This is a genomic window from Rubrivirga litoralis (assembly GCF_031846415.1).
In the GTDB taxonomy this organism is placed as follows: domain Bacteria; phylum Bacteroidota; class Rhodothermia; order Rhodothermales; family Rubricoccaceae; genus Rubrivirga; species Rubrivirga litoralis.
In genome coordinates, this window is the sequence record NZ_JAVRHT010000003.1 from 56,908 (window position 1) to 113,956 (window position 57,049).

The window sequence follows — 57,049 nt, forward strand, 5'->3', positions numbered from 1 at the left end:
CTGCGTCGCCGGGCGGGGCGGTCTCGCCGGCCCCGGCGTTCACGACCGTCCGCGCGGCGAGGTTGTCGGCTGGGACGGAGAGGACCGTCGGGCGCCCGGCGCACAGGTAGGCCAGCACCTTCGACGGCACCGACACGGCGCTCGCGCCGGGCTCGAGCACGGCCGCCATCACGTCGCCCGTGCCGAGCACGTCGGGGAAGGCCTCGAATGGCTGGAACGGGAGCAGCGTGAGCGCGCCCGCCCCGCCCTCGGCCTGGCGCGCGGCGAGCCAGTCGGCGCCGTCGCCCTCGCTCACGACCACGAGCCGCCCCGCCGGTTTGCGGTCCGCCGGTTTGCGGTCCGCCCCCGTTTGTTCGAGCCGGCGCGCGAGCGCGAGGAGGAGGGCCGGGTCGTGCTTCATCCCGAGCGTCCCCGAGTAGAGGACGACCGGGATCTCGGCCAGCCCGTGCGCCCGCGCCCACGCGTTGTCCTTGGGCCGGGCGGGGAGGTCGGCGAGCGGCGCCCAGTTCTCGACGACCGCCACGCGCCGGGCCTCGACGCCCCAGCGGTCGAGGAGCGGGCGGAAGTCGTCGGTGATGGCGACGACGGCGTCGGCGGCCCGCAGGAGCCGGCCCTCGCGCCACTCGAACGCCCGGCCGGCGAGGTCGCCGCCCCGCCCGAACCGCTCGGCGAGGACAGCGCGGGCGCCGGTCGAGAGCACGTCCATGAGCCAGTTCACGAACGCCGCCCCGCTCCCGCGCGCCGCGCCCATGACGGCGCCGAGCGCGTCGAGCGGCGTGTTCGCGCACAGGACCACGTCGGCCCCGAACGCGGCGACGTGCTCGGCCGCCGCGCGCCCATAGGCCGCCTCGCTCCGCCTGCGCGCCACGAGCCCGCCGACCGACCGCGCCCGCTTGTCCACGGGCGGGGCGGCGATCGGGTCGACCGAGAACGTCGCGGGGTCGCCCGGCCGGCGCTCCAGGAGGTCCTGCGGGACCAAGTTCGTCGCCGAGTACCCCAGCCGGACCGTGTGCCCGCGCGCGGCGAGCGCGCGCCCGAGGTCGGTGATGAACGCGTACCGGCCGTAGTCGTGGAGGTAGATCCGCATCGGGCGGTCCCAGGGGGCGGGGCGGGGGCTTGGCGGCGGCCGCCGGCGGGTGGGGCGGACACGACGGCGCCCGGCCGCAGGACGGCCGGGCGCTGCGCTCGGGGCTCCGAGCCGTGGGAGGCGGTAGCGCGGGGGAGACTTGAACTCCCGACCTCAGGGTTATGAATCCTGCGCTCTTACCAACTGAGCTACCGCGCCAGATCCGCACAGGGCGGGGCGGCCTCCCGTGGGGACAGGATACGGCGTCGCCCCGCCCGCGCTCAATCCAAGGTTTCGGGAACGGGCGGGGTGGCCGCGCGCGCGAGGGCATCGGCGGGCGGTGACACGTCGCGGCCGCGCCCCTCGACCTCGCCCACCCCTAGCTTCCACCACCCCGCCCGCGCCACGGGCGGGGCGGTCGGATTCCACCCCGCCCCCACAAACATGCCCTGGAGCCGCGTCGTCGGACAGGAACGGTCCACCGACGTCTTGGCCCGCGCCCTCTCGTCGGGCCGCGTGGCCGGGACCTACCTCTTCCACGGGCCGGCCGGCACCGGCCCGCGCGCCGCCGCGCTCGCGTTCGCCCAGGCCCTCCAGTGCGAGCGGCGCGGGCGGGGCGGACCCGACGACGACGCCTGCGGCGTGTGCCTCGCCTGCACCAAGACCGCTCGCCTCATCCACCCCGACGTCCACGTCTACCTCCCGTTTCCGCGGACCTCGACGCGGGCGGGGCAGGACGAGCGGCCCAAGGACTACGCCGAGCGCCTGGCGCGGCTCGCGCTCGACCCGTACGCGCCCGTCGACTACCGGCAGCGGGCGACGCTCGACGCCGAGGGCGCGCAGAACAAGCAGGTCCAGCACCGGAAGGTGCCCGTCGACCAGTTCCTCCGCCACGACATGACGTTCGTGCCCGCCGAGGGCCGCCACGTCGTCGGCGTGCTGACGGACGCGGACCACCTGCGGACCGAGGCGGCCAACTCACTCCTCAAGCTCTTGGAGGAGCCGGCGCCCGATGTGGTCCTGATCCTGACGGCCGAGCGCGTCGAGAACGTGCTCCCGACGATCCTCTCGCGGTGCCAGCGCGTCCGATTCGACCCGCTCCCGGCCGCGGCCATCGAGGGCGCGCTCGTGGCCCGCGACGTGGCGGCCGACCGCGCCGCGTTCGTCGCTCGCATGGCCGACGGCTCGCTCACGCGCGCCCTCGAGCTCGTGGGCAGCGAGGCGCTCCACGCCCACCGCGCGCTCGCGCTCGACTTTCTGCGGACGGCCTACACGGGCCGCCCCGACCTCCTGGCGCCCGTCGTGTCGAAGGCGGCGGGGCTCGGGCGCGAGACGCTCAAGTCGTGGTTCGACCTCGTCACGCTGTGGGTCCGCGACCTCGTGCTCCAGTCGGCCGGCGCCGAGGGCCGGCTCGTGAACGTGGACCAGGCCGAGGCCGTGGGCAAGTTCGTCGCCCACCTCCCCGACGCCGACCTCCCCGCCATGACGGCGCTCGTGGCGCAGGCCGCCGACGCCGTCGCAGCCAACGGCAACGCCACGCTCGTGCTGACGGCGCTCTCGTACGGGCTCCGCGACGCCATGCTCGGCCGCCCGGCGGAGCGCCTGTTCACCCCGCTCGACGTGGCCGCGTGAGGGGGAGGAATGGAGGGATTGGGGATGAGAGAGGGATGAGCGGGCGGGGCGGCCCGGTGCGTGACCCGCGACGCGTGGTGGGGGGAGGCGTCGCGGACCACCCCGCCCGCGTCTCTCTGCTCATCCCTCTGTCCCTCGCTCCCCCGTCCCTCCTCTACATCCGCTCGACCGTGTAGCCGTCCTCGCGGAGCATCTCGACCACGCTCTGCGGGCCGACAAGGTGGCCGGCGCCGACGACGACGAGCGCGTCGTGGTCGCGGGCGAGGAGCGAGAGGACCTGCGGGACCCACGCCCGGTTGCGCGTGACGAGCAGGGCCTCGAACACCTCGGGCTGCGTCATGCCCTCGTTGATGAGCGTCACGAGGGCCTCGTCGTCGCCGGTCGACCACGCGTCGACCATGTCGTCGAACATCTCGCTGGGGTCCGTGTCGGCGTCCTCGATGCTGTCCATCAGGAACGCGACCTGGACGTCGGTCGGGAGGTCGTCGAAGGCGGCCGTCTGAAGCGCGATGGTCTCGAACGGGACGCGCTCCTTGTCGTCGGCCTTGGCGCGGGCGAACAGGTGTGCGTCGACGCCGCCGCCGGGCGTGGCCCCGGCGCGCTGGGCCATGAGCGCGCTGTAGGTGAGCCCCGCGAGCCACGGCTCGAACGCGTCGAAGGCGCCAGCCGGCACGCCGAGCGGGGCGACGGCGTCGTCGAACGCCGCCTTCTGCTCGGCGGTCAGCGCCTCGGCCACGGTCTCCTCGTCCATCCCGGCCACCATCATGCCCTGGGCGCCGGCCTGCGCTAGGTCCAGGTCGAGCTCGAAGGCGACGACGTCGGCGGCGTCGTAGGCGGCCTCGACGTGGGCGGGGAGGGGGAGCGCGTCGGCGGGCAGAAAGTGGACGGAGCCGAGCAGAACCACGCGGCTGTCGCCGTCCTCCAGGACGAACATCGGCGGGCGCCGGTCGTCGGGCTCCTCGTCGCTCTGGGCGAGGGCGGGGAGGGCGAGCGTGAGCGCGAGGAAGGCGGCGAGTGCGAGGCGCATGCGGGGGCGGGGCGGGTGACGGGTGAAGAGTAACGGGTGACGGGCGAGGAGAAAGGGGATTCCGCCGCCCCGCTCGGCGCAGGCCGTGTAGGGGTGGACCGCGCGCCGGCTCTGGTCTCCCCGCACGGCCCGGGACCGCCCCGCCCGCGCTGGTCGCTCCGCCCGACCGGACACCATGCACCGTGTCTCTACGTCTGTCAACACGTCTTTCGACGGCCCACCCCGCCGCCGGGCGGGGCGGCTCGTCACCCGTCGCTCGTCGCCCGCTACTCCACGCGCGTCAGGTCGAACGTGAGCGCCTGGCCGGCGAGCGGGTGGTTGGCGTCGAGCGTCACGCCGTCCTCGCCCACCTCCGTCACCGTGGCCTCGATCGCGCCGCCGCCCTGGACGCCGAGCTGGAGCCGCTGGCCGGGCGCGGGCTGGACGCCGTCGGGGAACGCGTCGGTGGGGACGACGAGGAGGCGCTCGGGGTCGCGCGCGCCGTACGCCTCCTCCGCCGGCAGGCGGACCGTCTTGCGGTCGCCGACCTCCATCGTGGCCACGGCCGCGTCGAACCCGGCGACGACCTCGCCGACGCCGAGCGTGAACGCGAGCGGCTCGCGGCCCTCGGACGAGTCGAACACGGTCTCGTCGTCGAGGCGGCCGGTGTAGTGAACGCGAACGGTGTCGCCGGTCTGGGCAGGCATGGAGTGTGGGGGTGGGGGCGGGGAGGGATGGCCGCCGGCGGTGTCCGGTTCCGCGTGCCCGGCCGCCCCGCCCACACGAAGCCCGCGCCCTCCACCGTATGTTCGACCGCCCCGCCCGCCGCCGTCCCTTGGTCCTCCGCCCCGCGCTCCTCGCCGTCGTCGCCCTGGGGGCCGTGGCCGTTGGGCCGGGCGGGGCGGCGCAGACGGCCGAGGGCAACGGGCGCCGGTGCGGCGTCGAGAACCCGCCGCCGGCTCAGGTCGAGCGCACGACGCAGATCGTCCAGCGGCGGCGGGCGCTGGGTGCGCTCCGCCCCGCCCTCCGCGCAGTCGAGGGGCCGGTCATGGTGCCGGTCGCCGTCCACGTCGTCTCGGACGGGGGCGGGGCGGTCGTGACCGACGCCCAGGTGGCGGCGCAGGTCGACGTGCTCAACGCGGCGTTCGGCGGCCTGGACTTCCAGTTCGTGCTGGCCGCCCTCGACCGGACCGAGAACGAGGACTGGGGGCGCCGCCTCCGGCTGCGCTCTAGCGCCGAGCGCGAGATGAAGCGGGCGCTCGCGCTCGACCCGACCGTCTACCTCAACCTCTACGTCCCGGCCACGCTCGCCGAGGACTATTTGGGCTGGGCCACGCTCCCCGACGAGCGCGACGCCGAGACCCCGCTCGACGGCGTCGTCGTCGGCGGGCGAGCGTTCCCGGGCGGGGCGGCCGTCCCGTTCAACGAGGGCGACACGGCCGTGCACGAGGTGGGCCACTGGGCCGGCCTGCTCCACACGTTCGACGGGGCGTGCTCGGCCCCCAACGACGGCGTGGCCGACACGCCATGGGAGCGGTTCGGGGCCACGGGCTGCCCCGTCGGCCGCGACACGTGCCGGCCGGAGGACGAGGGACCCGACGGCCAGCCGCTGGGCGCCGCGGCCGAGGGCCTCGACCCGATCCAGAACTACATGGACTACTCGGACGACGCCTGCATGACCGAGTTCACGCCCGGCCAGCGCGACCGCGCGCGGGCGCTCACGGCCGAGTTCCGCCCTGCCGTCGCCGCCGGCGGCCGCGTGGTGGCCACCGTCGCGCGGTCGGCGTTCCGCGGCGCCTTCGTGGGCGTGCCCCAGACCGCCCCGCTCCGCGTCGTCAACACGGCGTCGGAGCCCGTCACGATCACGGCCGTCCGCTCGTCGGACCCGGCGTTCGCGGTGGGCGGGGTGGGGACCGTCGTGCCGGCCGCCGGCGTGGCCGTCCTCGACCTTGTGTTCACGCCGGCCGCGGCCGGGGCCGCCGGAGCCACGATCACGGTCGAGACCGACCGCCCCGCCCTCGCCGTCGTGCCGGCCACGGTCACGGCGGCGGCCTCGCTCCCGCCCATCGCCCGCGTCGGGACCGAGCCCGTCCGCGTCGTGGCGCTGGAGGACGAGCGCGTCGAGGTCGAGCTTGAGCTCGTCAACGAGGGCGGGGCGGCGCTCACGTATTCGGTCGGCGCCGCCCCGCCCTGGGTCGCCGCCGTCGAGCCGGCCGAGGGCACGCTCGCGCCGGGCGGGGCGGCCGGGCTCGTCGTCACGGTCTCGACCGAAGGGCTCGACGTGCCGGCCGGGCAGCGCGAGCGCGAGGTCGCGGGCGCGCTCTCGATCGCGACCAACGACCCGCTCCGCCCGGCCGTCGAGGTCCCGCTCGTGGCCGTCGTGTCCGAGCGACCCGACGCGTTCGCCGTCGGCAACCCGTACCCGAACCCCGGGCGCGGGCGGATCACGGTCCCTCTCGCGTTCCCCGACGACGCGGACGGCGTGACGGTCGAGGTCTACGACGCGCTCGGCCGGCGCGTGGCCGTGCTGGCGGAGGGCGCCGCGTTCGCGGCCGGCTTCCGCGACCTCGTCTGGGACGCCGCCGGCGCCCCGTCCGGCGTCTACGTCGTCCAGGCCCGCTCGGCGGGCGGGGCGGACGTGGGGCGCGTGGTGGTGGCGCGGTAGCCGCGTTCCTGCGCCACCCCGCCCCGCCGTCTCCGCGAGCTGTTTCGGGGCGTCCTCCGGGCGGGTACGGGTACCCGGTACGGGGTACGGCTCCAGGTGAGCTCCCAAGCCGCCCACCCTGTACCTCGTACCCCGTACCCTCTCGTAGTCTGGAGCGAGGGCGGGGCGGTGCCCGTCATGCCGAGACGGCCGCCTCGTCCTCCCGGTACGTCCACACGAGAACCCCGAGCGCGGCGGCCCCGAACGCGAGCAGCGCCGCCCCGCGCAGCGGCGTCCCCAGGAGCAGCCCGCCGACGCCGAACAGCGCCGCGTAGACGGCCGCCACGCCCAGCGCCCAGCGCAGCGCGAGCCGGCCCAGCCCGCTGTCCGCCACCACGTCCGCGTTTCGGGCCGCGACGGGCCGCCACCCCGCCCCGCCCGGGCGGATGCGCCGGTAGAACGCGTCGAGCGCCTCGGGCGGGGTGGGCCGCGTGAGGAACGTGGCGCCCAGCCAGCAGACGGTCGTGATGCCGACGATGCCGTAGAGGTTGACCGGGAAATCGGCCGTCAGGAACGGGACGTCCGCCCCGCCCAGCTGGAGCGCGACGAGCACGACCGGGACGACCGTCGCCGTCAGCTCGCTCCACGCGTTCACGCGCCACCAGTACCACCGCAGGATGAGGACCAGGCCCAGCCCGGCCGACGCGCTCAGCACCAGCCCCCACGCGTCGGCGATCGTGTCCAGCTGCGTCGTGACCAGGAACCCGACGATGGCGAGCGCGAACGTGAGCACGCGCGACACGAGCACGAGCCGGCGCTGGTCGGCCGCCGGGTCCAGGAACCGGGCGTAGAGGTCGTTCACGAGGTAGCTCGTGCCCCAGTTGAGCTGCGTCGAGATCGTCGACATGAACGCGGCCAGGAACGCGGCAAACAGGAGGCCGAGGAGCCCCGGCGGGAGCGTCTCGCGCATGACGAGCACGTAGCCCTCGCGCGCGTTTTCGAGGTCGGGGTAGAGCACGAGCGCGCACAGCGCCACCAGGATCCACGGCCACGGCCGCACGCAGTAGTGGGCGACCGTGAACCACAGCGTCGCGAGCGCCGAGTCCCGCTCCGACCGCGTAGCCAGCATCCGCTGGGCGATGTAGCCGCCGCCGCCCGGCTCGGCGCCGGGGTACCAGCTCGACCACCACTGGACCCCGAAGTAGGCCACGAACGCGAGGACCGAGATCGCGAAGAGGGCCGCCGAGTCCGCCCCGCCGGTCTGCGGTCCGCCCGCGCCCACGGCGGGGAGGAACCGGACCGTCTCGGCCGGGAGCTGCGCGACGAGCCCCGAGAGCCCGCCGATCTGGGGGAGGTCGAGCGCAAACCACGCGAGCGCGAACGACCCGATCATGGCCAAGCAGAACTGGAACGCGTCCGTCACCACGATCCCCCACAGGCCCGAGACGAGCGAGTACGCGCCGATAAGGAGCATGAGGAGCCCGACGACCGCGAGCGGCGCGCTCACCTCCGCCCCGCCCAGCGTGAACGACGTGCGCCCGAACAAGGTGAGGTCCGGGAAGAGGACCGAGAGGACCGTCTCCATCGCGAGCGCCACCCACCCAATCACGACGCAGTTCATGAACAGCCCGAAGTAAACGGCCTTGATCCCTCGGAGCCAACGGGCCGGCGCCCCCCGGTAGCGGACCTCGACGAACTCGACGTCGGTGAGGACCCCGCTCCGCCGCCACAGGCGGGCGAAAAAGAACACGGTGAGCATCCCGCCGAGTGCTCCGTTCCACCAGATCCAGTTGCCCGAGATGCCCGTCTCGGCCACGACTTCGGTGACGAGGAGCGGGGTGTCGGCGGCGAACGTGGTCGCCACCATGCTCGTCCCGGCCAGCCACCACGGCATGGCCCGTCCGCCGGCAAAAAACTCGTCCGTCCCGCCGGACGCCCGCCGCGCAAACAGGGCCGCCAGCCCGATCGTGGACGCGAGGACGACGGCGACGATGGTCCAATCGAGACCTGTCATAAATCGAGTCTGGGGCGGGGTGGAGGACGGTTCCAGGGTACCGCCGCCCACCCCGCCCGGCAACTGCCGCCGCCCCGCCCCACACGCAGCGCGCCGCCCGGGCGAACCCAGGCGGCGCGTCAGAGGGGGCCAGCGTGCGGTGCTAGAACTGGAAGACGACCAGCACGCCCAGGCCGACGAGGGCGGCCGCGGCCGTCATCGTGGGGATCAAGCGGTTCATGGGGTTGGGGGTTGGGCGGGGGGGACCCACGGTATCGTCCCGCGCGCTAAAAACTTATCCACACGCGGGAACAATCGCCGAGTGGAACATAGCCGTTCCCGATCCCTGCCTGCAACCCCCGCCCGCCTTTTTGTTTGCCGCCTGACAGCGGGCGCCCGCAGAACGCGACGCGTCATGCCCGGTGACAACCGCTGGACCGCCCCGCCCGACGCCGCCCGGCTCAACGACCGGCACTCGTAGGGACACGACTCGTCGTGTCCGGGGCAGGCGGGGCGGTCTGGCTCAGCGCCGCCCTGCCCGGTGCCACCCCGCCCACGGCGCGGGCGGGGCGGTACGTCCCACGCGGACACCACGCGTGGTGTCCCTACGAACCCGAACCTTCGCGTTCCTGCGGGCGGGGCGGTTCCGGGCGACGCCGCCTCACCCCGCCCACGGGCGACCGCCGGTCGCCCCTGCGGCGGCCGCCCCGCCCCTGGCGCGGGCGGGGTGGCGCATCTGCTGCCCGCTGCCCGCGAAGCCGGACACCGCAGGTAACCCGTCGGCACCGGGCGGCGTTAGCGTGCGCCCACCCGCCCCGCCCGCGCCCGCCGCCCCGCCCGATGGCCGACCCCACGCTCTTCGACGACGCCTCCGAGACCACCCCGCCCGACGCCGCCGCCGCCCCGCCCGACGCCGACCTCACCGTCACGCTGCCGGAGGCTCCCGGAGGAGACGGCGACGCCCTCTACGACGACGAGGCCTTCGACGCCATCGAGGGCGGGGCGGCCCGCGAGACCCTGTTCCTCGCCGACGCGATGGCCCTCGCCTACCGGGCCTTCTTCTCGATGAAGAACGCCACGCTCACGGCCCCCGACGGCCGCGACACGCGGACGCTCTACGGCTTCGCGACGGCCCTCCTCAAGCTCCTTGAAGACGAGCAGCCCGAGCACATCGCCGTCGTGTTCGACAAGCTCGGCGGCACGCCCACGTTCCGCGACCAGCTCTACGACGACTACAAGGCCCACCGGCCGCCCATGCCGCCGGAGATCAAGGACAACGTGCCGCTCATCAAGCGGCTCGTCGAGGCCTTTGACATCCCGGTCTTGGAGGTCGAGGGTGTCGAGGCCGACGACGTCATCGGGACGCTCGCCAGGCGCGCCGAGGACGAGGGCGTCGACGCCGTCATCTTCTCGGCCGACAAGGATTTCCGGCAGCTCCTGTCCGACCGCGTCTCCATGCTCCGGCCGCCCTACATGGGCGAGGCGTTCGACCGCGAGACGCCCGAGACCTTCCGCGAGAAGTACGGCGGCCTGGAGCCGACCAAGTTCATCGACCTCCTGGCACTCATGGGCGACTCGTCGGACAACGTGCCCGGCGTGCCCGGGATCGGCGAGAAAACGGCCGTCAAGCTCATCGACCAGTACGGGTCGGTCGAGGCCCTCATCGAACACGCCGCCGACCTCAAGGGCAAGCGCGCCCGCGAGGGCATGACCGACCACGCCGACGACGCCCGGCTGTCGAAGGAGCTCGTCACGATCCGCACCGACGTCCCGCTCGAAACCGCCGAGGGCGCCCCGCTCGACTGGCACACGCTCCGCCGCACGGACCCCGACCTGGGCGCCGTCGACTCGCTCTTCGACGAGGTCGGCTTCGGGAGCCGGCTCCGCGACCGCGTCCGCGACTACGCCGCTGGGCGAGCGCGCACGAAGGGGGCGGGCGGGGCGGGGCGGCGGTCCCACACGGCGCTCCCGGCCGACGACCCCTCGCTCTCGTTCGACTTCGGCCCCTACGAGCCCGTCACCGCCCTCGACTCGGACGCCGTGAGCTACACGACGGTCTGGGAGCGCGACGAGCTCGACGCCGCCGAGGCCGTCACGCAGGGCGCCGAGCGCCTCAGCTTCGACACCGAGACCACGTCGACCAACTCGATGGAGGCCGAGCTCGTCGGCGTGTCGCTCTCCAAGGAGGCCAGGCGCGCCGTCTACGTCCCCACCCCGCTCCCGGACGGGACGCCGACGGACCCGGCCATCGAGCCGCTCCGCCCCGCCCTCGAAGACGAGTCGTTGTTGAAGGTGGGCCACAACGTCAAGTACGACCTCGTGGTGATGAAGCGGCACGGCGTGACCGTGCGCGGCCCGATCTTCGACACGATGGTGGCCCACTACCTCCTCAACCCCGAGGCCGTCCACAAGCTGGACGACGTCGCCAGCTTCTACCTCAACTACCGCCCGCAGCCGATCACCGACCTCATCGGGACGGGCAAGAACGCGCTCTCCATGCGCGACGTGCCGGTCGAGGACGTCGGCCCCTACGCCTGCGAGGACGCCGACGTCGCCCTCCGCCTCGTCGACAAGCTGACCGAAGAGCTGCTGAAGATGGACGATGAGGGGCGCCTGCTCCAGATCGCCGAGACCATCGAGTTCCCGCTCGTGCCCGTCCTGGCCGACATGGAGATGGCCGGCGTCAAGGTGTCCGATAAGGTGCTCGCCGACATCTCGGACCAACTCGAAGCCACGCTCGCCGAGCAGGAGCAGAAGATCTATGAGCTGGCGGGGCGGGAGTTCACGATCGGCTCGACGAAGCAGCTCGGCGAGGTCCTCTTCAACCCGCCCCCGACTGAGGAGCAGGTGGCGGCCTACCAGCAGTGGGTCCAGGACACCAAGGACAACGAGGCCGGCGAGGTCGAGGGCGACACGGACGCCAAGCCCAAGACCAAAAAGCAGCTCAAGGAGGAGGCGCCGACGTACGGGATCGGCCTCGACGCGATCGGCAAGACCAAGACCGGCCGGCCGAAGACGGACGAGAACGTGCTGTCAGAGCTCGCCCAGACCCACGACCTCCCCGCCCTCGTGCTGGATTGGCGGAAGGTGTCGAAGCTGAAGTCGACCTACGTCGACCGGCTGCCCGAGCTCGTCCACCCCGACACGGGCCGCATCCACACGGACTTTAACCAGACGGTCACGGCGACGGGCCGGCTGTCGTCGTCGAACCCGAACCTCCAGAACATCCCGATTCGGACCGACCTAGGGAAAGAAATCCGGCGGGCGTTCGTGGCCGAGCCGGGGCACCAGCTGATGGCGGCCGACTACGCCCAGATCGAGCTCCGCATCATCGCCCACATGTCCGGCGACCCCGGCCTCGTCGAGGCGTTCCAGTCGGACCAGGACATCCACACGGCGACGGCCGCCCGCGTGTTCTCGGTCGACTACGAGGACGTCGACCGCGACCAGCGGAACAAGGTGAAGCAGGTGAACTACGGCATCCCGTACGGGATCTCGGCGTTCGGGCTCGCCAACCGGCTGCGGATCAAGAACGCCGAGGCGCAGGAGCTGATCGACCAGTACCGGGCGTCCTACCCCGGCGTCATCGAGTTTTTGGACGGCCTGCTGGAGGAGGGCCGGCGGCGGGGCTACGTCGAGACGCTCCTGGGCCGGCGCCGCTACGTCCCCCAGATCACGAGCCGGAACCCGAACGACCGCGCCTACGCCGAGCGGATCGCCGTCAACATGCCCATCCAGGGCACGCAGGCGGACATGATCAAGCTCGCCATGATCGCCATCCACCGCCGCCTGGGCGGGGAGGGGCTTGCAACCCGGATGATCCTGCAGGTCCACGACGAGCTCGTGTTCGAGGCGCCCGACGCCGAGGTCGAGGCCGTGACGGCGCTCGTCCGCGAGGAGATGCAGGCGGCGCTCCCGCTCGGCGACGTGCCCATCGTGGTCGACGTGGGCGTGGCCGGCAACTGGCTCGACGCCCACTGACACCGCCCCGCCCGAGCGGGGCGGTGCTTTGGGGCGGGGCGGTCGAGGCCGCCCCGCCCGCCCGGCTATGGCATCTGGACCTCGACGTCTTTGCCGAACTCCAGGCTGGCAAGGCGGCACGCCTTCTCGATGAGGCGCTTCTTTGCCTCCGAGCTGTTCTGTGTGCTGAGGAACCATCCTGGCGCGATTTCGGCGGACTGCCCTTCAAGCTCGGGGTGCCCGGGGAAAAGGTCGGCCTTTGATCGGGCCAGGTAGGCCCTCTTCTTGCCACGGACCTGCTCCGCAAAGCGCTCCGGAAAGCCTGAGTCTCGCGAGGCTAGCGTCTTGAACACGCCCTCGATTACCTCGTGGCCTCGCCGGCATCCGACGAACTCTCCGTCGATAGCGTAGCCCGTACCGGGGAGCGGGGTGGACGTGGCCGATCCGCTCGCCGAGCGTGAACGGGTTCGGCGTTTGGTGACGGCCGTCTTGGGCTTCGGGAGGGAGCCGGAACGGGGCCGGAGCGCTGCGAGGAAGGAGTGGAGGTCTTTCGGTTCAGCCTCAAATCCGCTGACGCGCTCGACTTCCGTCGTCAAAAGCGACACGACAGGCGTTTCGGGATCTGCGAGGAGATTGGCCCACGCTTGAGGGATGGCCTCGGCCGCCCCCTTCCGCTGCTTTGCCCGCTGATAGTCCTTCCTTGCGCGCTCGAACGCCTCACCGGACTCGACGGCCTCGCGCGAGAGGTACCGCTCGAGCCGCTCGACACTCTCGTCGGGGTCGCGCTCCAGCAGGTCGAGGAGGTACACGCGGCGCTCGTCGTAGCTCCCTTGCATGGCGGGGAGGTAGACGTGCCACGTAACTCCATCGGTGAGGATGGCGATGGGGACGCCCTCATGGAACGCGTACTCAAACAACTGGCGGTCAGCGCCATTGGCCAAGCCAGGCTGCTTTACCTCGACGAAAACGGCGGGCGTCCCATTGGTGATGAGGGCGTAGTCGACGCGCCGCTTCTCGACGCTGTACTCTGGAGCGACGACGGACGGATCGAACACTGGCCATCCGAGTCCGTCCAGGATTGGGAGAACCACACCTCCGCTGACCGACGCCTCGTTTGCTAGGCGGCCAGACTGGAGGAGGTCGCGCGCGTTGTCGAGCCTTTCGCGTAGGGACATCTCCAAAGCTAAGGCCCTTATCAGGTAGAGCAGTTGCCGTGACAGACGTAGGCGCGGCCGGCAGCGGATTCCGTTCCCACGGCCGCCGCCCCGCCCGCGCGGGGCGGGCGCCTCGTTTGCTACGAGCGGGGCGGGGTGGCTACGACATCCAGACCAGATCCTCCGCCGGACCCCCGCCCCGCCCGCGGTCGTAGGGCGCGCCCACCCCGCCCCTTGGGTCCGCCCCGCCCGCTATGACCGAGACCGCCGCCGCGCCCCTTACCGACCACCCCGAGTTCGTGTTCGAGACCGCCTCGGGCGGGGTGGAGGCCTACCGCCACCGGCGGAACGGGATGCTCGCGCTGCTTCTCGACGAGGCCGCCGCGCCCGTCGTCGCCTTCCAGGTCACGTACCGCGTGGGCAGCCGGAACGAGGGGGCCGGACTGACCGGCGCGACGCACCTCCTGGAGCACCTCATGTTCAAGGGGACCGAGCGGTTCAACCGCGACCTCGGGACGAGCGTGTTCCAGACGCTCCAGGCCGTCGGCGGGCAGATCAACGCGACGACGTGGTACGACCGGACGAACTACTACGCGCTGCTCCCGAGCGAGCACCTGGAGCTGGCCGTCGAGGTCGAGGCCGACCGGATGCGCGGCGCCCGCGTCCGCGACGAGGATCTGTCGAGCGAGCGGACCGTCGTCCTGAACGAGCTGGACCGGGGCGAGAACGAGGCGCTGCGCAAGCTGCTCCACACCGTCTACGCGACGGCCTTTCAGGCGCACCCCTACGGGCACCCTGTCATTGGGTGGCGGAGCGACGTCGAGACGGTCACGGCCGCCGGGCTCCGCCACTTCTACGACACCTACTACTGGCCGCAGAACGCGGTCGCCTCGGTCGTCGGCCAGTTCGACCGGGCCGAGGCGCTGGACCTCCTCGACCGCCACTTTGGCGACATCCCCGCCGGCCCGAACGAGTCGGACGCGGCGCCCGAGCCGCTCGTCCACCGCGCCGCCGACGAGGCCGTCACGCGCGAGCCCGAGCAGCGCGGCGAGCGCCGCGTGATCGTGCGCCAGGCCGGCGAGCTGGGCGCCGTGATCCTGGCCTACAAGGCGCCCGCCGGGCTCGACGCCGACGCCGACGCGCTCGACGTGCTCGTCCAGGCGCTCTCGGCCGGCAAGAGCAGCCGGCTCTACCGCCGCCTCACCGACCGGAGCCTGACGACGGCGTCCTCGGCCTTTTTCCCGCGCCTCCGCGACCCCGGCCTGTTCGCCGTCTACGGCACGCTGGCGCCCGACGTGACGCACGAGGCGGTCGAGGCCGAGATCCGCGCCGTCCTCCACGAAGTCGCCGCCGACGGCCTGACGGTCGAGGAGATCGAGCGGGGCCGCCGCCAGGTCGTGGCCGACGAGGCGTTCGGGCGCGACGGGCCGTACGCCGTCGTCTCGCAGCTCAACGAGGCCATCGCCGTCGGCGACTGGACGCTGTTCTCGGAGTTCCAGGGCCGGATCGAGGCCGTCACCGCCGAGGCCGTCCAGGCCGCCGCCGCGCGGCTCGTCGACGACGACCGCCTGACGGTCGGGTGGTACGTCCCCGACGCGCCGGGCGCCGGCGGCGACCCCGCGTAGGACCGCCCCGCCCCCGCGGGGCGGGGTGGCGTTCGGGACCTTCTCGCGGCCACACATGGACACGCACGGCACGCACCCGCCGGCCGGCGGCGCTCCCGGGGCGGGGCGGTCGTCGTTCGACCTCCCGCTCTTCGTCGCGGCGTTGGGCAGCCTCCTCCTGGCCGTTCCTGGAGCCGTGGGCTTCGCCTTCATCGTGTCGGTCCTGTGGGACTCTTCGTGGCAGGCCAACGACGAGGCCGTTGCGAGTGCCGCTGCGATCGCGCTCCCCCTCGTCGGGTTCTACCTCCTCGTGGGGTACTGGCGGTCGGGGTTCGTGGGCGCGCGGCCTCCGCGGCCCGCCTGGTTCTGGTGGCTGTCGGCGGCGTACAACGGGCTTGGGCTGGCCATAGTCGTAGCCGAGACGTGGGGGCCGAACGCGGGCGTCCCGTTGCTGTACGTAGCGCTCGCGGTGGCGTGGACCGGGTTCATGGTGGCGCTCGGCGTCTCGCGCGCCACGGGCCTCGGCCGCAGGGCGCGCTCGTAGCGGGGCGGGGCGGCCTCTGAGCCACCCGCTACCGCCCCGCCTGCGTCGTCGCATGGCACGGCGCCCGCCCCGCCCGACGACACCCCGCGTGGAGTTCCGGTCGCCCGCCCCGCCCGTGCGCCGCGTGGGCGGGGTGGGCATCTGCCGCTCGCCGCTCGGACCCTGGGGGCGGGGCGCGACGTGTGACCGCCCCGCCCACACCCGCCACCCCGTTGCCCGACCCCACCCTCGCCTCGCGCGTCCACGACACGGCCGCCGGCCCCGCCCGGCTCCTCCTGCTCCCCACCGGCGTCCGCGACGTCGTCAGCTTCCGGGGCTCGTTCGAGTCCGGCCCCGACCTCGGCGCGGCCGACGACCTCGTGCAGTCGCTCATGACCCAGGCCCTCGACAAGGGGACGCGCCGGCGCGGCCGCTTCGAGATCGCCGAGGACCTCGAGGGGCGGGGCGCCCAGGTCGCGTTCTACTCCGACGGCCTCCGCGTCGGGTTCTCGGGACGGGCGCTCCGGGACGACCTCGCGCACGTGCTCGGCGTCGTCGCCGAGGAGCTCCGCGAGCCGGCCCTGAGCGACGACGAGGTCGAAAAGGCCGTGCGCCGGGCCACCGCCAGCGTCCGCCGCTCGCGCGAGTCGACGGGCACGCAGGCGTCGGGGACGCTCGCGCGGCGCCTGTTCGGGCCGGCCCACCCGGACTACGTGCTCGACCCCGACGACGAGATGGCCCGGCTCGAAGCGCTCCGCCCCGACGACGTCCGGGCGTACCACGCGGCCCACGTGGGCTCGACCGGGCTGACGCTGGCCGTCGTGGGCGACCTCGACGTGGCCGCGGCCGAGGCCGCCGCGGGCGCGGCCTTCGACGACTGGGCGCGGACGGCGTCGGCGCCGACCTTCGAGGACACGGCCCGCCCCGCCCAGCCCGGGCGGACGGACGTCGAGATGGCCGACCGCCGGAACCTGGACGTCCGGCTGGGCCACGCCGTCGCGCTCCGCCGCGACGACCCCGACTTTCTGGCGACCTACGCCGGCGTGTTCGCGCTCGGCGGCAACTTCTCGGGCCGCCTCATGCAGACCGTCCGCGACGAGCAGGGGCTGACGTACGGGGTGAGCGCCTCGCTCGGGTCCGTCTCGACGCGCCACGACGGGCGCGTCTACGTGGCCGTCACGCTGAGCCAGGAGAACCTCGATCGCGGCATCGCGGCCACGCGCGCCGAGGTCGAGGGGTTCGTCGCCGACGGGCTCACCGAGGAGGCCCTCGCCCAGACGCGGACGACGCTGGCCGGCCAGCACGTGGTCTCGCTCGCGACGACGGGCGGGGTGGCGGCCCGGCTGCTCGTCAACGCCGAGCGCGGGTTCGACGTGGACTACCTCGACCGCTACCCGACCCTCGTCTCGGCCCTCACCGTGGGCGAGGTCGACGCCGCCGTCCGACGCCACCTCCGGCCGTCCGACCTCCACGTCGTCGTCGCCGGGACGCTCCCCGACGGGACCCTCGGGAAGACCCCGGCCGGCGTGTGAAGTCCCCCCAGGGAGAGGAACGGGCGGGGTGGCCTCGCCGTCCACAACGGACCCATTTCCCCTCTATACCCACCCCTCCCCATGAAGGACCGCAACGACGTCATCAACAACTATGTCACCGATATGCACGGTGTCGAGAAGCACATTCTCGAGGCCGTCGAGCGCCAGCTCGGTGAGGACACCACGTCGAAGTACCCCGAGGCCGTCCGCGTCATCACGTCGCTCAAGACGACGCTCCAGAACCACGTCCGCTCGCTCGAGCAGTACAACGAGAAGACGAACGACGGGGGCGTCAAGGAGGCCGTGAAGGAGGCCGTGACGAGCGCGCTCGGCGTGGCCGCGGGGCTCTACGACCAGATCCGCGACACGGACCAGGTCTCGCGGATGCTCCGCGACGACTACACGGCGACGAGCTTGGCGGCCATCAGCTACCACATGCTGTACACGTCGGCCCTCGCGCTCAAGGCCGACGAGCTCGCGCAGCTCGCGCTCCGCAACCTCAAGGACCTCACGCCGATCCTCGTCGACATCTCGAAGGCCATCTGCGTCGTCGTCGCCGCCGAGATGGCAGACCAGGACAAGGCCATCGACGCGTCCGTCGGCGCCCAGGCCGTCCGCGCGACGCAGGAGGCGTGGAGCCACGAGCAGGTCGAGGGCTAACCGCCCCGCCCTCGCAGGCCTCGCGGGCCGCTCTCACGTCGGGGGCGGCCCGTTTTTTTTGCCGCCCCGCCCCGCCCCGCCCCGCCCCGCCCCGCCCCGCCCCGCCCCGCCCCGCCCCGCCCCGCCCCGCCCCGCCCCGCTCGCCGCGGGCGGGGCGGTCAGCGGTCGAGGAGCCGGACGGCCGTGCCCGTGGCCTTCGTGCCGTTCTCGCCGAGGTTGTGGTAGGCCACGCGGACGACGGCCTGCGCGCCGAGCCGGCGGGCCTCCCTGCGGAGCCGCGCGTGCATGACGGCCATCTCCTCGGCGTCGGACAGGCTGCGCCCGGGGCCGACGACGAGGACGGCGAGCTCCTCGTAGGGGCCCGGGGCGTCGCCGGTCGTGACGGTGACGGGCGCGTCGGCGGCGAGGGCGGGGTACGCCGTGTCCGAGAGCGGGGCGGCGTTGCCAACGACGGTCCGGGCGGCCTCGGGCGTGGCGCAGCCGGTAAAGAGGAGGAGGGCGAACGGAGCGGCGCGCATGGGAGTCGGGGCGGGACGCCCAGGCCGCCGCCCCGCCCGCCGGGGTAACGCGACCGCCCCGCCCACCGTGGGCGGGGCGGGGCGGTCAGAACCGCTCGCTGCGGAACGGGAGCCCCCACCGGAGCTGGAGGAGCCCCGTCAGCGCCCGGTCGCGGCCGCGCTCGGCGTCGTCGAGCGACTGGTACACGGCGGCGCCCTCGACCACGAGCCGCGGGAGCACCTCGTAGCCCAGGCGCGCCTCGACGAGCCACTCGGTCTGGGCGACGCCGTCGAGCGTCGGCGCCACGTCTGAGACGCGGTTCGTGTAAGGGACGCGCGGGTCGGCCCCGACGTAGACCGAGTCGGGGTCGCGGCCGCGCCGCGTGCGCGCCACGTTGAGCGCGGCCGTGACGGCGGCGGACGGCCGGTAGCGGAGAAAAACGGCGGCGTCCGAAGCGTTCGGTCCGGCGGGGTGGCCCAGCACGTCGTTGTAGTGGACGTAGGCGCTGGCCTCGGTCCGGTGGCCGTAGAGGTACGGCCGGAGCCGCGCGTACTCGGCCCGCGCTTCGAGTCCGGGCACGAGGTCGACGGCGTGGACGCCGGCCAGGAGGCCCCACTTGTTCGTCCACGCGTCCTCGAAGAACGTCCGCGCGACGAACTCGTCGATGAGCACCTGGCCGTATGCCTGGACCCCGTCGACGGGCCGGACCGCCCCGCCCAGGCCGATGAGCGCGTTGTCGCCGCTCCCCAATTCGCTCTCGACCGAGCGGTAGAAGATGACCGGGTTGAGGTAGCCGATCTCGAAGCCCGAGCGGTTCCCGTTGAGCGTATCGTCGTGGAAGACGACGGCCTCGAACGCTTCGAGCTCCACGCGCCCGACCGTCAGCGTCAACTGGTGGAACGCGCCGTACTTCGACGGCAGCACGCCGTCGCCCCCGATCGCGCTGCGGTCGGGCGTGGTAAACCGGGCGAACGTGGACGCGTAGCGGACCGGGCCGGCGCTCGCGCGGAGCTGGAGGTGGTCGTACGGGGCCGCGTAGTCGGAGAGGAAGAGCGTGCCCTGGCCCGGCCCCCAGCGGTTCCGCGTCCGCCCGAACCGGGCCTCGACGAAGCGGTCGCGGTACCCGACCACGCCCTCGGCCGAGAAGTAGTCGTAGGTGTCGCCGCCGGACAGCTTGACGAACCCGAGCCGCGGCGTGGTCCGCCGGGGCACGCTGTAGTCGAGGAGGGCGGGGCGGCGCTGGTTTTCGAGCGCGCGGCTCTCGAAAAAGAGCCGGCCCAGGTGTCCGGCCACGCGGAGGCCCCGCGAGTTCTGGTAGACGAGGCCGCTCCCGTCGCGTCCGGCGACCGCCGTGCGCCGCGTCGGCCCGGCGGCGAGGTAGAGGAGCGGGCTCGCCTCGAAGGCGTAGCCGTCGCCTTGGTACGAGACCGGCGAGACGCCGTCGGCGTAGAGCCCGAGCGGGGCGCGCCGGCCGAACGCGGTCGCCGGGCTCCGCCCCTGGTAGCGGGCCAGGAGCTCGGCGTCGGCCCGCGACAGCGCCACCTCGCCCCGGAGCGCCCTCGCCGCGAGCGTGTCGAGCAGGACGGCGCCCTCGGCCGCCGAGATCGGAAGGAGGCCGACCGACGTGCCCAGGTGGCCGGCGGCGGCCTGTCGTTCGAGGAGGTCGGAGAGCGGGCTCCCGACGTCGAGGAGCCCCTCGCGCTGCGCCCGCACCGGGCCGGCGGCGAGCAGGGCGAGGACGAGAGCGAGGGCGGGGCGGAGCCGCGCGAGCGGGATCGGGAGCATGGGCGGCCGGGGGGACCGCCGAAGCTACGGGCGGGGCGGGGGCGGGCCGGCCGCCGTGGCGTGCCCCGTCAGTCGCCCGTCACGCGGACGACGGGGTCGTCGTCGCCGCCCCGCCCGAGGGGCTCCTCGTTGGGGAGGATCATCGCGAGCAGGATGTAGGGGACGATCGCGGCGCTACTCGAGAAGATGGCGGCGGCGACCCACGCGATGCGGACGACCGTCGGGTCGAGGCCGAAGTAGTTGGCCATGCCCGCGGCCACGCCCGAGATCTTCCGGTTGCGGCGGTCCTTGGCCAGCCGCTCGTGGCCGGCGCGGCGGGCGCCCGCGCGGCGCTCGCGGGCCTCGGCCGTGGCCCGGCTGGCCGTCCGCCCCGCCCCACGGAGCGCGCTCTCGGCCTGCGCGAACGCCTCGGACGCGCGGCGGCCCGCGGCGTCGGGGCGCGGCTCGCGCCCGAGCGTTTTGCGCTGGGCCTTCCGCCGCTGGGCCTTCCGCTTCTGGGCCGCCCGCCGCGCCTTCTTGCGCCGCCGCGCGGCCGGGCTCCACGAGAGCACGCCGAACCCGGTGAGCATGATGAGGACGGCCGCGAAGACCGGGAGCACCTGGACCAGCTGGACCAGCACGTCGCTCCCCACCTCGAGAATCCCGATCTGCTGGAGGCTGTAGAGCGCCCCGAGCCCGATGAGCCCCATCCCCGACGCCGTCTGGAGGTTCCAGAAGCCCGACTCCGCCTCGGCCTCCTCCTCCAGGTCCTGCTCGGCCATGTACGCCTCGACGTCCTCGTCGGTGATGGACGAGAACTCGTCGTCGAGGGTGTCGTCCTGGCGCGGCCGGCGGCGTTGGCGGGTGGGCATGGCGGGGCGGACCCAGAGGGCGGGGCGGGGGGGAGGCCTGCCAACCTACGGCCCGCCCCGCCCAGGGTTACGGGGCGGGCGCTCCGCGTGCTACGGGTGACCCCGCCCCGCGACGCGCACCACCTCGGCGTCGGTGACGACCGCGTCGAGGCGCGCGTCGTGGGGTTCCGTGGGGACGGACGCGACCAGCGACGCCGCCCCGCCCACGCCCACGCGCAGGGCCGGCGTCTGGGCGAGGAACGCGTCGTAGAACCCGCCGCCGTAGCCCAGCCGGCTCCCGTCGCGCCCGAACGCGAGGCCCGGCACGAGGACCACGTCGAGGGCCGCGGGGCGGACGTCGGGCGCCGAGGGCGCCGGCTCGCGCGTCCCCCACCGTCCCGCCCGCAGCGCGCCCTCGCCCTCGAACGCCCGGTGCACCAGCCGCCGCGGCCCGGCGACGACCGGCAGCGCCACGACCACGCCCCGCTCGCGGAGCACGGCGAGGGCGGGGCGGAGGTCGACCTCGTCCGCGAGCGGCCAGAAGGCGTGGACGGTGCCCGCGGCCTGGATTTCGGGGAGCGCGAGCACGCGGGCGCAGACGGCCGCCGACGCCGCGGCGCGGGCCTCGGCCGGGAGCGCGCGCCGCGCGGCGCGGAACCGCTCGCGCCACGCCGCTTTCTCGGCGGCCACATTTCCGCTACCCGACATGTCCGACGCCACCCCGCCCGCCGAGTCCCGCCTCGACCGCTTCGACGCCTACCGCGCCCGGATGAACGCGCGCATCCTCGACGAGGGCTCGCACCTGGGCATCAAGCGCTTTTTCAACCTCGACTCGGCCGCCTACCGCGACGGGGCGCTGGACGGCAAGACCAAAGAGCTCCTCGGGCTCGTGGCGAGCGCCGTCCTCCGCTGCAACGACTGCATCGACTACCACTTGGAGCAGTGCGCCGAGGCCGGCTGGTCCGAGGCCGAGGTCGAGGACGCCCTCAACGTGGCCCTCGTCGTCGGCGGCAGCATCGTGATCCCGCACCTCCGCCACGCCGTCGAGACGATGGACCTGATTCGGGAGAGGGATGGGGGATGGAGGGATGGCGAGGGATGAGGGGGCGGGGTGGAAGGCCCCCACCGAGGGCGGGGCGGAAGACGCTCACTGGGGCGGGGCGGTGGAGGTCTGTCTGCCCATCCCTCCATACCTCTCATCCCTCTATCCCTCTGAAGCCCACGAGCGCCGGGAACAGCGGGAGCAGGTAGCGCTGGCTCGTCACGAGGTACGGCATGCCGCCGCCGCCCGTGCCGCTGCCGTCCTCGACGTGGCGGCGGACGGTCCGGCGGTGGACCGTCAGGAACGAGTCGGCCGGGGCGTGGAGCGCGTCGTCGAGAGCGACCACGCGCGCTAAGACGTGGGCGAGCGCGCTGCGCGGCGCCGTCTCCACGAGCGCGCGGGCGCCGGCACGGGCCGGGCCGAGGCCGGCGCGGCGCTCGTTCTCGGCGGCCGCCGCCCGCTCCAGGTCGTCGCGGAAGTCGGCCACCGCCCCGCCCTCGGCGTCGGGGCCGAGCGTGGCGCGGAAGCGGTCGACGGCCCGGTCCACGTCGGCCGCGTCGATGGGGCGGGGCGGACCGCCAGCGGGCGGGGCGGACTCGGGTGCGAGGTCGGCGAGCCGAGCGAGGAGCGCGTGGGCCGCGCCGTCGAGGCGCGTGGCGAGCGTGGCGGGGTGGCTAGAGGGCGGCGTCGCGGTCTCCGCCCCGCCCCGGAGCACCGTAGGGTCGGCCAGGGCGACGTGGCCGCACGGGCTCTGGGCCGCCCCGCCCGCTTGCGATCCGCTCTGGTAGGCGGCGCCGGGGAACACGCGGAGGTCGAGGAGCGGCCCCTTTGCGAGCGCCCGCTGGATAAGGCGGAGCTGGGCCGTCTGGAACCCGCTCGACGGCGTGAGGTGGGCACGGAAGAGGCCGAACTCGACGCGCGAGAAGAGGACGTCGTCCTCGTCGTTCGCGCTCATCAGCTCCATCACCGGCGGCAGGATGCGGCGCGCGGCGTGGCGGAGCCGGTTCGACGCCGTGATCGCGGGGCGCCAGAAGGCGGCCGTCGCGGAGTCGGGGTCGTCCACGCGCCCCTCGGCGAGCGCGAGCGCCTGGGCGTCGTCCGCGGCGGCGGCCCGCTCCAGCGTCCCGGCGACGACGGCGAGGTCGAACACCATCTGCTTGAACACGAGCTCGCACAGCTGGTGCACGACGACGAACACGCGCTCGTCCGGCACCGACGACGCCGGCCGCTGGGCGCCGAGCAACAGGTCGAGCCGGAGGTAGCCGGCGTAGTCCAGGTCCGGTCGGCCGTCGGCGTCCACCCCGCCCACGAGCGGGGCGCCGTCGGCGTGGAGCCGGTTGTCGGCGGCGCGGTCGTCGGGGTCGAGGGCGATGTCCCACCAGGGGTCGGTCGGCATGGGCGGGGTGGAGTGGGGGAGGGGCAAATAACGCACGGGGCGGGGCGGTTGCGCCGCCCCGCCCGCGCGCCGTACTTGTCGGGTCCCCGCCGGGTCCGCCCCGCCCCCATGCGACTCGTGCTCGCCGCCCTCCTCGCGCTCGGCGCGTGCTCGACGCACGCTCCCGAAACCGCCGGTGCCGAAGACCTGGCGCTCGGCGTCGCGTTCCCCCCGGTCGCCGACGCGGAGGAGCGGGCGTTCACGCTCGCGCAGCTCGACGCGCTGGGCGTCCGGCACGTCCGGCTGGGGCAGCGGTGGGCGTTCCGCGAGCCCGAGCGGGACCGCTTCGTGTGGGGGCCGCTGGAGGCCCGCGTCTCAGCTTTGGCAGACGCCGGCGTCGAGGTGTTCCTCACGCTGGACCTGAAGGGGATGCCGGACTGGCTCGGCGCGCTGCCGCCCGACGAGCAGGAGGCCGAGTTCCGGGCCTACGTCCGCGAGCTGCTGGCGCGCGTCGGGGGCGGGGTGGCGGCGGTCCAGTTCGGGAACGAGTGGACCGTCGAGGTCGATCGCTACGCCGGCGGCGACGTCGCGGCGTTCGTCCGCTGGTCGAACGTGCTCTACGACGAGGTCCAGCGGCTCCCGCCGGACGGGCGGCCCGAGGTGGTGTTGGGCTCGGTCCCGATCGGCGGGCTCCACACCCTCGCCCTCCTCCAGGGGCGGATCGAGAACGTGGTGTTCGAGGGCGGCCCGCAGTACACGCCCGAGGAGGTCGCCGCCGCGCGCCGCGACGGGCCGGCCACGCTCGCCGCGTTCGGCGCCGTCTTCGGCGGCGTGCGCTACGACGCCGTCGACCTGCACCTCTACGACGACGTGTGGAACTGGCCCGCCTACCGCGAGGCCGTCGAGCAGGTGCTCCGCGAGGCCGGCCGCGACCCGGGCGGGGTGGCGTTCGTCGCGAGCGAGTTCGGTGGGCCGCACCCCACGCTCGAGCCCGGCGGCGAGGCCTTCCGGGCCGACCGCGTGCGCGAGTACGTCCGCACGCTGGACCGGATGGGGATCGAGCGGGCGTACTTCTTCAAGCTCGTCGAGGAGCGGGGCGCGGACATCGCCCACCCCAACTCGTTCCTCCTCGACGCCGACCTCCGGCGCACGGCCGCGTTCGACGCGCTCGCGGCGGGCCGTTAGCCGTCCGCCTCCGGTGGGTCGCCCCGCCCCCGCCGCGGGCGGGGTGGCGGACGATGCGAGCGGGGCGGTCTGGACGTGTCCCACCCCGCCCACAACAGACACCCGTCGGACACGGCTCGTCGTGTCCGCCGAGGGCGGGGCGGTCCTGAACGGCGGCGCCGTGCCCGTAGCCGCCCCGCCCGCCGACGACCGCCTGGGCGGGGCGGTGCGTCGTGCCCCAGGCGGACACCACGCGTGGTGTCCCTACGGATCCGCCCCGCCCGTTACGCCCGGGCGCCCCGGCCGGACGGCGTTGCCCGACGGCGTTGCATACAACGCCGCTACGACGGCCTCCCCGCCACGCCGGGGGCGGGGTGGCGCACCTTCTGCCCGCTGCCCGCTGCCCGCTGCCCGCTGCCCGCTGCCCGCTGCCCGCCACTCTCCCCGTTCGCTTCACCGCCCCGCCCCGCCCGCTTTTCTACCTTGGCGGTCTGCCTCGTCCCGGACACCCGGACGCGGGCCACAGCTGAAACGGTGGAGCCCCTGGGTTAGCGACCTGTGGCGCCCCGCAGCTCCGCCCCGTCCCCGCCCGCGCCCTCCGGCGCCCGCGGCCCCCACCCGTCCCACCCGGCACACACCGAATGTTCGATACGCTGTCCGACAAGCTCGACGCCGCCCTCAAGAACGTGAAGGGCGAGGGCCGCATCAACGAGCTCAACATCGCCGAGACGATGCGCGAGGTCCGCCGCGCGCTCCTCGACGCCGACGTCAACTACCAGGTCGCCAAGGACTTCACCAACAAGGTGAAGGAGACGGTCACGGACGAGAAGGTGCTCCAGGCCGTCAACCCGGGGCAGCAGTTCGTGAAGGCCATCCACGACGAGCTCGTCTACCTCCTGGGCGACGTCCACGTCGACCTCAACAAGGCCAAGAAGCCGCCGACCGTCATCCTGGTCGCCGGGCTCCAGGGCGCCGGCAAGACCACGTTCGTCGGCAAGCTCGCGCTGTTCCTCAAGGCGAAGGGGCGTTCGCCCCTCGTGGCCGCGGCCGACGTGTACCGGCCGGCGGCCGTCGACCAGCTCGAGACGCTGGCGGCCCAGGTCAAGGTGCCCGTCTTCTCGATCCGCGACGCCGCGGGCGTGCCGGAGAAAGACGCCGTCCGCGTGGCGCGCGAGGCCGTCGCGGAGGCGAAGCGGACCGGGCGCGACACGGTCCTCATCGACACCGCCGGCCGGCTCCACGTCGACGAGGCGATGATGGAGGAGGTCGTCGCCATCAAGCGCGAGACGGACCCCGACGAGATCCTGTTCGTCGTCGACGCGATGACGGGCCAGGACGCCGTCAACACGGCCAAGGCGTTCAACGACCAGCTCGACGTCGACGGCGTGGTCCTCACCAAGCTCGACGGCGACACGCGGGGCGGGGCGGCGCTCTCCATCCGCTCGGTCGTCGAGAAGCCGATCAAGTTCGCGTCGATGGGCGAGAAGCTCGACGCGCTCACCGAGTTCTACCCGGACCGGATGGCCCAGCGCATCCTGGGCATGGGCGACGTGGTCTCGTTCGTCGAGAAGGCCCAGGAGCAGTTCGACGAGGAGGAGGCCGAAAAGCTGCAGCGGAAGTTCCGCACGCAGGACTTCGACCTCCAGGACTTCTACGACCAGCTCCAGAAGATCAAGAACATGGGGTCCTTGAAGGACCTCTTGGGGATGATCCCCGGCGTCGGCCGGGCCGTCAAGGAGCTCGACGTCGACGACGACGCCTTCCGCCACATCGAGGCGCTCATCCAGTCGATGACGCCGTTCGAGCGGGCCAACCCCGACAAGCTCAACGGCTCGCGCCGCCGCCGCGTGGCGCAGGGCGCCGGCCTCGAAGTCCAGGACGTGAACGCGCTCCTGAAGCAGTTCCGCGAGATGAAGAAGATGATGAAGACGATGTCGAAGCTCCAAGGCAAGGGCCGAGCCGTCGACCCCACCCAACTGTTGACCGGCCGCTAGCGCCGGTCGGTACGGGGTACGGGGTACGAGGTACACCCCGGCGGCCCCTCACTCACCCGTACCTCGTACCTAGTACCCGTACCCGAGAATGTCCGTCAAGCTCCGTTTCCGCCGCATGGGCCGCCGCAAGCTGCCCGTCTACGGCCTCGTCGCCACCGACAGCCGCTCGCCCCGCGACGGCCGCTTTATCGAAGACCTCGGCCGCTACGAGCCCGTCGCCGAGCCGGCCGTCGTCAAGCTCGACGCCGAGCGCGTGGTGTACTGGCTCGGCCAGGGCGCCCAGCCGTCGCACACGGTCCGCAACCTGCTCCAGAAGGAGGGCGTCCTGCTCCGGTGGGCGCTGACGCGGCGGGGCGAGGAGCCCGAGGCCATTGAGCAGCAGGTGGCCGAGTTCCGCGAGCGCCGCGACGGGGCGCAGCCGACGACGAAGACGCGGGCCGAGCGCCGCGCCGAGGCCCTGGAGGCCGAGCGGACGCAGGCCAAGGAGCGGGCGGCCGAGATCGCCAAGGAGCGCGCCGAGCGCGAGGCCGAGCTCCAGCGGGAGCGCGAGGAGGCCGAGGCCGCCGAGCGTGCCGCCGCCGAGGAGGCCCGCGCCGCCGCGACCGCCGACGCCGCCGATTCCGAAGCGCTGACGACGGCCGCCGACCAGCCCGCCGCCGAGGGCGGGGCGAGCGAGACGCCTGACGCCGTCGTCGAGGGCGAGCCCGTGCCGCAGACGTCGAGCCAGGCCGACGGCGACAACGACACGGCCGACCGCCTCGCGGACGCCGAGGCCGAGGGCGGCGACGCCGCCGCGGCCGCCGCCACGGCCGCCGAGGTCGCCCCCGAGGCGCCCGACGCCGCCGAGGAGCAGCCGGCCGTCGCCGAGACCGAGTCCGAGGACGTCGCCGCCGACACGGGCGCGGACGTGGCCGACCAGGCCTCGGCCGGCGCCGCAGAGGGCGCGCCTGCCAAGCAGGCCGAGGGCCTCGCGACGGCGCCCGAAGGCACGTCCGGCGCCGAGCCCTCGGGCGACGCGCCGCCGGAGGAGGACGCCAAGAGCGCCTAAGCCCTCTCCCGAATAGGACCGCCGCGGGCGGGGTGGGCACGGCGTCCGCCCCGCCCGCGCGTTCCGGCCACCCACGCCGGCCGCCCCGCCCCGCCCGCCGGGGGCGGGGTGGCGCCTTCTCGACCTCGCCCGACGTTTCTCCGCCATGCCCGTCGACCCCGACCGTCTCCTCCTCATGGGCCGCATCGGCCGCCCGCACGGCGTGCGCGGCGAGATGAAGGTGTTCCCCGAGACCGACGACCCGAACCGGCTGGCGCTGCTCGACCGGCTGTTCGTCGGTGAGAGCCCCGAGGCCGCGCGCGAGGTCACGGTCGAGGGCGTCCGGTTCCAGTACCCGAAGGGGCGGACCGTCGTGCTCCTCACGCTCGACGGCGTCGACACGCGCGAGGGGGCCGAGGACCTCGTCGGCCGCGAGCTCTACGCCGACGCCGACGACCTTCCCGCCCTCGAAGAGGGCGAGGCGTTCCTCCATGACCTCGTCGGCCTGGAGGTGGTCGTCGTGGACGGCGAGGGCGGGGTGGTGGGCGAGCCCGTGGGCACGGTCCGCGACCTCTACGAGGGCGCCCAGCTCCTCTTCGCCATCCAGCGCCCGGACGGGACGGAAGTCCTGCTCCCCGACGTCGACGAGTTCGTCGACCGCCTGGACCTCGACGCCCGCCGCCTCTACGTCCGCCCGCCCGAAGGGCTCTTTTGAACGCTGAACGACGAACGCTGAATGCTGAAGGAAAGAGGCATTCCCTTCGTCGCTCGCCGTTCAGCATTTAGCGTTCCCCATGCGTTTCGACCTCGTCACGGCCCTCCCCGACCTCGTGCGGAGCCCGCTGGAGCACTCGATCCTGAAGCGGGCGCAGGACAAAGGGCTCGTGACCGTCGAGGTCCACGACCTCCGCGACTACGCCGAGGGCCGGCACCGGCAGATCGACGACATCCCGTACGGCGGGATGGGCGGGATGGTGCTCAAGCCCGAGCCGCTGTTCGCATGCGTCGAGGCGCTCCAGGCCCAGCACGGCCCCTACGACGAGGTCGTGTTCCTGACGCCGGACGGCGAGACGTTCGACCAGCCGACGGCGAACGCGTTCTCACTGTGCGAGCGGCTCCTGCTCATCGCCGGCCACTACAAGAACGTCGACCAGCGGGTCCGCGACGCGCTCGTCACGCGCGAGGTGTCGGTCGGCGACTACGTGCTCTCGGGCGGCGAGCTGCCGGCGCTCGTCCTTATCGACGCCGTCGCGCGCCTCGTGCCGGGTGTCTTGGGCGATGCCGGCTCAGCCCTGAGCGACTCGTTCCAGGACGGGCTGCTCGACGCGCCGAGCTACACCCGCCCCGCCCAGTTCCGCGACATGGAGGTCCCGGCCGTCCTGCGCTCCGGCGACCACGGGGCCGTCGAGGCGTGGCGCGAGGCGCAGCGCCTGGAGCGGACGCGCGCGCGCCGGCCCGACCTCCTCGACGCCACCCCGCCTGGGGCGGGGCGGGGCGGGGCGGCCAGCGAAGAACGTCGGTAGACGCGTGGAGAGGCCGCTTTGGGCCGCTCCGCTCGGTAGTTTCCTCCTTCGTGCTTTTGTGACCGCGCCTCTGCTGCGCGCCCTCCCACCCCGCCCGCACCCATCATGGCGACCGACCTCATGAGCCTCGTGGAGGCCACGCAGCTCCGCGACGACCACCCCGACTTCGCCGCCGGCGACACCGTCCGCGTCCACGTCCGCGTGATCGAGGGGGACAAGGAGCGCGTCCAGCTGTTCGAGGGCGTCGTGATCGCGATCCAGCACGGGGGCGTCGCGCAGACGTTCACGGTGCGGAAGATCTCGAACGGCGTCGGTGTCGAGCGCGTGTTCCCGTTCGCGTCGCCGCGGATCGCCCAGATCGAGGTCGTCCGCTACGGCCGCGTCCGCCGCGCCAAGCTGTACTACCTCCGCGGCCTCCGCGGCAAGGCCGCCCGCATCACCGAGCGCCGCCGGACGGTCTAGAGAGCGATGGGTAAAGAGTGACGGGTGAAGGGCAAGAAGACTCGTCACTCGTCACCCCTCGCTCGTCACCCGACCCATGCGCCTCGCCGTCTGGCCCGTCCTCCCCGCCCGCGCGCTCGTCCGCGCCCTGGGCTCGGCGGCGGAGGCCGTCGTGAGCGGGGTGGTCGAGGTGGAGCCGTACGAGGCGCGCGCCGCGCTCGACGACGGCCGCGCCGACCTCGCGCTCGTGCCCACGCTCGACGTGCTGCGGGCGTACGAGGGGCTGGAAGTCGTGCCCGGCGTGGCGCTCGCCGGCGAGCGGAGCCCGCGCCGTCGGCTCGTGGTCGGCGTCCCGCTCGACCAGATCGAGACGGTCGCGTTCGACCCGCGCGACGCGCAGGAGGCGATCCTCGCCCAGCTCGTGCTCCGCGAGCACTACGGCGTCCTGCCCACGTTCGCGCTGGCCGACCCGGCGACGCCGCTCGCGGACGTCCTGGAGACGGCGTCGGCCGCGCTCGTCGACGCCCGCGACCCGGTGCCGGACGGCGCCGTCGTGCTCGACATCGGCCAGGAGTGGACCGACCTCACGCTCCGCCCCTACCCGTGGGGCCTCCTCTGCGCCCGCGCCGGCACGCTCGACGAAAAGGCGGTCGCCCGCCTCCAGGCCGCCGTCCGCGCCGCCCCGCCCTCGGACGACCTCCTCGTCGACGGCGTGGCCGTGTACCAGCTCACGCTCGACGGCTACGCGGCCGACGGGCTCGACCAGCTCGGCGAGCTCCTGTTCGCGACGGGCACGCTGAGCGAGGTCCCGGCCCTCCCCTTCGTCGCGGCGGGCGGGGCGGAGGAACCGGGCGGGGCGGAGGCGGAGTAAGCCTCGGCGGCGGGCCAGGCGCCGAGCGGCGGAGCCGACCGCCCCGCCCTTTACTCGTCACCCATCACTCGCACCATGGCCGACGGCACCAAGACGATCGTCACGAACCGGCGCGCGCGCTACGACTTCGAGCTGACGGACCGTTTCGAGGCGGGCCTCGTGCTCAAGGGGTCCGAGGTGAAGGCGCTGCGGACGGCGCAGGCCAACCTCCAGGACGCCTTCGTCATCCTGCGCAAGGACGGCGTCGACCTCGTCAACGCCTACATCGCGCCGTACGAGATGGCGGGGCGGCAGAACCACGAGCCCAGCCAGCCGCGGCGGCTCCTCCTGCACAAGGCGGAGATCGAGAAGCTGCGGAAGGGGACCGAGCAGAAGGGGTTCACGATCGTCCCCACGCGGCTCTACTTCAAGGGCGGCCGGGCCAAGGTCGAGATCGCGCTCGGGCGCGGCAAGAAGACCGTCGACAAGCGGCAGACGATCGCGGACCGCGAGTCGAAGCGGAAGCTGGACCGGATCATGAAGGGGCGGTAGACCACCCCGCCCCCGCGCGGGCGGGGCGGTGGGTCCTTGCGGGCGGGGCGGGGCGGGGCGGCGCTACCCTCCGGCGTCACAACCCGCTGCGCCGTGTCCCGCCCCGCCCGCCGCCTCCGCCGAAAGACCTGGAGGGCTCGCCGACGGTGGCACCGGATGGTGCGGCCGCTGCGCCGGCCAGCGCGCGTGCTGACGGTGGCCCTCATGCTGGCGGTGATCGGCGTCGGGTTCTACGCCCTGTACCAGAGCGAGTCGACGGAGCGCGGGGGAGCCTTGGCCCACGCCGAGGGCGGGGTGGCGGTCCTTGACGTGGAGCCTCGCAGCGACGCAGAGATGGCGGGGCTTCAAAGCGGAGACCACCTCGCCTCGTTCCGAGGCCGACCTGTGACGCCGGCCCTCGCGGACTCGCTCGACGACAGGTTCCTGTTCGCCGGCGCCGAAGGCGATTCGGTCGCCGTCGAGGTCCGTGGGGAAGAGGGCAGGTGGGCGGCCGTCGTTGTCCTGGGGGCTCGCCAAGCTGAGGACGCTGAGCGCTTCGGGCTCAACCCACAGTGGGCAGATCGGATAGTGGGCGCAGTGTGGTTCCTCGGCGCCCTCGCGTTCGCTCTCTGTGGACTCGCCTTGTTCGTCCGAGCGCGGGCGCGGGGCTACCTCGCCTCGCTCGGCACCGCGCTCCTCTCCGTCGCGGGCGGGGCGGCGTTCGTTGGGCTCGTTGATTGGGACGGGGCGGGGTTAGGCGGTCCCCTCTTGATTGCTCTTGGTTTCGTCTCCGTCGCGGCCTTCTTTTCTGCGCTTCCGGCGATCACGTCGGCCCTCGTCCGGTTCCCGGACGGCCTGTACACGCCTGCTTGGACTCGCCACACGCGGCGCCTAGCCATCGGTGGGATCGTGTCGATGATCGGGCTCTTTATCGCCGGCACCGAGGCCGCTGGCGCGGAGTGGCTCCGGTACGCCGCCCTCGGCGTGGGCGTGGTGATCGTCGCGGTCCCAGCGATCGGGCTGTTCCAGAAGTACCGGCGGACGGCGAACCCGGAGGTCCGTCAGCAGATGAAGTGGGTGCTCCTCCCGCTCGGAGCCTTCCTCGCCATCATCGTCGTGGCAAGCGTGGGGAGCCAGTCGGTCGCGGCGTTCGACTCGGAACGGACCGCGTCGGGGTACCTCTTCAACTGGGGGACCTACGCCGCGGCGGGGCTCGCGTTCGCGGCCATCCCGCTCGGCGTCCTCGCCGGCGTCCTCCACTTCCGCCCGTGGGACGCTGACCTGTGGATCGCCCGGTCGGCCGCCGTCGGCGCGGCGACGCTCGTGCTCACGGCCGTGTTCGCGGGCGGGGTGGAGGCGCTGCGCGTCGGCCTCCAGTCGTCGTTTGGGGCCGGCGCCGAGCCCGTGGCCGGGGCGCTCGCCGCCGTCGTCTCGCTCGCCGCCTTCAACCCCGTCCGCGAGTGGTTCCTGCGCCGCGCGGACGCCGACCTCCACCGGACGCGCGAGGTGCTGTGCGACCGGCTCCCGCTGGTCCTCACCGGCCGGCAAGTCGTCGCCCCGCCCGCCGAGGTGGGCCGCGTGGCGATGGGGATCGTCCGCAGCGCGTTCCGCACCGAGCGGGCGGCCGTCTTCACGGTCGGCGCGGGCGGGGCGTGGTCGGCCGTCGCGTGCGCCGGCGTCGCGGGCGGGGCGGCGTCGGACTGGGCCGCGTGCGCGCTGCTGCCCCCTGACGCCCTCCCCGCCCACTCCGTCCAGGTGTGGGAGGACGGCCTGTTCGTGCTCCGCGTCCCGCTCCGGTCCGTCGAGGGCGAGGCCGTGGGCGTGCTCGCGCTGGGCACGCACGGGCGCGGGCGGGGCTACAGCACCGAAGAGCGGAAGGCGCTCGACGGCGCCTCGTTCGCGCTCGCCGAGGCCCTCCTCGTCTCCGCCCGCCGCGAGGCCGCGCGCGCGACGGACTACGACCGCCTGGCCGGCCTCGTCGCCCGGTTCGCGGACGCTGAGGCGTCAGGCGACGGCCAGGCGACGGAGCCGGGTGCCGCCCCGCCCCGGCCCTATCCGTCGGCGTAGAGCGGGCCGCCCCGCTCTGTCACGCGCCCTCGGGCGGGGCGGGGCGGCGGGCCTTGTCGGCGACGTTCGCGTCCATCTCGGCCACGCGGTCCCGGAGGTCCTGCCGGTGCGCCTCCAGTTTGGCGCGGAGGCCGTCGTCCGACGTGGCCAGGATCTGGACGGCGAGGAGCGCCGCGTTTTGCGCCTGCCCGATCGCGACGGTCGCGACCGGCACCCCGCCCGGCATCTGGACGATGGAGAGCAGCGAGTCCATCCCCTTCAGGTTCCGCGTGGCGACGGGCACGCCGACGACGGGCAGCACCGTCGACGCCGCGATCATGCCGGGCAGGTGCGCCGCCCCGCCCGCGCCGGCCACGATCACTCGAAGCCCTCGCTCGGCGGCCGTCCGGGCGTAGTCCGTCATGGCGTCGGGCGTCCGGTGGGCCGAGAGGACGCGGGCCTCGAAGGGGACGCCGAAGTCGGCGAGCACGTCGGCCGCGGCGTCCATCGTGGGCCAGTCGGACTCGGAGCCCATTGCGAGACCGACGAGGGGGGTGGGCATGAGGGATAGAGGGATAGAGGGATAGAGGGATGATACCGGGCGGGGTGGGTGGGTCGCCTTCCTCATGCCTCTTCCATCCCGTATCCCTCCATCCCTCTACAGCCGCACCGCCTCGGCCGCCGCTTCGGCCCGCTCACGCGCCGCCTCCACGGTCGGCGCCGTCGCGGTCACGTGGCCCATCTTGCGGGCGGGGCGGACCTCCGTCTTGCCGTAGAGGTGGACGCTCGCGCCGTCGACGGCGAGCGCGTCCGAAAGGCCGGGCGCCACCCCGCCCTCGCGCTCGCCCAGCACGTTGACGACGCACGCGGCCGGCACGCGCAGGCCGGGGTCGCCGAGCGGCCAGTCGAGGACGGCGCGGACGTGGTTCTCGAACTGCGACGTGTGGCTCGCGTCGATCGTGAGGTGCGCCGTGTTGTGCGGGCGGGGCGCCACCTCGTTCACGAGCACCGCCCCGCCCTCGGCCACGAACACCTCGACCGTCGCCACGCCGACCACGTCCAGCGCCTCGACGGTCGCGAGCGCCACGCGGCGGGCCTCGGCCTCGACGGACTCGGGGAAGCCGGCCGGCGCCCAGGCCGCCCACAGACGGTGGTCGCGGTGCTCGCTCCGCACGACCGGGTAAACCACGGCCGCCCCGCCCCGCCCGTCTACGGTGGGCCGCCGCGCGACGGTGACGGCGGCCTCGGCCTCGAACGGGACGAACGCCTCGACGAGCAAGCCGTCCTCAGCCGATAAATCGTCCCACGCCGCCTGGACGTCGGCCTCGGTCCGGCACGTCGCGTTGCCGTAGCCGTCGTACGAGCCCTCGAACCGCTTGCACACGACGGCCCCGAACCGCTCCAGCGCGGCCAGCGCCTCGCCGCGCGTGGCAGCCCAGACGTGGGCGGGTTGGGGCAGCCCGTGCTCCGCGAGCCGCGCCCGCTGCCGCCCCTTGTGGCGGATGGCGACGAGCGCCTCGACGCCGGGCCGCACGGGCACGCCCGCCGGCACGCGGTCGGCCGGCGCCCACTCGCTCTCGACCGTCACCACGTCGCACGCCTCGGCCCACGGGCCGAGGACGGACGCGTCTTCCCAGTCGCCGACCGTCACGTGGGCGAGCGGAGCGGTGGGGCCGGACGCCGACGGCGCGAGCACGCGGACGTCGACGCCCAGCCGCGCGGCGGCGAACGCGGTCATGCGGCCGAGCTGGCCGCCTCCAAGGATGCCGAGAACCATGCGGGTGGCGAGGAAAGGGTGATGGGCGGGGCGGTCGGGCGAGCGCCCCGGGCCGCCACCCCGCCCCCGCGGGCAGGGTACCCCGGAACCGGGCGGGGCGGCGGTGCCGGCGCCTCCTGCCCGTCACTCGTCACCCTTTACTCATCGCCCGCCCTACTCGTCACGCGCGACCACGCTCAACTCCCGGCTCCGCTCCGTCGCGATGCCGACGGCGTCGATGAGCATGGTCCGCAGCCCGTGCTTCTCGAGCTCGGCGACGGCCGAGATCGTCGTGCCGCCGGGCGTCGTGACCTCGTCGCGCAGGATGGCGGGGTGGCGGCCGGTCTCGATGGCGAGGCGCGCGGCGCCGAGCACGGTCTGCGCCGCGAGCCGCGCGGCGACCGTCCGCGGCAGCCCCTGCTTGACGCCGGCGTCGGTGAGCGCCTCGATGACCATGAACACGTAGGCCGGGCCGCTCCCCGAGAGGCCGGTCACGGCGTCCATAAGGTACTCCGGCACCACCTCGACGATGCCGACGGCCGCGAACACCTCGCGGGCCAGCGCCACGTGCTGCCCCGAGGCGCCCGCCCCGCCCGCGATCGCCGTGGCCGCCTCGTCGACGAGCGCCGGCGTGTTGGGCATCGCGCGGACGACGGCCAGCGGTTGCCCGAGCGCCCCGGCGATCGCCCGCGTGGTCACGCCGGCCAGCGTCGAGAGCACGAGGGCGCCGGGCGAGACGTGGTCGCGGACCTCGTCGAACAGGGCGCCCGCGTTCTGCGGCTTGACCGACACCAGCACGACGGTCGCCCCGCGGACGGCCCCGACGTTGTCGGTCGTGGCCGTGACGCCGGGGAGCCGCTCGCGCAGCTCGTCGAGCCCGCTCGCGTCGCGGCGCGTGACGCGGATCTGCCCCGCGGCGAGGTCGTCGCCGCGGAGGAGGCCGCCGACGAGCGCTCGGCCGATGTGGCCGGCGCCGAGCACGGCGAGGGTCTGGTCGCGGAGCACGGACGGGGTGGGGTGGTGAGTGACGGGTAACGAGTAAAGAGCGGGGTGATCGGTGAACGCCGACGCTCGGCCGTCACCGCCCCGCCTCCGGCTGATTTGCCTTCGCCGCCCCGCCCACACAGTACGGCGGGGCGGGGTGGTCCGGCGGCCCCTCCGGCTCGTCACTCGTCACCCCTCACCCGCCCCTCACGCGATGAGCCCTTCGACCACGCCGCGGTCGTCGATGACGGTCTCCGGCGTGGCGCCGCGCCCGGCCTCCCGCCCCGCCCCCGGCTCGATGGCGAGCGGGCCGAGGTCGAACAGGCACGTCGCCCACGTCAGCCCGGCCCCGAAGCTCACGAGCGCGAGCGTGTCGCCGGCGCGCGCGCGGCCGCTCTCCAGGACTTCCGAGAGCGCGATGGGGATCGTCCCGGCGGACGTGTTGCCGTAGTCCGCCACGTTCATGACCACCTTCTCGGGCGGCAGCCCGAACTGATCGGCCGCGTACTCGATGATCCGCGCGTTCGCCTGGTGGGGGATGAACAGGTCGATGTCCTCGACGCCCGCGCCGGCCTTCGTCATCACCCGTTCGAGCGACTCGCACATCGTCTGCGTCGCGAACCGGAACACGGCGCGGCCCTCCATGCGCAGAAAGTGCGTGCGGTTGTCGATGGCCTCCTGGCTGACCGGGTTGCGCGTGCCGGGGCACGGCGAGATGAGGACGTCGGCCTGCGACCCGTCGCTCCCCAGCTCGAACGACCGGAGCCCGCACGGCCGGTCCGTGGCCCGGAGCACGACGGCGCCGGCGCCGTCGCCGAACAGGACGCACGTCGTGCGGTCCTGGAAGTCGATGTTTTTCGAGAGCACCTCGGCGCCGACGAGGAGGATGGTCTCGTACGCCCCGGTCTGGATAAACTGGTCGGCCGTGACGAGGCCGTACACGAACCCGGTGCACCCGACCATGAGCGTCATGGCGCCGGCGCGCGTGCAGCCCAGGCGGTCCTGGACCTGGCTCGACGTGGGCGGGGTGAGGTAGTCCGGCGTCGACGTGGCGACGAGCACGAGGTCCACGTCGGCGCCCGTGATCCCGGCCCGGTCGAGCGCCATCCGCCCGGCCTCGACGCACAGGTCGCTCGTCGCCTGCTCCTCGCTCACGAAGTGCCGCCGCTCAATGCCCGACCGCGAGCGGATCCACTCGTCGGTGGTGTCGACGTACTGGGCGAGGTCGTCGTTCGTGACGGGCGGGCCGGGGGCGTAGTGGCCCCAGCCGACGAGGGAGGCGTACGGGCGGGTCATGGCGGTGCGTGTGAGCGCGGAAGCGGTTTCGGTTCAGGATAACGGTGCCTGGGCGGGGTGGGGCGTCTCCCCACGGCGCCTCAGGCGAGGTCGAACCGCCCCGCCCGCAGAAACTGGACCGTTTGCCGGATGACCTCAGATGACCACATGATGGTGGAGTGCGACGGCGGGAGCACGATCGCGTCGGCGAGGCCGCCTGGGGCGTGGGCGCTGGCGACCGACACGAGCCCGTCGTGCGGACCCGCGAACAAGCGCCCGAACGGGAGCCGCGTGCCGGTCCCCGCGATCACGCCGGCCTCGATGCCGCGCACGTCGCCGAGCGCGTTGGGGACGCTCGCGGCGTCGGTCCCGAGCTGGCCCAGCGCCGGGCCGAGGACCGACGGGAACGGACGGCGCGCGCGGAGCGCGTCGGCCACCTCGGAGCCGCCGTGGGGCGGGGCGAGCATGACGGCCCGCGAGCCCTCGGGCAGCGGCCGCCCCCGGTCGTACCGCCCCGCCGCAAAGGCGCGGACCACGACGCCGCCCAGCGAGTGCGTCACGAAGTGGACCCGCGCCGCCGGCTCCCGCCCCGCCCCGCCCGCGAGGAGCGCGTTCACGCGCGGCGCGAGCACGATCTCGACGAGCGCCTGGACCGTCCGCCGCCGCGACGGATAATCCACCACGTGCGGGCTGAACCCGGCCCGCCGGAGCGCCCGCGCGAGCGGCATCATCGAGAGCCCCGTCCGCCCGAGGCCGTGGAGCAGGAGGACGGGGTCGGGCATGTCCAGCGAGCGGCGAGCAGAGGGCAGCGAGCGGGGCGGGGCGGTCGTAGGCGGCCGGTTGCGCCCTCGCTCCGCGTCGAGTTTCTACCCGGCCTGCCGCTTCAGGGGCGGGGTGGGGGCATCTTCTGCACGCTGCACGCTGCACGCTGCACGCTGCACGCTGCACGCTGCACGCTGCACGCTTCCTACTCGCCCCCGGGCGGGGTGGTCAGGCCGGGCTGGCGGTTCAGGTACTCCTGGTAGAGCTCCGTCTGGCGGCTCACGAGCGGGACCTGGTAGCCGTCGATAAAGACGGCCGTGACGTCGGTCGCCGGCTGGAACGGGTCGCCGTCGGCGACGAACAGCGTGGCCTGCTTGCCGACCTCGACCGAGCCCATCCGGTCGTCGACGCCGAACATCCGGGCCGGCGCGATCGTGACGGCCTCCAGCGCGGCCTGGCGGTCGAACCCGTAGTCCTGGCCGAAGGCGACGGCGAAGCCGGCGTGGAACGGGAGGTTTCGGTAGTTCTGCATCCGGTCCTGCGTCTGGAGCGCGACCGGCACGCCGGCCTGGGCTAGCAGCGCCGCGTTCTCGTAGGCCCGGCTGTAGCGGTCCGACGCCCGCGTCGGGAGCCCGAGCACCGGGCCGGCGATAACCGGGAGCCCGGCCGCCGCGATCTGGTCGGCCACGCGCCACCCCTCGGCCACGCCCGTCAGGACGGCCGAGACGTCCTTGCCGTCCAGCCACTCCAGCGCCTTCACGATGTCGGCCGCCGCGTTGGCCTCGACCAGCAGCACGCGCTCGCCGCGGACGGCGGGGAGGAGCGCCGCGAACTCGGGCTGGTACGGCATCTCGCCCGCCCCGCCCCCGGCCGCGCGCGCCGAGTCGATCCGGGCGTAGAGCACGGCCTGCTCCCACGTCTCGTCCAGCGTCTCGAGCGCCTCCTTGGCCGCCTTGTCGATGGCCTCCTGCTCGCGGCGGTCGAACGGCCCGCGCCGCCCGGTCGTCGGGAAGTTGAGGACGACGGCCTCGAAGCCCGTCGACATCTGGGCCGGCGTGTAGCCGTGGAGGTTCACGAGCGCCGCCGTCCCCGGCATGAGCCCGCCCTGCGGCACGGCCAGCGCCGTCGTCACGCCTGAGAGCCGCGTGATCGGCACGTGGATCGTCGACGGGTTGACGGCGGTGATCGCCTCCATCTGCGGCGTCACGTCGCCGATCTCGTCGAAGTCCTGCGTCTCGTCGACCGAGCCGACCTCGTCGAGCCCGATCCGCGTCCCGGCGTCGATAAAGCCCGGGTAGACCGTGCCCCCGTCGCACGGGACCACGACCGCCCCGCCCGGCACGGCGGCCTCGCCGACGGCTGCGATCCGCCCGTCCTCGATGACGACGGTCCCGCGCTCGACCACGCCGCGCGTGACGGTCTCGATGCGGCAGTCGGTGAGCGCGAACGTCCCCGTCCGCGCGCGGTACTGCGGGCCTTGCGCGAGCGCGGGCGCGGCGACGAGGAGGGCGAGCCCGATTAGGGTCGACGGGGTCAGGGCGGGGAGGAGGAAACGCATGGGCGGACCCAAAGGGTGGGGCGGTTGCCGAGGGCGGGGCGGGGCGGCCAGTCCGGCGCCACCCCGCCCGGGGCGCGCGGGCGGGGCGGTCTACTGGGCGAGGTCCGAGAGGTGGACGCCGCGCATGCACGACTCGGTGTGGCCGCCGAGCAGGACCTCGGCGACCTCCTCGTTCGGGTCCACGAACACGCGCTGGTCGTCGCCGTCGCGCGCGCGGTCGAACCGCGGCACGCCGTCGACGAACGTCATGTCGACGCGGGTGTAGATCGAGAGCGGGTGCTCGGCGAATACGGCGAGGTCGGCGTCCTTGCCCACCTCGATCGAGCCCACGCGGTCGTCGATCCCGAGCTGCCACGCCGGGTTGATGGTCACGAGCGCGAGGGCCTCGTCGTCCGAGAGGTCGCCGTAGCGCTGCGTCTTGGCCGCCTCGTGGTAGAGGTAGCGGATGAGGCCGGCGTCGTCCGAGTTCACCGACGTCCGCACGCCGTTGCGCACCAGGACGGCCGCGTTGTAGGCCGTCGAGTAGTAGACCTCGAACTTGTACGAGCCCCAGTCCGAGAACACGCTCGCGCCGGCCCCGAAGGCGGCCAGCTCGGGGGCCACCTTGAACGCCTCGTTCCCGTGCTGGAACGTGAGCCGGTCGATCCCGAAGTCGCGGAACACCTCCATCAGCATGAGGATCTCGTCGGCCCGGTAGCTGTGGCTGTGGACGAGCACGTCGCCCGCGAGGATGCCGGCGAGCGTTTCGAGGCGCCGGTTGTACGGGGGGAGCGGCCGCCCCGCCCGCTCGGCCTCGGCCTGGGCGGCGGCGTAGGCGCGGGCATCCGTGAACGCCTCGCGGTAGACCTGCTCGACGCCCATCCGCGTGGCCGGCCGCACGCCGCGGCCCCGCCCGTGGACGCGCGTCGGGTTCTCGCCGAGCGCGAACTTGATCGTCCGCGGCGCGCCCTCGAAGAGCATCCCGTCCGGGTCGAGAGTGCCCCAGCGGAGCTTGATCGTCTCGTTCTCGCCGCCGACCGGGTTCGCCGAGCCGTGCATGGTGTGGATCGTCGTCACCCCGCCCGCGAGCGCGCGGTAGATGCCGACGTCGGCCGGGTCGAGCGCGTCGCGCATCTGGACCTCAGCGACGACGGCGTTCGTCGCCTCGTTGACCGACGAGAGCGCGATGTGGCTGTGGGCGTCGATGATCCCGGGCGTCACGTGCCGCCCCGCCACGTCCACCACGCGGACCCCGCGCGGCGCGTCGAGCCCTTGCCCGACGGCGGCGATCGTCCCGTCGCGCACGAGCACGTCGGCGTTCTCGATCGTCCCGTTCGTGACCGTGTGGACGGTCCCGCCGCGGAGCAGGACGTCGCCGCGGGCGTCCGCCGGCGGCAGGTCGAGCGGCGTCTGGGCGGCCACCCCGCCCCAGGCGGTCGCGGCGAGGAGGAGGGCGAGGAGCGTGCGCATGTCGGAGGTACAGGGTACTCGGTACGGGAGGGGCGGAGACGTACCGGGTACCCCGTACCCCGTACCCGCCCGGGAGGGCGTTACTCGGGCCGCCGCGTGGCGGTGATCGGGAACGAGCCGAACGACGCGATTTCAGCGGTCCCGGAAAACTCGTCGTCCGCGATCGTCCCGGCGATCGTGACCGTGCCGACGTCGTCGCTCTGGAACGTCATCGTGAGCACGTTGCCCTCGACGGTCACGCTCGTGAGCGGGTCGGTCTCGCCGTCGCCGGTGATGGTGCCGGTAAACGAGCCGGCCGAGCCCTCGACCGTGAACCGCCCCTCCTGCGCGCCGGCCGGCGTCGAGACCTCATAGTCCCACGTCCCGACGGCCTGGACGACGGCGTCGGGGTCGGCGCCCGCCACCCCGCCCCCACCCTCCACCTCGTAGGCGACGCCCTCGACGATCACGTGACGGACCTCCGTCGAATCGGTAAACAAGTCGCCGACGGTGACGACGAGGTTGGCCAGCTTGCCCTCCTCGACCGTGCCCAGGTCGCGGTCGACGCCGAGCAGCCGCGCCGGCCCGATCGTCAGGGCTTCGAGCGCGTCGTCGGGGCTGAGCCCGGCCTCGACCATGCGGTGGAGGTTCGCGTGGATGTCGCCGGGCTTCACGTCGAGCGTCGCGAACGCGAACGGGACCTCGGCGGCGGCGAGCGCGGCCGGGCTCCGCTCGAACCGGGCGACGGCCTCGCGCCGCTGGCCCGTCAGCGCTGTCTTCTCACCCTCCGTGTCGCGGTACGACAGGATGCGGCGGTTCGAGATGAACGAGGCCTCGCCGGGCGAGATCGTCGGGCGGTCGACGGCGGGCGCCGCGCCGCCGGCCGCGGAGGTGTCGGCGGCGACCGTGTCGGGCAGCGCGAGCGGGGCGAACACAGCCGTCCGCCCCGCCCGGAGCTTCTCCACGAGCGGGGCGGCGTCGGGGACGCCAGCGAGGATCGGGGTCAGCCCCATCTCGCCGGAGGCGCGGAGCGCGCGGAACCCGTCGAGCCAGCCGTCGACGGCGAACACGAACGGGCCGTCGCCGTCGATGAGCGGCCGGAGCCCATCGAGCACGGGGTCGAACCGGGGCCGCGCCGTCCCGCCCCGCTCCTCGTCGAAGGCGAGCCGCGAGGCGTCGCGGCGGCGCGCGTTCTCGACCGTCTCGCGCAGGACGGCGAGCACGCCCATGACCGTGGCCGGGTAGACGCCGGATGCCGGGTCGAGCCGCGCGACCGTCGAGGCCGGGCCGTCGAGGACGAGGGCCGGCGCGCTCTCCTGCCGCCCCGTCTCGCGGAGCAGGACGACGGCGCCGCGCCCGGAAAACAGGCCCTCCTGCGGGGCCACGTGCGCGGCGCCGAACCCGGCCTCGCGGAGCTGCTTGACGCGGGCGTCGGTCGGGTCGTAGAGGTCGCGGGCCTGGCGGTCGGGCGTGATGCCGGCGAGCTCGCGGGGCGGGGCGCCGCGGTCGCCTTCGTACCGCTCGTCTGGGCTCTCCGCCTTCTTGATCCCGGCCGTCCCAAAGGCGTCGACGAAGGCGGCGTAGACCGTGAACGAGTCGGCCTCGACCACGCGGGCGTCGAACGGGACGGCCACGTCGCGGCCGACGGCCTCAATCCGCCCGTCGCGGACGACGACGGTAGCGCGCTCCAGGACCTCCCCCGGCGCCGTCACCACGCGCGCGTTCGTCAGCGCCAGCGTCTGCGTCACGGGGCGGAGCGGCGTCTCGGCGGAGATCCCCTGGGCGCGGGCGGGGAGGGCGAGGCAGCAGGCGAGGGCCGCGACGGCGGCGAGACGGTGTCGAAGAGCCATCGGGGCGGGGTGGTGACGCGCGAAGATAGCGTGAGCGGAATGGGAAATGGGGCGGGGTGGCGCCCGTCTTGTTCCGCCCCGCCCGTGGACACCGCGCCTCCCCTGTGGCACCCGTAGGGACACGGCGTGCCGTGTCCGATGCGGGCGGGGCGGTCCAGAACGGCGGTGCCCCGCCCGACGGCGTTGCATGCAACGCTGCTACAGCCGCCGCCCCGCCCACGGGCGACCGCCGGTCGCCCCTACGACGCCACCCCGCCCCTGCGCCTTGCGGGCGGGGTGGGGCACCGTCGCTGCCCGCTGTTCGCCTCAGCCCGCGAACACGCCCCACTCGTGGCCCAGGCTCCGCGCCGCCGGCGTCACGATCTGCCCCGGGCGCAGGCGGATCGTCTGCCGCCGCAGCCGGGCCTGCCGCACGTCCGTCTCCGTTACCACGCCGCGCTCGACCGTGCGCACGTGGTCGTCGGCCGCGGGCGGGGCGGGCGGGGCGAGGTCGACGGCCGGGAGCCACCGGGCCGCCTCGGGCCGCCCCGCCCCCAGCCACAGCGCGCGGTCGAGGGCGACGTGCGGGTCCGCCCCGCTCACGACGTCGAGGGTGAGAGCGACCGGACCGAGCGCGACCGTCGCGCGCTCGGGCACGCCCCACGCGCGGCGCGTGCCGTCGGGGAGCACGAGCCGCGAGCGGACGGGCTCGGGCGCCGGCGCGTCCACCACCCCGCCCGGCCCCTGGAGCCGGAGGCCCGGACCGGGCGGGGCGGCGTCCAGGTCGAGCGCGTCGAGCGCGAGGCGGAGGTCGGCGCCGGGCGCGGCGGGGACGTACGCGAGCACGCGGCCCCGGCGCACGACGGCGACGCGCTCGGTCCCCCGGAGAACGCTCTTCTTTCCGAACAGCCGGGCCACGGCGCCCGGCGGGAGCACGGCCCGCGAGGCGAGCGCGCGGACGGCGAGCGCGTCCGGGCGGGGCGGGGCGGGCGTCACGCGGCGCCCGGGGCGCCGGGCAGGAAGCGGGCCTCGACGTCGGCGATCTTCTGCACGCGCCGGGCGTGGCGGCCGCCCTCGAAGTCGGTGCCGAGAAACTCGGCGAGCACGCGCTTGCACGTCTCGACGCCCATCGTCCGGCTCCCCAGCGTGAGCACGTTGGCGTCGTTGTGCGCCCGCGCGTTGAACGCGCTGAACACGTCGGGGCAGAGCGCCGCGCGCACGCCCGGCAGCTTGTTGGCCACGATCGCCGAGCCCACGCCGACCCCGTCGATCATGAGCCCGAGCTGCGTCTGGCCCAGGTGGACGAGGCGGCCCACGGCGTAGGCAAAATCCGGGTAGTCCACGCTCTCGGCCGAGCCCGTGCCAACGTCGGTGATCGTCCAGCCCAGCGCCCGGGCGTGGGCGGCCAGGGCGTCCTTGATCTCGAACCCGGCGTGGTCGCACCCCAGCGCGAGCGTCTGGGCCGGCGCGCCCGCCACGGGGCGGGGCGGCGTCGGCGCGGGGAGGGCCGCCCCGCGCCGACGCCCGTCGGCGGGCTCGGCGAGGCGGAGCGTCAGGCCGTGGTCGCGGGCCGTGTCGCGGGCGAGGGCCGTCACGAGCGCGCCGGCCGGGACGGCGAGGTCGGCGCGGCCGGCGGCGAGGGCGTCGAGGACGGTCCGTTCGGAGACGAGGGCAGGCATGGGCCTAAGCTAGAGCCGCGGGCGGGGCGAGGTCGCGCCGCCGCCGCGCCGCCCGCTCGCGGCGTCCGCCCCAGGTATCCGCCGCGCGTTTGGTGAGTGCTCTTCGGGCGCCAGTAAGCGTCGGGTCGTTCCCTAGGGAATTACCTTTGGGCTCGGTCCTCTCCCTGCGTCCGACTCTCCCGCCTCCCATGCCCGCTCCCTCGTTCCGCTACCGTATCGACACCGATCACGGGCTGGCCCTGGCCCAGATCGCTGGCGACGCCACCGGGGAGTACATCGCCTCGTGCGTCCGCGCCCTCCAGGCCGACCCCGCGTGGTCCGACGCCTACGACGTGATCTGGGACGACCGCGGCGTGACCGTCCTCGACGTCACGCCGCGCGGGCTCGACGAGATGGTGGCGGCGCAGACGAACGGGCAGTTCGGCATGGACGTGATCGTGTCCGACCGCGGGTCGCGCGAGGCCGTCTTCCTCCTCTACGCCCGGCGCACGCGGGCGGCGGGGCGGCCGGCGCGCGTGTGCCGGACGCTCGACGAGGCCCTCGCCGCCGTCGGCCGGACGGCGCTCCCGGCGGCCCTCGACGTGGCCTGACCGCCCCGCCCCGCCAGGTCGCCTCTACAGGCCGTGCAGGTCGCGGACGTGCTGAGCGAGCGTGGTGAGGTCGGGGGCGGGACAGCGCGACGGCCCAAACGGGTCGTCCACGGGCGCCGTCGGGTCGAGGAGCCGGCGGAGCGTGCCGGCCACGCACGCCGCGAGCACGCCCGTGTTGTAGCCGCCTTCGAGCGACAGCGCGAGCCCCGCGCCCTGGGCGTCGGCCGCCTCCTGCACAACGCCCACGAGGTCGACGAGCCCCGTCACGCTCAGCGACAGCCCCCCCAGCGGGTCCAGGCGGTGCGCGTCGAACCCGGCCGAGACGACTACGAGGTCGGGCCGGAACCGGGCGGCCAGCGGCGGGAGGACGGCGCGGTAGAGGTCCACGAGCGCGTCGCCCGTCCGGGCGGGGAGGGGGAGGTTGACCGTGGCGCCGGCGCCCGCCCCGCCCCCCGCCTCGTCGAGCGCGCCCGTGCTCGGGTAGAGGCCGGCCTGGTGCGACGAGACGACGAGGACCGAGGGGTCGTCGTAGAACGCGTCCTGCGTCCCGTTGCCGTGGTGGGCGTCGAGGTCGACGACGAGCACGCGCTCGGCGCCGTGCGCGGCCTGGGCGTGGCGGGCCGCGACGGCGACGTGGTTGACGAGGCAGAACCCCATCGCCTGGTCGGGTGCGGCGTGGTGGCCCGGCGGGCGTCCCACGGCGAACCCGCCGGCTGCCCCGCCCGCGAGGACGGCGTCGACCACGGCGAGGAGCCCGCCGCACGCCCGCCGCGCGACGTCCCACGACGCCGGCGTCACGTAGGTGTCGGCGTCGAGCACGCCGCCGCCGCCCTCGGCCAGCGCCTCGACCCGGTCCAGGAGCGCCGCCGTGTGGACCCGCTCCAGCGCCTCGCGGGCCGCCGCCCCGCCCTCGACGCGTGCGAGGCCGGTCAGCCGCTCGTCCCCCTCGATGGCCGCGCGGACGGCGCCGAGCCGGGCGGGGCGCTCCGGGTGACCCGGCTCGGCGTGCCCGGCGTCGTGGTCGAGAAAAGCGAGGACGGCCATGGCGGAACGCAGAGATGAAACATGAATATAGCGTTAAGGAGGCCAAGCGCTGCCGGGTGCCAGGTCGCTGAATCCCCGCCGCCCCGCCCGTCGGTGGCACCCGTAGGGACACAACTCGTCGTGTCCGACGCGGGCGGACTCCAGGGGCGGGGCGGTCCTGAACGGCAGACTCGGGCGGGGTGGCGGAGCTGTCCAAAACGCGCCCGCGGACGCCCGGCCGCCCCGCCCGTGCCGCCCGCGAGCGGGGCGGGGATCGTCGCCATCCTACCCGACGAGGTCGAGCGCCTTGGGGAGGCACACGTAGTCCCGTTCGCGGGCGCCGCCGAGCGCGCCCGGCGCGAGCACGCCCGTGCTCTCGGTCAGCTCGCGGACGCGGCCGTCGCGCTCCAGGATGCACACCGGGTCGCGGTCGGCGTCGTAGGCCGCCAGCCGCTCGCGGCCGACCGCGACGTAGTAGCGCGCGTCGTCGCGGGCGGTCGCGGGCGTCGAGATCCCCTCGGCCACGAGCCACGCCGCCGCGCGGTCGCGCCACGCCTCCACGTCGGCGTCCGGGGGCGGGGCGTCGAGCGGCGTCGTGCGGAACAGGTCCCGGTCGACGAACCGGCGCGCGAGGTCGGCGAGGACGCGGTCGGCCGAGCCCGCCCACCGCTTGAGGCTGTACAGGACGTCGGTGTCGTCGAGCGCCGCGAACGCGTCGAGCAGCGGCCCGTGGAGGTCCGAGGCCGGGTCGAGGTCGTCGGCCGTGGCCCGCCCCGCCAGGAAAAAGGCGAAGGGCGGGGCGGTCTCGGCCAGCGCCGGGTCCGTGCCCCACCGCTCGCGCGCGCGGCCGACGGCGGCGCGGAGCACGTGGTCGGCCGCGATGACCGTCTTGTGGAGGTACACCTGGCCGTACATGAGGCGCCGGCTGAGGAGCACGTTCTCGACCGCGTACGCGCCCTTCGCCTCGATCACGATCCGCCCCGCCCCGGCGGTTTGCGCCCCGGCCGCCCCGCCCCGCCCGCCGCCGGGGGCGGGGTGGACGCGCATCGTCTTGATCACGCGGTCGACGCCGACGACGCCCTCGGCCACGCCCGTGTAGAAGGAGTCGCGGCGGAGGTAGTCCAGCCGGTCCATGTCGAGCTGGCTCGCGAGCAGGCTGTGGAAGAACGGGCGCGGGTAGGCCCCGTCGAAGATGGCGAGCGCCGTGCGGAGCGCCCCGCCCAGGCGGGCGTCGAGCCGCGCCATGAGCGCCCGGCTCATCCGCTCGTGGTGGTGCCGCCGGCCGGAGGGGCCGGGCGGGAGCAGCTCGTGCTCGAGCGTGTGCGAGAATGGCCCGTGGCCGACGTCGTGGAGAAGCGCCGCCGCGAGCGCGCCGCCGACCTCGTCGGTGTCCATCACCGTCCCCTTCTCGCGGAGCGTGTCGAGCGCGTCTTGCATCAGCGCCATCGCCCCGATCCCGTGCTCGAACCGCGTGTGCACGGCGCCGGGGAAGACGAGGAACCCGAGCCCGAGCTGCCGGATCCGCCGCAGCCGCTGGACCTCGGGCTGCTCGACGAGCGACAGCACGAGCCCCTTGGGCACCGCGATGAACCCGTGGACGGGATCGTTGAACAGCGTAAACCGGCTCGGCACGGACGGACCCAAAGGGCGGGCGGGGGCGGGGTGGCGCCGGAGTCTACCGCCCCGCCCCCCTCAGCGTGCGGCGAGCAGCGTGCGGCGAGCAACGGGCGGACCCCAAGGGCGGGGCGGTCGCGCCGAGCGCGCCGCCATCCCGAGGCGGCGGCCGTCCCCCTCCTGGCCAGGAGGGGCTAGGGGTGGTCGTCGGGCGGGCGGGGCGGTTCGGGAAAGGGGCCGCCCCGCCCGTCGCCGCCCGTTCGCTGCGCTCCCTTCATCGCACGAACCGTCCCCTTTGAAAAGAGGCACTCCACCCCGCCCCCGACGCGCGAGGGCGGGGCGGCCGCATCTTCCGCTCGCCGCTCGCCGCTCGCCGCTCGCCGCTCGCCGCTCGCCGCTCGCCGCTCGCCGCTCGCCGCTCGCCGCTCGCCGCCTCAGAACCGGACCCGCACCTGCACCCCCAGGTCCCGCACCCGATTCCCCTCGACGGCGTCCGCCCCGGACCCGATGCGGCGGACGTCGCGGAGCCACGTCGCCGCCAGCTTCGCCTGGACCGTCACCGCCGGGACGGGCTGCGCCGAGAGCAGGACGTAGGCCCGCGCGCCCCGCCCCGCCAGCGCGGGGACGGAAAAGACGCCCGTGAGGTCGTTCTCGAACACGAACACCCGCGAGGCGAACCCGTCCGTCTCGAACAGCGCGAGCCGGGCGCTCGCGCGGAGCCACCCCAGCGCCTGCCAGCGGACGTCCTGGTAGACGAGCGAGCCCGTCTCGACCGCCCCGCCCGGCGCGACGGCCCGCGAGCCCTCGACGCGCGCGCGCAGGCGGAGCGCCCGCGACGCGTCCCACTCGCCCTGGAGGCGGACCGACTGCCGCGTCCGCGCGCCCAGCCCGCCGACAGCCGAGCCCGGCACCACGTTCGGCACGTCGAGGCCGACCTCGCGCGTCTCGGTCCGCGCCTGGAGCGAGGCCCGGAGGTAGCGCCGCGGCCGGTGCTCGACGCGCACGAGCGCCTCCCAGCCCTGGCTCGGGCGGGGCACCGTAAAGCGCAGGAACGGGAAGCGGTACTGGTCGAGGTACGCGTCGACCGTCCACGCCCGGGCGGGGCGGAGGCGGAGCCCGGCGTAGAGCCCGGTCTCGTTCTGGCCGACCCCGTTCCGCTCGCCGAACGGGTAGCCGTGGAGGGTCGTGAAGCCGGGGGCGTAGTGGCGGCCGACGACCAGGAGCTCGGCCGCGCCCAGCGACGCCAGGAGCCCGCCCACGCCGCCGAGCGCCCCGCCCGGCCCGCGCGCGAGTTCCCCGAACGCCCGCCCCGCCCGGACCGAGGCGTCGGCGTAGGCGCTGACGGTCGTGGCGTCCGTGCCCTCGAACGCGAACCGCTGGTCGGGGCGCGGGCCGCGCGCGAGCGGGGTGGAAAACGTCGAGTGCATGCCCACGACGCCCGCGCGGCCGACCACGCGCGCCGACGCCAGGCGGAGCTCCGCCCCGCCCCCGACGAGCGTCTCGCCGAGCGCCCCGCGCCGCGCCCGCTCGCGGTCCGTCCGGTGGAGGCCGGTGGACGTCCGGCTCGTGACGGTGCCGAGGCCGTCCGTCGTGTCGGGCGCGAGGACGCTCGCGTCGAGGCTCCGGCGGCTCGCGAACGCCGAGACGTAGACGTAGGGCGTGGCCGCGACCGTCAGCCCGGCGCCGCGGAGGAAATTCGTCTCGTCGACCGAGCCGTACGGGCGGAGCCCGCGCCCGCTGCGGAGCGGCCCGCCGACGGCGTCCGGCCCTTTCCCGAACCCCGACGCCCGCCACAGCGCCACGCCCTGCCCGAACTCCGCCACGAAGTCGCCGACGACGAGCGCGTCGATGCGGCCGGCGTCGAGGAGCGCGGCGTGCCCGCTCACGTGGTCGTACCCCACCCCGCCCGCGAACGGCTCGCCGGGGTCCTTCTCCAGCGTGAGGTTGACGCTGAGCTGCCGCCGGTACGTCGCCTGGAGGCGCGTGTAGACGCGGGCCGGGCCGCCGGCGTAGACCCTCGCCGAGTCGGGGCCGAGAAAGCCGGCGCCCAGGTCGAGCCGCCGCTGCACGCGCTGCGTGCCTGCGTAGCGGAGCCCCGAGGCCACGTCGGCGAGCGTGGGCGGGGCGGGAAACCGGGCGGGGCGGCCGGCGACCGCGGTGAGGTAGGGGCCGGCGTCGAGCACGTCAGCGCGGGAGAGGCCGTCGACGCGGCGCAGGGCGTCGACCGACGAGAACGGTCCGTTCGCCTCGCGGTCGCGGACGACGGCCGCGGCCCCGACCGGCCCCAGCGCGGGCACCTGCGCGAGCTCCTCGGCCGTCGCCGCGTTCACGTCGAGCGGGTCGGCGCGGATCGCCGCGAGCCGCTCCAGGAGCGCCGTCGGGTCGCCCTCGACGCCGTCCTCGACGAGCGCCTCGAACCGGGCGTCCAGCGCGTCCGCGATATCGAGCGTGTCGGGCGGGGCGGGGCGGACCTGCGCGGCGGCGGGGGAGAGGGCGAGGACCGCGAGGCCGAGCGCGAGCCGCCGCGCCCAGGCCGACCGGCCGCCGCCCCGCCCGAGCGTTTCGGCCCGCCCTGGCCCTCCGCCCCGCCCTCGGCGGGCGGGGTGGGGGAGAGGGCGATGCGGGCGGGGCGGCCTCAAAACGCCACCTCGACGCCGATGGCCGGCGTGAACCCCAGCGACTCGTGCCGCTCGACGGCCACGTCCGCCCGGAGCGCGCCGATCGACAGGCCGACGCCGCCCGCGAGGCGGACCGGCCCGGTCGAGACGCCCAGCCGGGCGACGAGCACGCGGGCGAGCGCGGCCTCGGCGCCGGCCCGCACCGACAGCCCGAGGTCTCGGTCCTGGTCGGCGTCGAGCACGAGGAGCGCCCGCGGCGACGGCCGGTACGCGACGCCCACGGTGACGCCGGGGACCGTCGATGCCGACGCGCCGAGGTCGTCGCCCCGGAGCCCGAGCAGGTTGCGGGCCGCCAAGCCGGCCCGGAGGCCGGGCGCGAGGTCGGCCTGGAGGCCGGCCCCGACCAGGACCGTCGTCGCCGACTCGAACCCCTCGGTCACGGCCGACTCGACGCCCGCCGACACGCCCACGTCCAGCCGCCGGCCGACCCCGAGGCGGACGCCCCGCGCGACGCCCGCGACGACGCGCGTCTCGCGCCGTTCCGAGAACCCGTACGTCCGCCCGCTCGCGCCGACGACGCCGAGCGGGGTGGGGAGCGCGGCCACGGCCGAGGCCAAGCCCAACTCGCCCAGCCCGAACGCCTGGCTCGCCTGGAGTCCGATGCGCGGGCCGCCCAAGCCGGCGAGCGCCGCCGGGTTCGTGTGGCCCCACGGCTCGGCGCCGATCGCCACGCCGGCCCGGCCCAATGCGAGCACGCGCGCCCCGCCCTCGGCGAGCTGGGCCTCGGCCCGCCCCGCCCCGCCCAGCACGACCGCCACGAGCAGGAGGACGGCGCGGGCGAGCGGGGTGGGGGCGCGCATAATGGTCTAGCGGTCTCGTTGGGGGCGGGGCGGACGAGGTCCGTAGCTTCCTCTCCGTGCGGAACGTACCCGGCCGCCTCTGCCCACCAGACTCGATGAGACTCATGCCCTGGTATCGCTTTGGCGCACTCCTCGTCCTGGCGGTCGCCCTCGCCGCGCCGGCAGCGGCCCAGGAGCTGAACTGCGTGGTCTCGATCAACCGGCAGGCCGTCCCGGGGAGCGAGTACGAGTTCCTCGACGAGCTCCGCACGGAAGTCGCGCGCTACCTCAACGACCGGGCGTGGACCGAGGACCGCTACCAGGCCGACGAGCAGATCGACTGCGACGTCCAGATCACGATCCGCCAGGCCGTTACGCTCTCGACGTTCAGCGCCCAGATCGTGGTCCAGTCCAGCCGGCCGGTCTACGGGACCGCTCAGCGGACGACGCTGCTCGCCGTGCCCGACGCCAAGTGGACCTTCGGCTACACGCGCGGGCAGGCGCTCGTGTACGACCCGAACCGCTACAACTCGCTCACGTCGGTCCTCGACTTCTACGCCAACCTCATGCTGGGCTACGACTACGACTCGTTCGCCCCGCTGGGCGGGACGGTCTACTTCGAGCGGGCGCGGCAGACGGCGGAGCTGGCCCGGGGGGCGATCGGGGCCACGGACTGGCAGAGCGACCGGGCCGACGAGCAGACCCGGTCCCTCCTGATCCAGGAGGTGCTCAACCCGACCTTCGAGCCGCTCCGCCGGGCCATGTTCACGTACCACTACACGGTCCTCGACCACTTTCTCGTCGAGCCCGAGGTGGCGTGGGTGGAGGCGACGGCCATGCTCGGGCGGCTCCACGAGCTGTTCCTCCTCTCCAGCCGCCGTCGGTACGTGACCGACCTGTTCTACGCGGCCAAGTACCAGGAGCTCACCGACCTCCTGATCGACGCGCCGCAGCGGAACGAGGCCTACGCGCTCCTCTCGGAGATGGACCCGTCGCACCTCGCGACGTACGACGCGCTCGTCTCGGGCCGCTAGCGGGCGGGGCGGCACCACCCCGCCCCCGGGTCCTGCGGCGGGGGCGGGGCGGTTCCGGCTCAGTCCCGGGCGATCCGGGCGCTGCGGATCAGGTCGCCCTGGAGGATGCGGTCGACGACGTCCTGGCCCGCGACGACGCGGCCGAACGCCGTGTAGCGGCCGTCGAGGTGCGGCTGCGGGCTGTGCGTGACGAAAAACTGGGCGCCCTCGGTGTCCTTGCCCGCGCTCGCCATGCCGGCCGTGCCCGTCGTGAACCGGAGCCGCGTGAACTCGCTTCGGATCGGCGTGGCCGGCCCGCCGTAGCCGTCGCGGCGCGTGTAGTCGCCGCCCTGGACCACGAACGCCGGGACCACGCGGTGGAACGGGACGCCGTCGTAGAGGTCGCGGGCGGCCGTCGCCGCGATGCGCTGGGCCGTCTGCGGCGCCGACTCCACGTCGAGCTCGATCTCGACCCGGCCCCGGTCGGTGTCGAGCACGAGGCGCGGGGCCGAGCCGAGGCGGGCGAGAAAGTCCCAGTCGACCGACGTCGTCTCCACCCCGCCCTCGCCGGCCAGGTCCACCTCGACGCCCTCGGTGAGCCGGTCGTTGAGCGCGTCGCGGGCCGCGCGGCGGAGCACGGGGTGGCCGCCCTGGAGCGCGACCCCGACCAGGAAGTCGACCTCGGACCCGTCGCGGATCTGGCCGGCCGCGCGGAGGATCTCGACCATCGGCTCGACGTCGGCCGGCGCGTCGAGGTCGGCGTAGACGTCGCGGAGGAGGGCGCCGGCGCCGAGCGGCCAGAACGCCGAGTCGGCCAGGGCGCGGGCCGACTCGGTCGCCGTGGCGAGGTCGGCCCGGCGGAGGCCCTGCGAGAAGGCGTCGTAGAACGGCCGCGCGCCCGAGGTCCCGGCCTCCCACCGCTGGCGGAGGGCGCCGAGCGCGGCGGCCGCGCTGCGCACGTCGGCGCCGCCGGCCTCGGCGAACAGGCGCGCGCGCGAGGCCGCGTCGTCGGCCACGCCGAGCGCGCGGAGCGCGGCGGCGCGTGCGAACGGGTCCTGCTGGCGGTCGGCCCACGCGGCGACGGCATCGCCCCGCCCCGCCCGCGCGAGGAGCGGGAGCGCGGCGGCCTGGACCGGCCACGGGCGGCGGCCGCCGACGGCGTCGAGCGCGAGCGCCACCTCGCTCGGCGAGGGCGGGGCAGCGTCGGTGGCCAACTGCTCGAAGGCCACCTGCGCCACGTGCGGGTTCGGGTCGTCGGTGGCGCGGGCGAGGGCGGGGCGGCCGGCCGTGCCCAGGGCGCCGAGCGCGCGCGCGGCGTCCACGCGCGCCCGCCAGTCGGGGGCGTCGGCGAGCGCGGCGGCGAGGCGGCCGGCGTCCTGCGGGTCTTCGAGGCGGCCGAGTGCGCGAGCGAGCGCGCCCCGCCCCGCCCCGCTCACCTGCGGCCCGCTCCCGTCGAACGCCGCGCGGAGTGCCGCGGCCTGGTCGCGCCACGCCGAGACCGGCGCGCGCGAGAACGCGTACGCCGCCGCCTCGCGGACCCGAGCATCGGGGGCGCCCAGGCGGACGGCCAGGGCCTGCGCCCAGGCGTTGCTGGTCACGCCGCGTAGGCCCATCCGCGCCAGCGCCAGCGTGCGCCGCGCTTCGAGGCCGTCGGGGAGCGGGACCTGGAGGAGCGGAGCGATGTCGGCCCGCCCGCCCGTCTTGCCCACGGCGTCGAGGAGCTCGGCGAGCACAGCCGGCGCGGCCTCGGTGCGCAGCGAGACGAGCAGCGCCACGCCGGCCGTCGAGTCGGCCGACTGGCCGAGCGCGAACGCGGCGTCGGCGCGGACGGACGGGGCCTCGTCGGAGAGCGCCGCGCGGAGCGCGGGGACGGCCTCGGGCGCCTGCACCGAGCCCAGCGCAAACGCCGCGCGGGCTCGCACCACGCTGTCGGGGCTCTCGAGCGCGGCGATCAGCCCATCGGCGTCGCGGCGGACCTGGAGGTCGACGAGCGCCTGGAGGTCGGGCCGCGCGAGCAGGCCGTCGGGTGCCCGGCCATCCAGGACGGCGTCGGGCGGGGCGGACGGCGCCGCCCCGCCCGAGGTGACCGCGCATCCGGCGGCGAGGAACGCGAGGGCCGCAACGGCGGCGAGAGGGGCGGGGTGGAGGCGCACGGAGTCCGGGGGGAGGAGCGGCAGGCGGGCCGGCGACTAACGGGCGCCGGCGTGGCCTGGTGCATCAGGCCGCAGTCGGATCGGCGATCGCCCGCCGTGGCCCCGCCCGCCGGGAGCAACGGGTGCGAAAGAGGGGACTCGAACCCCTACGGCCTTTCGGCCACCAGATCCTAAGTCTGGCGCGTCTACCAATTCCGCCACTCTCGCAGGTGACCAAGATAACCGCCTACGCCGCCCCGCCCGCGAGGAGCGCCACGACACGCGGCGTCACATCGAGGAGCGAGCGGGCGTCGGCGAACGCGCCCGCGCCGTCGCCCCAGGCTACGAGCGGGACCGGGTGGCGCGTGTGGGTCTTGGTGCCCAGGTCCTCCAGGTTGCCGTGGTCGCTGGTCACGACGAGGAGATCGGCCGGGCCGAGGGCGCCGAGGAGGGTGTCGAAAAAGCGGTCGAGCGACCGAAGAACGGCCGCCGCGCGGTCCGGGTCGCGGCTGTGCCCGGCCTTGTCGGTCAGGAAGTACTCGGACAGCGTGAACGCGTGGCGCCGTGCGAGGCGCGCGAGGCGCCGCGCCGCCTCGGCCTCCGTCGTCGGCTCGTGGTCGGGGTCGAGCAGGCGCGCCCACGTCTCGCCCGTGAGGTCGGCCGGGAGCGCCTCACCGCGCGCGAGGTCGGCCGCCCGGCGCAGGCGAACGCCCGCCGAGTGCGCCGCGAGCGTCGTCGTGGTCCACCGGCCGCGGGCTTCGACGGCGTCGAAAAAACGGTCGGGGTAGGCGTTCGCGAACGCCAGCCGGTCCGGCGCCACCCCGCCCGCGACGAGCCGCGCGAACACGCTCCGCGCAGCGACGGTGGGGCGGACGGCCGTAGGCGGGTACGGCCCAAAGTGGCGCCCGTGGAGGCGGACGGCGTCCTCGCCCGTGAACAGCGCCGACTGCCCGGTCCCGCTCTGCGGCAGCCCGTCCACGCCCAGCGTGGCGTCGATCGGCACGAACACGTGGCGGGCCTCGCGGACCGGCGCGGCCTCGGCCGTCCACCGCTGGCCGCCCGCGAGCTGCTCGAAGGCGGGGAGGTTGAGGGCGCTGAACGGGTTGTCCGCCCCGCCCGGCCCCAGCCCGACGCCGTCGAGGAAGACGAAGACGACGCGCTCGGTCACGCGAGGAGCCCGGCCACGGCGTCGAACGACGCCGGCCCGTCGACGCGGAGCGCGTTCTCGGTCCACGCCGCCTCGGGCGGGGCGGCGCCGACGAGTGCGAGCGGCCGCCGGGCCTCGGCGGCCCACGCGGCGGCCCGATCCTCGGGCGAGTCCGGGGGCGGGGCGACGGCGCAGACGGCGGCCCCGAGCGCGGCCTGCACGAGCGCCCGCTCGCGGTCGTCGTGCTCGAACGGCCCGTGCGTCATGGGGAACGGCGAGACCAGCACGCCGCCGGCGCGGACGGCGGCCGTGGCCCCGGGCCGCATGGCCGGCCGGAGCCGCGCGAGCCCGGCCTCGACCACGACGGCCACGCGGGCGCCGGCCCCGAGCGCCACCTTCTGGAGCGCGAGATCGACCCCGCCCTGGGCGCCGACGATGAGCGCCGCCCCGCCCGACGCCGCCCCGCCCGATTCCGCCGCCGATTCCGCCGCGGGCGGGGTGGTCAGCACGCGCCGGGCGAGCGCCTGGACCGTCTCGAACGGGTCGCCGTCGAGGGGCGCCCGCGCGAGGACCGCGAGCGACGGCCCGGCGAGGGCGCCAGGGTCGCCGTAGGCGTAGAGCACGAGGGGCCGGTCGGCGCGGGGGAGCGCGTCGAGGCCCGCCGGCCACCCCGCCCCGCCCGGAGCGAGCACGCGGATCGCCTTGTCGCGGAGCGCCGCAACCTCGGCCTCGGCTCGGTCGAGGGCGGGGCGGAAGACGTCGTCGTCGAACAGCGCGGCGACCGTCTGCTCGACGTTCGGGGCGCCCTTCAGGCGGAGCCCGACCTGCTCGCGCGGCGTCGCGCGGAGGGCGTCGAGCGTGGGGAACCGCTCGATCAGCCGGTGCGCCGTGACGCGGCCGACGCCGTCGAGCGAGGCGTACGCGAGCGCGAGCGGGGCGGGGTCGGACGAGATCGGAGCGGGGGGTTGGAGACGGAACGTTACGAATCCGGTCTCTGCCGTGGCGCCCGCCCCGCCCGACGACGACGCGCGCCCGGCGGGGCGGGGTGGGACGAGGCTCGGGCGCGGCCTTAGGGATCCCCCGGCTGCTCCCGGAGACGCTTTTTCTGTCGGCCGACGGGTGAAGGTGGCGCGCCGACCGACCGATACCCCTGCGGCAACGGGCGGCGGAGCCCCTGTCCGGCCCGCTGCCTGCGCGATGCCCCCGCCCCGCAGGCCTCCGACTCTCACCCCCGGCCCCTGCCACGCTCCCCCATGTTCAACTTCCGCCGCCGCTCACCGGCCTCCGACGCTCCTGACCGTCCGGAGCCCCAGCCTGAGCCCACGCCGGAGCTCCCTTCCGACGTCCCCGACGAGCGACCGCCGCCGGGCCGCGGCCCCGCCCCGATGTCGCCGGTCTCGCCGCTCGTCGCCGAGGCCACGGCGCGGGTGACCGCCCCGCCCGCTCCAGGCTCCGCCCCGCCCGGGGCGCCGGCGTTCGCGCCCCCGTTCGCCCCGCCCGCGGCGGGTCCCCCGGCGGACGACGCCTCGATGATCGTCCGCGCCGGGCCGGCGCCCGACGAGTCCGGTCCCGCGGCGACGGGGCGGCACGTCGAGAAGACCGCCGACCCCGCGAGCGGGCCGGCGATCCTCGTCGTCGAGGACAACAACGACACGCGGATGCTCCTCGAACGCATCCTCCGCTCGACGTACGACGTGACGGCGGTCGGCGACGCGCGGTCGGCGCTCACGGCCATGAACGAGCGCCCGTTCTCCGGGCTCGTGCTCGACATCAACCTGGGCGGGCGCGAGACGGGCGCCGACGTGCTCCGCATCGCCCGGTCGCTCCCCAACCACGACGGCGTGTTCGCCATCGCGCTGACGGCCTACGCCCTGCCGGGCGACCGCGAGCGGCTCCTCGAAGCCGGGTTCAACGAGTACGTC

General features: G+C 74.8%; 47 protein-coding genes and 2 tRNA genes (2 of these 49 running past the window's edge). 20 read left to right on the top strand and 29 right to left on the bottom strand.

All coding sequences use genetic code 11. From position 1 onward, the window contains the following. Both RM540_RS02445 and RM540_RS02450 read right to left on the bottom strand, forming a co-directional pair. On the bottom strand, positions 1-1,087 hold the 5' portion of the coding sequence (locus RM540_RS02445) for a glycosyltransferase (RefSeq protein ID WP_311661805.1). Its footprint begins 161 nt before the window's first position; only the first 1,087 of its 1,248 coding nucleotides appear in the window; it begins with the start codon at positions 1,085-1,087; its stop codon lies beyond the left edge, outside the window. Between the two features lie 124 nt (positions 1,088-1,211). Continuing rightward, positions 1,212-1,285 (bottom strand) — tRNA-Met (locus RM540_RS02450). A gap of 225 nt (positions 1,286-1,510) precedes the next feature. Here RM540_RS02450 and RM540_RS02455 point away from each other — a divergent pair. After that, positions 1,511-2,698, top strand: a complete 1,188-nt coding sequence (locus RM540_RS02455; protein ID WP_311661806.1) for a DNA polymerase III subunit — start codon at positions 1,511-1,513, stop codon at positions 2,696-2,698. Between the two features lie 154 nt (positions 2,699-2,852). Here the strand turns inward: RM540_RS02455 and RM540_RS02460 are convergent, their stop codons facing one another. After that, a complete protein-coding gene (locus tag RM540_RS02460) occupies positions 2,853-3,725 on the bottom strand; it encodes a TraB/GumN family protein (RefSeq protein WP_311661808.1) in 873 nt (290 codons plus the stop codon). 266 nt (positions 3,726-3,991) lie between these two features. Then, positions 3,992-4,411, bottom strand: a complete 420-nt coding sequence (locus tag RM540_RS02465) for an FKBP-type peptidyl-prolyl cis-trans isomerase (protein ID WP_311661809.1) — start codon at positions 4,409-4,411, stop codon at positions 3,992-3,994. Positions 4,412-4,509: 98 nt separating this feature from the next. Between RM540_RS02465 and RM540_RS02470 the strand changes: the two genes are divergently transcribed. Then, the gene (locus tag RM540_RS02470) at positions 4,510-6,369 is read left to right on the top strand and encodes a M43 family zinc metalloprotease (RefSeq protein ID WP_311661811.1); all 1,860 of its coding nucleotides are present in this window, start codon (positions 4,510-4,512) and stop codon (positions 6,367-6,369) included. A gap of 175 nt (positions 6,370-6,544) precedes the next feature. On the opposite strand, the gene RM540_RS02475 is transcribed toward RM540_RS02470, so the two are convergent. Beyond that, complete coding sequence (locus tag RM540_RS02475; RefSeq protein WP_311661813.1) at positions 6,545-8,362, bottom strand: sodium:solute symporter family protein; 1,818 nt, start codon at positions 8,360-8,362, stop codon at positions 6,545-6,547. 819 nt (positions 8,363-9,181) lie between these two features. Here RM540_RS02475 and RM540_RS02480 point away from each other — a divergent pair. Next, positions 9,182-12,322 (top strand): DNA polymerase I, encoded by a 3,141-nt coding sequence (locus RM540_RS02480; protein WP_311661815.1) that lies wholly within the window; start codon positions 9,182-9,184, stop codon positions 12,320-12,322. 65 nt (positions 12,323-12,387) lie between these two features. Here RM540_RS02480 and RM540_RS02485 read toward each other — a convergent pair whose 3' ends face one another. Continuing rightward, positions 12,388-13,476 (bottom strand): type I restriction endonuclease, encoded by a 1,089-nt coding sequence (locus tag RM540_RS02485; RefSeq protein ID WP_311661933.1) that lies wholly within the window; start codon positions 13,474-13,476, stop codon positions 12,388-12,390. 233 nt (positions 13,477-13,709) lie between these two features. On the opposite strand from RM540_RS02485, the gene RM540_RS02490 reads away from it, so the two are divergent. From RM540_RS02490 to RM540_RS02505, 4 genes are all read left to right on the top strand, one after another. Then, complete coding sequence (locus RM540_RS02490) at positions 13,710-15,080, top strand: M16 family metallopeptidase (RefSeq protein WP_311661817.1); 1,371 nt, start codon at positions 13,710-13,712, stop codon at positions 15,078-15,080. Between the two features lie 55 nt (positions 15,081-15,135). Next, positions 15,136-15,603, top strand: a complete 468-nt coding sequence (locus RM540_RS02495) for a hypothetical protein (protein ID WP_311661819.1) — start codon at positions 15,136-15,138, stop codon at positions 15,601-15,603. A gap of 212 nt (positions 15,604-15,815) precedes the next feature. Then, positions 15,816-17,114: a M16 family metallopeptidase gene (locus RM540_RS02500; protein WP_311661821.1), complete on the top strand. Its 1,299-nt coding sequence runs from the start codon at positions 15,816-15,818 to the stop codon at positions 17,112-17,114. Positions 17,115-17,195: 81 nt separating this feature from the next. Beyond that, positions 17,196-17,774 carry a hypothetical protein gene (locus tag RM540_RS02505; protein WP_311661824.1) on the top strand — a complete coding sequence of 193 codons (579 nt, stop codon included), beginning with the start codon at positions 17,196-17,198 and terminating at the stop codon, positions 17,772-17,774. Positions 17,775-17,932: 158 nt separating this feature from the next. On the opposite strand, the gene RM540_RS02510 is transcribed toward RM540_RS02505, so the two are convergent. The 4 genes from RM540_RS02510 to RM540_RS02525 form a co-directional block, all read right to left on the bottom strand. Beyond that, entirely contained in the window at positions 17,933-18,292 is a 360-nt protein-coding gene (locus tag RM540_RS02510; RefSeq protein WP_311661826.1) for a hypothetical protein, read from the bottom strand. An 85-nt stretch (positions 18,293-18,377) separates the two neighbouring features. Further along, the gene (locus RM540_RS02515) at positions 18,378-20,057 is read right to left on the bottom strand and encodes a hypothetical protein (protein WP_311661828.1); all 1,680 of its coding nucleotides are present in this window, start codon (positions 20,055-20,057) and stop codon (positions 18,378-18,380) included. Positions 20,058-20,125: 68 nt separating this feature from the next. Beyond that, a complete protein-coding gene (locus tag RM540_RS02520; protein ID WP_311661830.1) occupies positions 20,126-20,908 on the bottom strand; it encodes a PspC domain-containing protein in 783 nt (260 codons plus the stop codon). A 90-nt stretch (positions 20,909-20,998) separates the two neighbouring features. Next, the gene (locus RM540_RS02525; RefSeq protein WP_311661832.1) at positions 20,999-21,577 is read right to left on the bottom strand and encodes a 5-formyltetrahydrofolate cyclo-ligase; all 579 of its coding nucleotides are present in this window, start codon (positions 21,575-21,577) and stop codon (positions 20,999-21,001) included. A 16-nt stretch (positions 21,578-21,593) separates the two neighbouring features. Between RM540_RS02525 and RM540_RS02530 the strand changes: the two genes are divergently transcribed. After that, the gene (locus RM540_RS02530) at positions 21,594-21,989 is read left to right on the top strand and encodes a carboxymuconolactone decarboxylase family protein (protein WP_311661833.1); all 396 of its coding nucleotides are present in this window, start codon (positions 21,594-21,596) and stop codon (positions 21,987-21,989) included. Between the two features lie 94 nt (positions 21,990-22,083). On the opposite strand, the gene RM540_RS02535 is transcribed toward RM540_RS02530, so the two are convergent. Beyond that, a complete protein-coding gene (locus tag RM540_RS02535) occupies positions 22,084-23,325 on the bottom strand; it encodes a tryptophan 2,3-dioxygenase family protein (protein WP_311661835.1) in 1,242 nt (413 codons plus the stop codon). A 108-nt stretch (positions 23,326-23,433) separates the two neighbouring features. Here RM540_RS02535 and RM540_RS02540 point away from each other — a divergent pair, with 108 nt between their 5' ends. The 9 genes from RM540_RS02540 (at position 23,434) to RM540_RS02580 (ending at position 32,901) form a co-directional block, all read left to right on the top strand. Beyond that, entirely contained in the window at positions 23,434-24,489 is a 1,056-nt protein-coding gene (locus tag RM540_RS02540; protein WP_311661837.1) for a beta-galactosidase, read from the top strand. 620 nt (positions 24,490-25,109) lie between these two features. Beyond that, positions 25,110-26,462, top strand: coding sequence for a signal recognition particle protein (ffh, locus tag RM540_RS02545; RefSeq protein WP_311661839.1), 1,353 nt, complete (start codon positions 25,110-25,112; stop codon positions 26,460-26,462). A gap of 88 nt (positions 26,463-26,550) precedes the next feature. Further along, on the top strand, positions 26,551-27,510 hold the full coding sequence (gene rpsP / locus RM540_RS02550; RefSeq protein ID WP_311661841.1) for a 30S ribosomal protein S16: 960 nt from the start codon (positions 26,551-26,553) through the stop codon (positions 27,508-27,510). Between the two features lie 145 nt (positions 27,511-27,655). Next, complete coding sequence (gene rimM, locus RM540_RS02555; protein WP_311661843.1) at positions 27,656-28,204, top strand: ribosome maturation factor RimM; 549 nt, start codon at positions 27,656-27,658, stop codon at positions 28,202-28,204. A gap of 79 nt (positions 28,205-28,283) precedes the next feature. Then, the gene (trmD, locus tag RM540_RS02560; protein WP_311661845.1) at positions 28,284-29,012 is read left to right on the top strand and encodes a tRNA (guanosine(37)-N1)-methyltransferase TrmD; all 729 of its coding nucleotides are present in this window, start codon (positions 28,284-28,286) and stop codon (positions 29,010-29,012) included. 105 nt (positions 29,013-29,117) lie between these two features. Next, entirely contained in the window at positions 29,118-29,474 is a 357-nt protein-coding gene (rplS, locus tag RM540_RS02565; protein WP_311661847.1) for a 50S ribosomal protein L19, read from the top strand. Positions 29,475-29,550: 76 nt separating this feature from the next. Beyond that, positions 29,551-30,324, top strand: a complete 774-nt coding sequence (locus tag RM540_RS02570) for an MqnA/MqnD/SBP family protein (protein ID WP_311661849.1) — start codon at positions 29,551-29,553, stop codon at positions 30,322-30,324. Positions 30,325-30,399: 75 nt separating this feature from the next. Then, positions 30,400-30,855 carry an SsrA-binding protein SmpB gene (gene smpB / locus RM540_RS02575; protein ID WP_311661851.1) on the top strand — a complete coding sequence of 152 codons (456 nt, stop codon included), beginning with the start codon at positions 30,400-30,402 and terminating at the stop codon, positions 30,853-30,855. 93 nt (positions 30,856-30,948) lie between these two features. Continuing rightward, on the top strand, positions 30,949-32,901 hold the full coding sequence (locus tag RM540_RS02580) for a PDZ domain-containing protein (protein ID WP_311661853.1): 1,953 nt from the start codon (positions 30,949-30,951) through the stop codon (positions 32,899-32,901). Between the two features lie 19 nt (positions 32,902-32,920). Here the strand turns inward: RM540_RS02580 and purE are convergent, their stop codons facing one another. The 10 genes from purE to rpiB form a co-directional block, all read right to left on the bottom strand. Beyond that, the gene (gene purE / locus RM540_RS02585; RefSeq protein WP_311661855.1) at positions 32,921-33,442 is read right to left on the bottom strand and encodes a 5-(carboxyamino)imidazole ribonucleotide mutase; all 522 of its coding nucleotides are present in this window, start codon (positions 33,440-33,442) and stop codon (positions 32,921-32,923) included. Between the two features lie 96 nt (positions 33,443-33,538). Next, positions 33,539-34,657: a 5-(carboxyamino)imidazole ribonucleotide synthase gene (gene purK / locus RM540_RS02590; RefSeq protein ID WP_311661856.1), complete on the bottom strand. Its 1,119-nt coding sequence runs from the start codon at positions 34,655-34,657 to the stop codon at positions 33,539-33,541. 153 nt (positions 34,658-34,810) lie between these two features. Continuing rightward, complete coding sequence (gene proC / locus RM540_RS02595; RefSeq protein WP_311661857.1) at positions 34,811-35,641, bottom strand: pyrroline-5-carboxylate reductase; 831 nt, start codon at positions 35,639-35,641, stop codon at positions 34,811-34,813. Between the two features lie 186 nt (positions 35,642-35,827). After that, complete coding sequence (locus RM540_RS02600) at positions 35,828-36,916, bottom strand: beta-ketoacyl-ACP synthase III (RefSeq protein WP_311661859.1); 1,089 nt, start codon at positions 36,914-36,916, stop codon at positions 35,828-35,830. 80 nt (positions 36,917-36,996) lie between these two features. Then, complete coding sequence (locus RM540_RS02605; RefSeq protein WP_311661861.1) at positions 36,997-37,677, bottom strand: esterase/lipase family protein; 681 nt, start codon at positions 37,675-37,677, stop codon at positions 36,997-36,999. A gap of 185 nt (positions 37,678-37,862) precedes the next feature. Continuing rightward, positions 37,863-39,215, bottom strand: coding sequence for an amidohydrolase family protein (locus tag RM540_RS02610; protein WP_311661863.1), 1,353 nt, complete (start codon positions 39,213-39,215; stop codon positions 37,863-37,865). Positions 39,216-39,305: 90 nt separating this feature from the next. Next, positions 39,306-40,664 carry an amidohydrolase family protein gene (locus tag RM540_RS02615; RefSeq protein WP_311661865.1) on the bottom strand — a complete coding sequence of 453 codons (1,359 nt, stop codon included), beginning with the start codon at positions 40,662-40,664 and terminating at the stop codon, positions 39,306-39,308. 80 nt (positions 40,665-40,744) lie between these two features. Beyond that, the gene (locus RM540_RS02620; protein WP_311661867.1) at positions 40,745-42,493 is read right to left on the bottom strand and encodes an amidohydrolase family protein; all 1,749 of its coding nucleotides are present in this window, start codon (positions 42,491-42,493) and stop codon (positions 40,745-40,747) included. A gap of 306 nt (positions 42,494-42,799) precedes the next feature. Beyond that, positions 42,800-43,468 (bottom strand): hypothetical protein, encoded by a 669-nt coding sequence (locus RM540_RS02625; RefSeq protein ID WP_311661869.1) that lies wholly within the window; start codon positions 43,466-43,468, stop codon positions 42,800-42,802. Next, positions 43,465-44,151 (bottom strand): ribose 5-phosphate isomerase B, encoded by a 687-nt coding sequence (rpiB, locus tag RM540_RS02630; RefSeq protein WP_311661871.1) that lies wholly within the window; start codon positions 44,149-44,151, stop codon positions 43,465-43,467. The genes RM540_RS02625 and rpiB overlap by 4 nt, the downstream gene beginning before the upstream one ends. Positions 44,152-44,339: 188 nt before the next feature. Between rpiB and RM540_RS02635 the strand changes: the two genes are divergently transcribed. Beyond that, on the top strand, positions 44,340-44,741 hold the full coding sequence (locus RM540_RS02635; protein ID WP_311661872.1) for a hypothetical protein: 402 nt from the start codon (positions 44,340-44,342) through the stop codon (positions 44,739-44,741). Between the two features lie 24 nt (positions 44,742-44,765). Here RM540_RS02635 and RM540_RS02640 read toward each other — a convergent pair whose 3' ends face one another. The 4 genes from RM540_RS02640 to RM540_RS02655 form a co-directional block, all read right to left on the bottom strand. Beyond that, entirely contained in the window at positions 44,766-45,785 is a 1,020-nt protein-coding gene (locus RM540_RS02640; protein ID WP_311661873.1) for a histone deacetylase family protein, read from the bottom strand. A 264-nt stretch (positions 45,786-46,049) separates the two neighbouring features. Continuing rightward, positions 46,050-47,396 (bottom strand): HD domain-containing protein, encoded by a 1,347-nt coding sequence (locus tag RM540_RS02645; protein WP_311661875.1) that lies wholly within the window; start codon positions 47,394-47,396, stop codon positions 46,050-46,052. A gap of 416 nt (positions 47,397-47,812) precedes the next feature. After that, a complete protein-coding gene (locus RM540_RS02650; protein ID WP_311661876.1) occupies positions 47,813-50,017 on the bottom strand; it encodes a helix-hairpin-helix domain-containing protein in 2,205 nt (734 codons plus the stop codon). Beyond that, the gene (locus RM540_RS02655; protein WP_311661878.1) at positions 50,014-50,856 is read right to left on the bottom strand and encodes a hypothetical protein; all 843 of its coding nucleotides are present in this window, start codon (positions 50,854-50,856) and stop codon (positions 50,014-50,016) included. Before RM540_RS02655 ends, RM540_RS02650 begins: the two co-directional genes overlap by 4 nt. A gap of 95 nt (positions 50,857-50,951) precedes the next feature. On the opposite strand from RM540_RS02655, the gene porD reads away from it, so the two are divergent. After that, positions 50,952-51,869, top strand: a complete 918-nt coding sequence (porD, locus tag RM540_RS02660) for a type IX secretion system protein PorD (protein ID WP_311661879.1) — start codon at positions 50,952-50,954, stop codon at positions 51,867-51,869. 59 nt (positions 51,870-51,928) lie between these two features. Here porD and RM540_RS02665 read toward each other — a convergent pair whose 3' ends face one another. From RM540_RS02665 to RM540_RS02680, 4 genes are all read right to left on the bottom strand, one after another. After that, positions 51,929-54,001, bottom strand: a complete 2,073-nt coding sequence (locus tag RM540_RS02665; RefSeq protein WP_311661881.1) for a peptidylprolyl isomerase — start codon at positions 53,999-54,001, stop codon at positions 51,929-51,931. A 123-nt stretch (positions 54,002-54,124) separates the two neighbouring features. Next, positions 54,125-54,208, bottom strand: a tRNA-Leu gene (locus RM540_RS02670). 19 nt (positions 54,209-54,227) lie between these two features. Further along, on the bottom strand, positions 54,228-55,148 hold the full coding sequence (locus RM540_RS02675) for a peptidase (RefSeq protein WP_311661883.1): 921 nt from the start codon (positions 55,146-55,148) through the stop codon (positions 54,228-54,230). Continuing rightward, the gene (locus RM540_RS02680) at positions 55,145-56,356 is read right to left on the bottom strand and encodes a DNA-processing protein DprA (protein WP_311661885.1); all 1,212 of its coding nucleotides are present in this window, start codon (positions 56,354-56,356) and stop codon (positions 55,145-55,147) included. Before RM540_RS02680 ends, RM540_RS02675 begins: the two co-directional genes overlap by 4 nt. A gap of 156 nt (positions 56,357-56,512) precedes the next feature. Here RM540_RS02680 and RM540_RS02685 point away from each other — a divergent pair, with 156 nt between their 5' ends. Next, a protein-coding gene (locus RM540_RS02685) for a response regulator (protein ID WP_311661887.1) crosses the window boundary here: on the top strand, positions 56,513-57,049 show its 5' portion. The gene runs 60 nt beyond the window's last position; the window shows 537 of its 597 coding nt (coding positions 1-537); the start codon lies at positions 56,513-56,515; the stop codon falls past the right edge of the window.

What these genes read in the sequence shown, in the direction of transcription:
- RM540_RS02455 (WP_311661806.1), top strand. Translation starts at nt 1,511, where the DNA reads ATGCCCTGGAGCCGCGTCGTCGGACAGGAACGGTCCACCGACGTCTTG.
- RM540_RS02460 (WP_311661808.1), bottom strand. Translation starts at nt 3,725, where the DNA reads ATGCGCCTCGCACTCGCCGCCTTCCTCGCGCTCACGCTCGCCCTCCCC.
- RM540_RS02465 (WP_311661809.1), bottom strand. Translation starts at nt 4,411, where the DNA reads ATGCCTGCCCAGACCGGCGACACCGTTCGCGTTCACTACACCGGCCGC.
- RM540_RS02470 (WP_311661811.1), top strand. Translation starts at nt 4,510, where the DNA reads ATGTTCGACCGCCCCGCCCGCCGCCGTCCCTTGGTCCTCCGCCCCGCG.
- RM540_RS02475 (WP_311661813.1), bottom strand. Translation starts at nt 8,362, where the DNA reads ATGACAGGTCTCGATTGGACCATCGTCGCCGTCGTCCTCGCGTCCACG.
- RM540_RS02480 (WP_311661815.1), top strand. Translation starts at nt 9,182, where the DNA reads ATGGCCGACCCCACGCTCTTCGACGACGCCTCCGAGACCACCCCGCCC.
- RM540_RS02485 (WP_311661933.1), bottom strand. Translation starts at nt 13,476, where the DNA reads ATGTCCCTACGCGAAAGGCTCGACAACGCGCGCGACCTCCTCCAGTCT.
- RM540_RS02490 (WP_311661817.1), top strand. Translation starts at nt 13,710, where the DNA reads ATGACCGAGACCGCCGCCGCGCCCCTTACCGACCACCCCGAGTTCGTG.
- RM540_RS02495 (WP_311661819.1), top strand. Translation starts at nt 15,136, where the DNA reads ATGGACACGCACGGCACGCACCCGCCGGCCGGCGGCGCTCCCGGGGCG.
- RM540_RS02505 (WP_311661824.1), top strand. Translation starts at nt 17,196, where the DNA reads ATGAAGGACCGCAACGACGTCATCAACAACTATGTCACCGATATGCAC.
- RM540_RS02510 (WP_311661826.1), bottom strand. Translation starts at nt 18,292, where the DNA reads ATGCGCGCCGCTCCGTTCGCCCTCCTCCTCTTTACCGGCTGCGCCACG.
- RM540_RS02515 (WP_311661828.1), bottom strand. Translation starts at nt 20,057, where the DNA reads ATGCTCCCGATCCCGCTCGCGCGGCTCCGCCCCGCCCTCGCTCTCGTC.
- RM540_RS02520 (WP_311661830.1), bottom strand. Translation starts at nt 20,908, where the DNA reads ATGCCCACCCGCCAACGCCGCCGGCCGCGCCAGGACGACACCCTCGAC.
- RM540_RS02530 (WP_311661833.1), top strand. Translation starts at nt 21,594, where the DNA reads ATGTCCGACGCCACCCCGCCCGCCGAGTCCCGCCTCGACCGCTTCGAC.
- RM540_RS02535 (WP_311661835.1), bottom strand. Translation starts at nt 23,325, where the DNA reads ATGCCGACCGACCCCTGGTGGGACATCGCCCTCGACCCCGACGACCGC.
- RM540_RS02540 (WP_311661837.1), top strand. Translation starts at nt 23,434, where the DNA reads ATGCGACTCGTGCTCGCCGCCCTCCTCGCGCTCGGCGCGTGCTCGACG.
- ffh (WP_311661839.1), top strand. Translation starts at nt 25,110, where the DNA reads ATGTTCGATACGCTGTCCGACAAGCTCGACGCCGCCCTCAAGAACGTG.
- rpsP (WP_311661841.1), top strand. Translation starts at nt 26,551, where the DNA reads ATGTCCGTCAAGCTCCGTTTCCGCCGCATGGGCCGCCGCAAGCTGCCC.
- rimM (WP_311661843.1), top strand. Translation starts at nt 27,656, where the DNA reads ATGCCCGTCGACCCCGACCGTCTCCTCCTCATGGGCCGCATCGGCCGC.
- trmD (WP_311661845.1), top strand. Translation starts at nt 28,284, where the DNA reads ATGCGTTTCGACCTCGTCACGGCCCTCCCCGACCTCGTGCGGAGCCCG.
- rplS (WP_311661847.1), top strand. Translation starts at nt 29,118, where the DNA reads ATGGCGACCGACCTCATGAGCCTCGTGGAGGCCACGCAGCTCCGCGAC.
- RM540_RS02570 (WP_311661849.1), top strand. Translation starts at nt 29,551, where the DNA reads ATGCGCCTCGCCGTCTGGCCCGTCCTCCCCGCCCGCGCGCTCGTCCGC.
- smpB (WP_311661851.1), top strand. Translation starts at nt 30,400, where the DNA reads ATGGCCGACGGCACCAAGACGATCGTCACGAACCGGCGCGCGCGCTAC.
- purE (WP_311661855.1), bottom strand. Translation starts at nt 33,442, where the DNA reads ATGCCCACCCCCCTCGTCGGTCTCGCAATGGGCTCCGAGTCCGACTGG.
- purK (WP_311661856.1), bottom strand. Translation starts at nt 34,657, where the DNA reads ATGGTTCTCGGCATCCTTGGAGGCGGCCAGCTCGGCCGCATGACCGCG.
- RM540_RS02600 (WP_311661859.1), bottom strand. Translation starts at nt 36,916, where the DNA reads ATGACCCGCCCGTACGCCTCCCTCGTCGGCTGGGGCCACTACGCCCCC.
- RM540_RS02605 (WP_311661861.1), bottom strand. Translation starts at nt 37,677, where the DNA reads ATGCCCGACCCCGTCCTCCTGCTCCACGGCCTCGGGCGGACGGGGCTC.
- RM540_RS02610 (WP_311661863.1), bottom strand. Translation starts at nt 39,215, where the DNA reads ATGCGTTTCCTCCTCCCCGCCCTGACCCCGTCGACCCTAATCGGGCTC.
- RM540_RS02615 (WP_311661865.1), bottom strand. Translation starts at nt 40,664, where the DNA reads ATGCGCACGCTCCTCGCCCTCCTCCTCGCCGCGACCGCCTGGGGCGGG.
- RM540_RS02620 (WP_311661867.1), bottom strand. Translation starts at nt 42,493, where the DNA reads ATGGCTCTTCGACACCGTCTCGCCGCCGTCGCGGCCCTCGCCTGCTGC.
- rpiB (WP_311661871.1), bottom strand. Translation starts at nt 44,151, where the DNA reads ATGCCTGCCCTCGTCTCCGAACGGACCGTCCTCGACGCCCTCGCCGCC.
- RM540_RS02635 (WP_311661872.1), top strand. Translation starts at nt 44,340, where the DNA reads ATGCCCGCTCCCTCGTTCCGCTACCGTATCGACACCGATCACGGGCTG.
- RM540_RS02640 (WP_311661873.1), bottom strand. Translation starts at nt 45,785, where the DNA reads ATGGCCGTCCTCGCTTTTCTCGACCACGACGCCGGGCACGCCGAGCCG.
- RM540_RS02655 (WP_311661878.1), bottom strand. Translation starts at nt 50,856, where the DNA reads ATGCGCGCCCCCACCCCGCTCGCCCGCGCCGTCCTCCTGCTCGTGGCG.
- porD (WP_311661879.1), top strand. Translation starts at nt 50,952, where the DNA reads ATGAGACTCATGCCCTGGTATCGCTTTGGCGCACTCCTCGTCCTGGCG.